The sequence below is a fragment of the Paenibacillus dakarensis genome (genome assembly GCF_001373415.1).
In the GTDB taxonomy this organism is placed as follows: Bacteria; Bacillota; Bacilli; order Paenibacillales; family Paenibacillaceae; genus Paenibacillus_AQ; species Paenibacillus_AQ dakarensis.
Genome location: NZ_CDSE01000044.1, coordinates 1 through 57671, shown reverse-complemented (window position 1 = coordinate 57671; position 57671 = coordinate 1). Strand labels below are relative to the sequence as shown.

Genomic DNA, 57671 nt, shown 5'->3' with positions numbered 1-57671 from the left:
GAATCGGTTCCACAATCATGGCTGCAATCGTATCCCCCTTCTCTTCAAGCACTTCACGAAGGCTTTCTACAGAGCGGCGGGCAGCCACCTCGTCATCAAGCTCCGAATCGAAAGGACGTGGAATAAATGTAACGCCTGAATCCAGATAATCATCTGAACGCCACATCGGAATGCCTGTCACTCCCATCGTCAGATAGGTGCGTCCATGCAATCCGTATTCGAGTGCTATAAAATCCCGCCGTTTCGTATGCAGCCGTGCCAGCAGCATCGCACCTTCATTAGCCTCAGATCCGCTATTACAAAAGAAAGTTCGCTTTAAATTCCCTGGCAGCACACCGTTTGCTAACCGTTCAGCCAAATCTGCCATTGGCTGTGTTAAATAGATCGTCGTTGTATGCTGCAGCGTCTGAAGCTGCTCTATGGTCTTTGTTGTAATCTCTTCATTGCAATGTCCGCAAGCAACAACAGATACACCTGCGAAGAAATCTATATACTCCCGGCCCTTTTCATCATAAAGATACTGCATCTTCCCCCGTACAATTTGAGGCGGCTCTTTATAAAAATGACTGGTACAAGGAAAAAAATATTGTTTACGTTTCTCTAATACACCTTCCGGACCAATAAATGACGATTGCTGTTCCTGATGTTCAATCGGGCTGCTCACGTTCATTCACCCCTTGTAAAAATATTATATATATCCGCAAGAAGCGGCAGACAGGTTTGTCTGCCGCCCTCACCTTCTGTGCTGCGATCATCTATTTTCTAATATGGTTTAACCTAACCTATGCTATACCTCTACAAGATCAAGTTTAAGTGCTTGCCCAAATTGCAGTGAGCCAAGAGTATACCCGGCATAAACTGGTTTCAGCTGCTCAAACCATTGATCACACTGATTTAAATTCTGTACAGCCTTTTTATATAAGGAGACGATCTCACCAAGCTGCTCCGATGTATACGATTTGCCTTCTATGCGGAAGTGATTAACCCCGGCATCATGCAATTCCTTCAGCATTGGCAAGTAGCAGAGCTCTTTCGACAGAGCCAGATGATTCCGTCCGCTCCAATCCCGGTACACCGGATTCTCTCCTTTATCCGTCATCAATACAAGATGCTCATTGCTGACGAACTTGTTATCCTCTTCCCCAATCGGCTCAATCACTTCTGTATTCTCGTACAGATCCAGCTCCAAATACATGACGATCGGTGAACCATGAACAATAACTTCAACCGGAACACGGGTGTTATCCAGCAGCTTCGTTAGATCGTTTAAAGGGAGCTCAAGCGAAGCATGCACACGCTCCATGTTAAAACGCTCATGATAAAGAGCTGCTGACATATGATTAAATACGTTCAAGTTAAAATCAGCGACCATGGGAAGTGAAAGGTCACGGAATTTGTGCATGGCACCTATGTTCGACACGAGTAAGCCATCTAATCCGTAAAATCCGCTGCTGGCTCCTGCCTGAATGAATTGATTGTACTGCTCCATATGAAGCTCGTTCATCATTCTTGGCATTCCAAGCAGAATCTTAACATTTCCCTTCTCTGCTGTAAGTGCCTCAATTTCCTGACGGGTAAAAGGCCGATCAGGCTGGAACACATCACCAGTAAGGTATATAATATCCGCTCCCGCAGCGATTGCTGCACGAGCCTGTGCAATATTATTCACATGAACACTCAACTGTGGAGCCGTTTTAGCGCTGTCAGCTGTTTTCACACTTCCGAGCGTCTCACGAACCTGCTCCACACGCTCAGGCTTCAGTTCACGCTCAGCTGTCGGTGTACTAAACACTTTACCCGTACTATAGAATTTGCCTGTTCCTTCATAACGGCGGTTAATGTAGCTTAAACCAGGTTTCCCAAAGGCATAGCCTGTAGAGAAGTCCCGCTTGCGGTTCGCATACAGTTCACCTGAATCCTGTGTCCGGTTGAAACCGATAGGATCTTCAATATAACGGTCAATGGCATCGCCATAACTATTGACGAGAGAGCGGAGGAATTCCTCGTCACGCATCCGTCCTTCAATCTTGAATGAGGTAATGCCAGACTTTATGAGCTCAGGAATATGCTCGTACATATACATATCCTTCGCTGCCAATGGATACTCTGTTGGATAGACGTAACCGTCTTTCTTCACTCTGTAATCCCAGCGGCAAGGCTTCATACAGCGGCCGCGGTTCGCACTGTTACCAAACAGCATGGAGCTGAATAGACAGTTTGCTCCGTGAACCGTACACATGTCACCGTGAACAAAATATTCGAACTCCATCCCTGTTTTAGATTGCAGCAGCTCAGCTGTATGCAAATCCATCTCACGTGAGGCAACAACACGGGTAACTCCCATCTCTTTCAGAGCCTCAATCATATCCAGATTATGAACATTCATCATGACAGAAGAATGAACAGGAATGTTCGTTAAATTTAATTTTTGAATAATTGGAAATACGGCTAAATCCTGAGCAATAATCGCATCTGGACCAGCCTCGTTTAAGAAATGGAAATACCGCTTCGCTTCTTCCAAATCCTCTTCACTAAGCAGATTGTTTACTGTAACATATGCACGCTTTCCACGATCATGTGCCATCTTGATCGCTTCACAAACTTCCTCATAGCTCAGATTGTAGCCTTTGCGCATCATACGCATATTCAGCGATGGACCACCAAAGTAGACAGCATCACAATTCATATCAATAACGGATTTAAAAATATCGAATGTGCCAGCAGGAGCCAACAATTCTACTTCTTTTCCATTAAAATATCTGGCCAAAGTCGCTTCCCCCTTAACCTTTCGTTTCAACACCTTAAAATTTTAATTATCACCATTATAACATTGAAAAATAAGATTGTGACGCAATTCACAAATTGTTAAATGTAAAGGGATTTCGCGACCTGAAACCGCCTCCAAAATAATGATTCTATGATACAAATCACAGATTTCGATTTATTGAACATCAAATTATAAATTTTCAGCATTATTCCGAAGAAAAATGATTAAAAAAAAGAGGTGAACTTTTAAAGTTCACCTCCTCTATTCAAGAAAAAATGATATCGGCAGGAAATCGGCACGGTTTAACTCGTTCCCATTCCGAACCCTATAAAACCTTGTTACAGCAAGGATTTCAAGGTATTAACCGATACTGCCTTCCATTTCGAATTTTATCAATCTGTTCATCTCTACCGCATATTCCATCGGCAGCTCTTTCGTGAACGGCTCGATAAAGCCCATAACGATCATTTGTGTCGCTTCCGCTTCACTCAATCCGCGGCTCATGAGATAGAACAGCTGCTCCTCAGAAACCTTGGATACCTTCGCTTCATGCTCCAGCGTCACATTATCGTTCTTAATTTCATTGTAAGGAATCGTATCTGAAGTGGACTCGTTATCCAAAATAAGCGTATCACACTCGATGTTGGCTTTAGCACCTTCAGCATTACGTCCAAATGAAGCAAGACCGCGGTATGTTACTTTACCACCGTGTTTACTAATCGATTTGGATACAATTGTGGACGTTGTGTCCGGTGCCAAGTGAATCATCTTCGCACCAGCATCCTGATGCTGGCCTTTACCTGCGACAGCGATGGAAAGAACCATACCTTTCGCACCACGGCCTTTCAGGATAACTGCCGGATATTTCATTGTGAGTTTAGATCCGATGTTACCATCTACCCATTCCATTGTTGCATTCTCTTCTGCAACCGCACGCTTCGTAACCAGGTTGTAAATATTAGGAGCCCAGTTTTGAATTGTTGTATAACGAACCCGTGCATTCTTCTTACAGATGATCTCAACAACGGCACTATGCAGGGAGTTCGTACTATAGATCGGAGCAGTACATCCTTCAACATAGTGAACAAAGCTGTCTTCGTCTGCAATGATCAGCGTACGCTCGAATTGCCCCATGTTCTCGGAGTTAATCCGGAAGTAAGCTTGAAGCGGAATTTCACACTTCACGCCTTTTGGTACATAGATAAAGCTTCCGCCTGACCATACAGCACTGTTCAGAGCCGCGAACTTATTGTCTGTTGTGGGAACAACTGTGGAGAAATACTCCTTGAAGATTTCCGGATGTTCTCTAAGAGCCGTATCCGTATCTGTAAAGATAACACCTTGTTCTTCAAGCTCTTTCTGCATGTTGTGGTATACAACTTCAGATTCATACTGTGCGGATACACCTGCGAGGAACTTCTGCTCCGCTTCAGGAATGCCCAGTTTATCAAATGTTTCTTTAATCTCGGAAGGTACTTCCTCCCATGTCTTACCTTGCTTCTCGGACGGTCTAACATAATACTGGATATCGTTGAAATCCAGTTCATCCAGATTGCCGCCCCAGTTAGGCATCTCCATTTTCTCGAATTGCTCAAGAGCTTTCAGGCGGAATTCAAGCATCCACTCTGGTTCATTTTTGATTTTAGAAATTTCCATTACGACTTCCCGGGTCAGACCTTTACCGGTCTGAAAAATAGCTTTATGTTCGTCACGGAAGCCATATTTATACTCTTCAATTTCAGGAGCCTTTTTAGCCATTAGTCATACCTCCCTATTGTTCTTAGTCTTTCTGCTCTGTATCTTCTATACCTTTTCGCAGTGCATTCCAGGCAAGCGTTGCGCATTTAATACGTGCAGGGAACTTGTTAACACCGGACAGGGCTTCAATATCTTCGTAATCCTCAAACTCAACATCCTCACCTTTCATCAGGCAAGAGAATTTGGAAGCCAGCATAACCGCTTCTTCAAGCGTTTTGCCTTTAACAGCCTCCGTCATCATGGAAGCGGAAGACATGCTGATCGAGCAGCCTTCGCCCGTATACTTGGCATCCTTTACGACTCCGTCCTCCACTTTTAATTGTAGAGAAATTCGGTCCCCGCATGTCGGATTGTTCAAGTCAATCGTCACTGCATCATTCTCAAATTTCCCGTGGTTACGAGGGTTTTTATAATGATCCATAATGACACGTCTATACAAATCATCAAGTTGCATCGCCAAAATACTCCTTTGTCTGGATTAAGGCGCTGACAAGTAAGTCGACCTCTTCTTCTGTATTATACAGATAAAAACTTGCACGTGCTGTAGATGAAACTTTAAGCCAGCGCATGAGCGGTTGGCAGCAGTGATGACCTGCACGAATCGCAATGCCCTGTGCATCCAGTACTGTTGCCACGTCATGGGGATGCACATCGCCAAGATTAAAAGTAACTAGTCCAACCTCCCGCTCACGCGGGCCGTACAGGCTGATCCCTTCAATCTCGCTAAGTCGATCCATCGCATACTTCGCCAGGCGGCTTTCGTGCCGTGCAATTTCATCCATACCGATCTCTTCAAGGAAATCGATGGCTGCTCCAAGCCCAACAGCCCCGCTAATGATTGGGGTACCACCTTCAAACTTCCAAGGAAGCTCCTTCCAGTTGGATTCATAGAGGCCAACATCGTTAATCATCTCACCGCCAAATTCGATCGGCTCCATCTTTTCAAGCAGCTCTTTTTTACCGTACAAAGCACCAATTCCAGTTGGAGCACACATTTTATGACCGGAAAGAGCATAGAAATCACAATCGAGATCCCGTACATCCACTTTCATATGCGGTGTGCTTTGAGCTCCATCCACCACGATCACAGCACCGTGGCGGTGGGCAATCTCTGCAATTTCTTTCACCGGATGAACGACTCCCATTACATTCGATACATATGCAATGGCTACAACCTTCGTTCGATCGGTGACTGTCTTCTCAACATCTTCAAGTGTAATCGAACCGTCAGCCTGAATGGGTATATATTTCAGCGTGGCACCGACGGCAAGCGCCGCCTGCTGCCACGGAATAAGATTACTATGATGCTCCATTTCCGTCAGAACGATTTCATCACCCGGTCCGCAGACAGAACGTGCATACGACGAAGCTACAAGATTGAGAGCTGTCGTCGTTCCGCGGGTGAAAATAATTTCTTCCGTGCTCTTTGCGTTAATGAAACGAGCTACTTTCTCACGTGCTCCTTCATACGCATCAGTAGCCCGACTGCCAAGTGTATGAACGCCACGGTGAACGTTAGCGTTCTCCCACTCGTAGTAGTGCTTCACGGCATCAATAACAGCACGCGGCTTCTGAGAAGTCGCGGCGTTATCAAGGTATACCAGCGGATGGCCGTTTATTTCCTGCTGTAAGATGGGAAACTGTTCACGGATAGATGCATTCATTGCCCCAGCTTCCTTTCAACAAGGCGTTGAAGTTGATCACGAAGCCCTTCCAAAGGAATCTCGCTAACCACAGGAGCCAGGAATCCGTAGATAATCAAGGATTCGGCAGCCGTACGAGAAATACCGCGAGACATCAGGTAATAGATCATTTCTGGGTTAACCTGACCAACGGATGCTGCGTGACCTGCAGTAACATCATCTTCATCAATCAGAAGAATTGGGTTGGCGTCACCACGAGCTTTAGGACTAAGCATCAATACACGCTCAGTTTGCTGTCCGTCCGCTTTCGTAGCGCCTTTCTCAATCTTCGTAATTCCGTTAATGATCGCTTGAGCTTCTTCACGCATAACTGCACGGGTAATCATTTGGCTTCCAGTGCTTTTTCCGAAGTGACGTGCCCGTGTTGTATAGTTAATCTTCTGCGTACCGGAACCTACAGCAATTACTTTGGCATCAGACAAGGAACCATTCCCTTGCAGAACGCTCATAGTATCACTTGCTGTATCGCCATCATTCATCTCACCAACGATCCATTCGATGGATCCGTCGTTTTCAACGACCGCACGGCGGTAGGTGATATCCGTGATATCTGATGTCATTTGGTGAACGGACGCAAAACGAACTTTCGCACCATTTTTAACGAATACTTCAACCGCTCCGTTATGTGTAACATGACCGGACAAGCTGTTCGAAACATAGTTATCTACATAAGTAACACGGCTGTTCGCTTCAGCAACGATGAGTACATGAGGCGCAAACAGTGCTTCTGCATCATCCGTTAGCATTACAGCCTGAAGCGGAAGCTCAACTTCTACATTTTTAGGAACATAGAGGAAGACCCCTCCGTTCCATGTCGCAGCATGAAGTGCGGCAAGGGAATGCTCATCACTCTTCATAGCTTGATGGAGATAAGGCTTTACAAGACTCTCATGTTCTCTCACAGCTGTTTCCAGGTCCGTAAAGATTACACCTTTAGCTGCAAGCTCATCAGACAGCTTTGTGTATACCGTTCCCGAATTACGCTGAATAACGAGGCCACCTTCTCTTGACCCAGCGACAAGCATCGCTGCTTCTTCAGGAAGATCTTCAAGAGACGACAGCTGATCATTTTGTTTATGCTCACCGAATGCTTGAATATTCCAGCGGTCAATCCGCTGTTTCTCCAGCTTAGGCAGTTCCAACTGACCGGCCAGCTCCAAAGCGGCAAGGCGGCTTTCCGTTACCCAAGCAGGTTCCTGCTTGCTTGCGGACAGTGCCTTCAAAGTCTCAGCGTTGACCGGAAGAATGGTTTGTGTTGTCATTTCGTTTTCTCCTCCTGTCTATTTACGCCTCTTGACCTACAGTTTCGTCAGTAATGCCGAGCTCTTCCTTAATCCAATCATAACCTTCTGCTTCCAGACGCTGAGCGAGCTCAGGACCGCCGGATTTCACGATACGGCCTTGCATCATTACGTGTACAAAATCTGGTGTAATATAGTTAAGCAAACGCTGATAGTGGGTAATAATCAAGAAACCACGGTCTTCAGCTTTCATTGCATTGACACCATTCGCTACGATTCTCAGGGCATCGATGTCAAGACCGGAGTCAATTTCGTCCAAAATAACAAGTTTTGGCTCAAGCATCATCATTTGAAGAATCTCGTTACGCTTCTTTTCACCGCCGGAGAAGCCTTCATTCAGGTAACGGTGAGCGAATTCAGGATTCATCTCAAGCTCTTTCATCTTGCCTTCCATTTGGCGGATAAATTTAATGAGGGAAATCTCATTGCCTTCACCACGGCGAGCATTAATGGCACTGCGCAGGAAGTCAGAATTCGTCACCCCTGCAATTTCACTCGGATACTGCATTGCAAGGAACAACCCTGCCAGAGCACGCTCATCAACTTCCATTTCAAGCAGGTCCTTACCGTCCAAAGTAACGCTGCCTTCAGTTACTTCATATTTAGGATGACCCATCAAAGCGGAAGCCAAAGTACTCTTACCTGTTCCGTTTGGTCCCATGATGGCATGAACTTCTCCGCCGTTCATCTCCAGGTTAATGCCTTTAAGTATTTCCTTGCCTTCGATTTGTGCTTTCAAACCTTCAATGACAAACTTCGTTGACATGTAATATTCCCTCCGTCGAATTGAGTATAGTGATAATTGTATTTATGATAACAGGATTGGTCGCCCTGATGTATCACAGAAGCTTTTCCTTTATTTATAATTATTCTAAACTGATTCTCAGTGATTCTCAAGTCATTTTATAATAAAAGGCATCGCAATTCAACACGGCGAACTGGCTTAGGCACTAATCTACGCGCTTTTCATCAATAAAACAGGCCTGACCGGTTGAACCGGCCAAGCCTGGTGCTAAGCTACCCGTTAGCTTCGTATCTGCCTGCTGTATGATGTGTTACTCTCCCTTGTCGACAGCATCCGGTACCGACCGCAATAATCGTTCGTCACCAAACGGTCCTTGTATTCCAAATAGGATAAAGCCACGAGTCAGACTGCATGATTAGCCAAGAAAAGAACGAAGCATCCACATATGTTTTTCAAAATCTGTTTTGAAGCCTGTCAGCATGTCGGAAGTAGGCATATCCTCGGCTTTTTCAGCCATTTCGATACCCTCTTGAAATTCCTCTGACAGCGTAGCGAAGTCCTCGATCAGCTGCTGCACCATTCCGCGCGTATCTTCATTTCCTGTTGCTTCCTGGATCGTAGAAATTTCAAGATATTCCTTCATGGTTGCTGCAGGTTTACCTTTAAGGGCAAGTAAACGCTCAGCGATTTCATCCATCTTCAAGGTTACTTCATCATATAATTCTTCAAACTTGACGTGCAAGGAGAAGAACTGTTCACCAGACACATACCAGTGATAGTTATGAAGCTTAACATAGAATACCGCAAGATTAGCCACTTGCTGGTTCAGCATTTGCTCAACGCCTGTTTTTTTGGTTTTGCTGCTTGTTTTGTTAGAATCTGTTTTTGCCATTTTTAATCCCATCCCTTCCTGTATATGAATGTCTTCACAATTAATATGTGTTTCATCTAAGCATCTAAATGTAGTTTACCCCTGTGCTTATTCTTCGAATCAACCATGAGCCTAAGACCATTGAAGACGGTAATCCCAATCTTGCCTTATTATATGTAATAAGGTGTTTAACAATGTGCCCGGGTGAATATGTAACAGCATAATAACGAGAAAGGACGATTCCGCTCAGAATCATCCTTTTTTGTATGAACTGATAATTACAGCATTCGTATAATAGCATCTCTGCCCTTTAACCCGGGATGAACCCCCCACTTTTCCGCTTCAATTGTAACAGACTCAAGAGGCGCTTCAAGCAAATCCTCGAGCGTTCTGACACCGACAGCACGCCCGGCAATAATCTGACGATCCGCAAGTTTTTGATTAAGAAGCCCTACATCCAAGGCACCACACATAATATATCCTCGAGATGTATAAACAGCAAGCAAAGTGGTCTTGGGGAGCTTTACCTCAACACCCATGACGGTATGTCCCTCTATATCAATCGGAAGCAGCGTAACCATGAAACACCCCCTCTCAACCGGTTATGATCATGTGTATTCGGCAAAGAACGATATGGTGCAAACGTCACTATTTAAAAAGATTTTTATGAATTCAGGCATGACATTAGGTCTATGAAAATCCCCTATATATGGTATAGTTGTGGTTAGGAAAGATATTGAAAGCTGGTGAACCGTAAAACTATGAAAAACAGTGCAGCCCCAGATGATAACGGTTTTTTATTTAACGTTGATATTCTTGTTAAAAGCCCTTCCAACGCACTAGCTTTGCAACATTTGCTTGAGATGCTGAACCATACAGAAGAGGTCGTAGATTTTCGCGTAAAGTCAGGAATAGAGCTTGGAGAAATTATTGACAGCTTAATTCAGACTAAAAAACGCTCTGTCATTAGCAAGGTTTCCAAAACATCGACCTTGAATGATCCACCATCTGCCAAAAACGCTACCCCCTCGAAAAATACGGCTAAAGGCAATTCCAACCCCAATAAGGAATCGAAGCCATCAGTCGCAAGTACCCCGCAATCAGCCGAGAACGACCCTTTCGAATGGATTAAGATTTATTCCAAGGGCAATCGCTTAGTTCGACTTACTGCGAACCGTAATGGGAAGCAGGTAAGCTTACCCTGCCGAATTCTTAACTTCGATGAGATCGACCAGATCGTAAGTGTGTATCATGTTGATGAAAAACAGGTCTATACTTTTACCTTGAACGAAATTGATGAATTCAGCGCCAGCTAGAATCATAAAAAATACGGCTTCGCCTCTCCCTCTTCGGATATGGCAAGCCGTATTTTAATAATATAATCGTTATGCTTTCTTGTGGGACCAAGCCGATGACATAAGCATTAACCAGCCGGCAATAAAGGATACCCCGCCAATCGGCGTGATAGCCCCCAGCCACTTGATTCCGCTTACGCTCAGTATATACAGGCTTCCAGAGAAAATAATAATTCCTGCAATAAACAATACGCCTGCCCAGAATAGCTTTCTCGACTCACCGAACAATCCGGCCGCCAGCCCTGTAATAATAAGTGCGATCCCGTGAATCATGTGGTACTGCACACCTGTTTCATAGGTTGCGAGCGCATCCACACTGATTTTTTGCTCCAGCATGTGAGCGCCAAATGCTCCGATAGCAACAGACAGTGCCATGAATACAGCGCCCCAAGCCATAAATGTTCTCTGCATCTTTTGACCATCTCCTTCGACGTTCTAACCTTTAGTTTAACTGGCTGATACAGGTTTGTCACGGCGCCGCTTAATTGTAAAGCACTTGATTTCACGACCATTTTGTGAAAAATTAGTACAGATACCATTTACATAATGACTCATGAACAAGGAGCGAAGCTAGTATGAAGAAGAAGGCCCCCTCACTTCCTTTGAAGCCGAAGGATGTCTCAGAACAACCGAAATCCGCACCACCCTCGAAGGGACAGAAGAAAAAACTCAGCCTGGGACTCACATCGTTCATTCTCGCCATGATTACTTTAATTGCTTACATCATTCTGACTCCTCTGGGAACAGCAATGATTGAACCCTATTCCACTCCTGAAGGCATCGAGCAGCCATCCCAGGAATCACTTGAAGCGATGACATCTCTTGCCGCTATATTCCTCATTATTTTTTTTATTAACCTCATCGGCTTCATTCTCGGAATGGTAGGCTCCTTCTCCAAAAAACAAAAGAGATCCTACTCTATTATTGGTGCCATTATCAATGGTATCGTTTTGATAACCTTTCTGATTATGATCATCATGGTATGGAGCAGTTGATTGTTCAGACACATGATGACGAATATCCCTAAATGGCTTGTCCAATCCTGCATTCAATGTAGGCTGGGGCAAGCTTTTTTATAATCGGAAAATAGACCAAGCCGAAACAGGAGATCAGTCCCGCCACCCTCACATATCGACAGTAAGCAAGAATATAATGAAATACTACAGACCTTATAACGGAAGCAAAAGTCGAAAAGTGGGAGGTGCCTGTCCGTGAATAACGAAGAGTCCCTGTCGTTTGTTGTATCCCGTGAGGATTGGTCGCTGCACCGAAAAGGTTACCAGGATCAGGTTCGCCATCAACGTAAAATCAAGGAAGTTCTCAAGCAGAACCTGCCTGATCTCATTACGGAGGAGAACATTATTCTCTCCGATGGGAAACAGATCATTAAGGTACCGATTCGCAGCTTGGACGAATACCGGTTCATTTATAACTATCAGAAACAAAAACATGTCGGGCAAGGAAACGGAGACAGTAAGGTTGGCGATGTGCTGGGTCGTGACAGTTCTGAGCAGCAGTCACCGGGAAAAGGTGATCAAGCCGGAGACCAGCCTGGTCAAGATGTTATAGAAACAGAGATAAATATGGAGGAACTCGAAAACATGCTGTTCGAGGAATTAGAGCTCCCTCTGCTTAAACCCAAGGATAAGGAACAGCTTGAAACACAGTCGATCGTCTTCAACGACATCCGTAAAAAGGGCATTATGTCGAACATTGATAAAAAAAGAACCATTCTTGAAAATCTCCGCCGCAACTCGACCTCAGGAAAACCTGGAATTCATCATATCAGTCCGGACGATCTCCGTTATAAGACCTGGGATGATACCGTCATTCCAGAGTCAAGCGCGGTAATCATCGCCATGATGGACACCTCTGGCTCTATGGGCTCCTTCGAGAAATACTGCGCTCGCAGCTTCTTCTTCTGGATGACACGCTTCCTGAGACGTCAGTATGAAAAAGTTGAAATTGTGTTTATCGCCCACCATACAGAAGCCAAGGAAGTAACCGAAGAGGAGTTCTTCACACGGGGAGAAAGCGGGGGTACAATTTGTTCTTCCGCCTATATCAAGGCACTTGAGATTATTAATCGACGGTACCCTCCCGATCATTACAATATTTATCCGTTTCACTTCTCGGACGGTGATAACCTGACATCCGACAACGAGCGCTGTGTCAAGCTGATTGGAGAACTGCTTAAGGTAAGCAACATGTTCGGGTATGGCGAGGTGAATCAGTACAATCGCAGCAGCACACTGATGTCGGCGTATAAGAACATTAAGCTGGACCAGTTTTTGTTCCATGTAATTAAAGATAAGAGCGAGATCTACGAAGCCCTTAAAACATTTTTCCGAAAAAGACCAAGTGTAAACTCCTAGCTCATAATCACCATATGTTACTATTTATGCAATCATTTGTTTCACTTATATTTCATTAGTTTATGTTCTGTAAGAGCAGCACGCCAGATCACCTTAAATATCTTAAATAAACTCTGGCGTGTTTTAATATAAGACCCCCCTCTAAAGACAGCTAACAAAGCATCGTCACAACCGCCGGATTACAATTGATTTCAATACCGGGTTAGTCACAGAAATCCCCACGTTATGAACTGATTACTTTTACCATTTTGTCATTTTCTTTTCATCCTGCAGTGATAGTATTAATTTAAGACATCTTGTTTTGGAAAGGGAAGAATTCTACGTGCTCCAAATGACTAACATGAATAACAGCATCCAGACGTTTGTAAATTCCAACGCATCATACGTACCCTTGAACAGCTGCAACTTATGCATTTCAAATAAGACAGGGGTGATTACCTGTGTCTGATCCGATAAAAAAACAAAGCCGCTACATGCCGGGACTTGATGGTCTAAGGGCATTAGCGCTGTTCGGTGTAATAAGCTACCACTTCGGGTTTGAATTTGCTCCCGGAGGCTTCCTCGGAGTAAGCATATTTTTTGTTCTATCCGGCTATTTAATTACCGATATTTTAGCTTCACAGTGGCGTAATTATGGCCGGCTTGACCTTAAAGATTTCTGGTACAGAAGATTTCGGCGCCTGCTCCCCGCCATGTTTACGATGCTTGTCATCGTTGTTGCTTGGATTACTATATTTGATCACAGCCGGTTACCATCGGTACGCAAGGACGTCATCGGTGCCGCTGCATACATAAGCAATTGGCAATTTATTGTTCAAGATGTGTCTTATTTCGAATCTTTTGGTCCTCCTTCTCCGCTTGGACATATGTGGTCCCTGGCGGTGGAAGAGCAGTTTTACTTGCTGTGGCCTCTTATTTTGCTGGTCGGCCTGTATTTATTCCCGCGCCGCGGCCAAATGTTTTACTTTATCATGGTGCTTGCGGGAATATCCGCATTAACGATGGCTCTGATCTACGAGCCTGGCACCGACCCCAGCCGAGTCTATTTTGGAACAGATACCCGGGTCTTCAGTCTGCTGATCGGATCCGCTCTCGCCATCGTATGGCCCAGCTATAAACGACCGTCCACCACCTCGCCTATGGTCCGGATATGGTTAGACATGACGGGAACAGCAGCTCTTCTGGTTGTGTTATATATGATGTGGAGCACGGATCGTTACAATGTTGATCTATACCAAGGGGGAATGTTCATTCTATCCCTCGCTGCAGCCGTAGTGATCGCTGTTCTAGCTCACCCGGCATCACTCCTTGGCAAAATCATAGGAATGAAGCCGCTCCGCTGGATTGGAATTCGCTCGTACGGCATCTATCTTTGGCATTATCCAATTCTCATCCTTACGAGCCCTAACGGCAGCCCGATAGACAACAGCGTTCTGCGTACGTCATTACAGATTACGGCCAGCATCGTCCTTGCCTCCCTCTCTTGGAAATACATAGAGAAGCCTATAAAGCAAGGAGCAATTAAAAAACTATGGCAAAAAACACGTCATCCGCAGTGGCGGCTTGACCGGATATCTCTGAAAAGCATGGTCATCTCGTGCACTACCCTGTTCATGATCGGCATATTTTGCGCCGGGATGATGACCAGTGTTTCGGAAGCATCAAAGCACGATAATGCATCTTCTTTTGCAGGAACCGTAATGCCGCCTGAAGAAACCTTTACAACGCCAGAGACCAAAGCTCCTGAAACGCAAATCAAACATGATCCCGGCAAAAATACAACAAAGCCGCCTTCTCACAATGAAAAAACTTCAAACAAGACAACTTCATCTGAGGCAACTGATCCTGTAAGCGGATCGTCCATTACAGCCATAGGTGATTCCGTCCTGCTTGGTGTTGCGCCTTATCTGGAGAAACAGCTGCCTGGCATATCCATTGACGCCGTCGTCGGTCGTCAGATGGCACAGGCGGGTGAGCTTATCCCTGATCTTCAAGCGAGAGGCAAGCTGAATGGCGGAACCGTTATTATCGCACTCGGCACAAATGGGGCCTTCTCCAGTGAGAAGCTGGAATCCTTGCTTGATTCACTCAGTCCAGCAGAACAAGTCATCCTTGTGAATACGAAAGTCCCGCGGGATTGGGAGCGTAACGTCAACACCATGCTGTCTGAAATAAGCCGAAAATATCCGAACACCACACTAGTCGACTGGCATGCTGCGAGTAAGGATCACCCCGAGTATTTCAGACCAGATCGTGTACATTTAGAGCAGGAAGGTGCTGCAGCATACAGCTCCCTTGTAGTGAGTGCGGTCAAGAAATAATTGGAATGTACTATTCCCTGAATTTTCAACAAAAAAATGGATTAAATCAGGAATTATAGGCTTGTTCCCTCTCGTTCTAAAGAGGGTCTAAGCCTTTAATTTTGTCTTTTTTTATAATAAATTCTCGAAAATTCGAGATAAAACGGGGTCAACAGGTGGTCAAAATTTAGTTTATCTTTTATGATGATATAGGTAAGAGTTACTAACTATCTGAAACAACCAATTGAGGAGTGAGTTTTTTGAACAAGATAGGTAGAAATGATGCCTGTCACTGCGGCAGCGGCAAGAAATACAAAAAGTGCTGTCTTGAAAAGGACCGCAAGGCAGAAAGACAGCCTCATCATATCGAACCTTCCCATGAAGAGAAGCAGGCCTTGTTGAAAGCACCATCCAATATAACGGAGTTCATGGCTACGCTTAACAACATGAAATGGGATAACGAATCATATCGTCAACTTGCGGAAGAACTATTCCCGCAACTGTACAATGACTACGAGCATAAAGAAGATGAGAAATTATTCGTTCTTTATAACGCACTCATTATTTGGAATGGCTTCTGTCAGAAAGAATCACCACGTTTCCGTAAGCCAGGCGGCTTCAAAGCAGCCTTAGAGCAATTGTACACGAAAGCACTCGATATTTCGGTTACTCAGGCTGAACTTGCCGCTAAGTATGATGTGGCTGCAACAACATTATCCAAATCCTCAAATCAGCTCAGCGAATTTATGGAGCAGCTGGCTGTATCCAAATAAATAAGCTTACTATCCATATTCTATCTAAGGCGGTGCCGATCTAAATGAAAAATTTGGTGTCCATGAAGTGGCTTCTGGCCAGATTGTATGAACCGGATATCATTATTGTCGATTGCCGCTTTACACTGGGACAACCCGATGCCGGAAGGATTTCGTACGAGAAAGCTCATATTCCGCACGCGGTGTATCTTGATTTGGATAAAGACCTTTCTTCCCCGGTTTCCACGCATGGCGGACGCCATCCATTGCCGGATATGAACGTGTTTGCTGATACGGTAGGCCGTGCTGGCATCGATAAGGACAAGCGTGTTGTTATTTATGATGATCAGGGTGGAATGATCGCGAGCCGGTTATGGTGGATGTTGAAATATACGGGACATCCTTCCGTTTATGTGATGGACGAAGGCTTTACAGCTTGGTCACAAGCAAATTTTCCGGTAACAGCAGAGACGCCGGTTGTTATCCCGGTCCGCTATGAAGCAGAGCTTCAACCTGCTATGCTCGTTGATGTAGACACCGTTAAGCAGATCTCGAGTAATGGCTCAGCTTATCTGATCGATTCCCGAGAACCTCGCCGTTATGAGGGACTGGAAGAGCCGATCGATCCGGTCGCGGGTCATATTCCGGGGGCTGTGAATTTCTTCTGGAAGGATCTCCTGGATGATCAAGGACACTGGATCAGCTCAGAAGCCATTCAGGAACGATTCGCAGCTGTTCCTAAAGACAATGATGTTATCGTTTATTGCGGCTCTGGCGTATCCGCGTGCCCTAATATACTTGCACTGGACGAAGCTGGCTTCGGGAAGGTGAAGCTGTACGGAGGCAGCTGGAGCGACTGGGTCTCGTACGAGGAGAATCCGGTGGCGACTGGGACAGAATAACATGGAAGAACCCGCGTCATTGAAATGCACCCTGTCAAGTAGACAGACTAAAAAACAAAAATCATCCGTATTCAATCCCCTCGGTTATTAAAGCTGAGGGGATTATTTTCTTTAGTCAAGCTGCTCGTCGATATTCGCTAGGGAATTCATGCGAGGTATATTGAAAGCCTCTATCACTGTGCAAGAGCGGCTTAGCATCTGGGTTCCTTCTGTAAGCTTTCTTTACTGTATTCATAACGAGTTCATTGTTATTTGAATGGCTCAATACCCACGAAACAATAAAGTTGTCATATCCGTCAAGAATGGCACTTAGGTAGGCCTTACGGCCATTTCCGTACCTTAATTCTGTCACATCGGTGCACCACTTTTGGTTTGGAGCATCCGCTTGAAATTCTCGGCTCATGAGATTCTCAGCAATATGAAGGGTTGGGGCTTTCACATAATCTGGCCCCTTTTTGCGAATCACAGCCCTTAATCCAAGTGCACGCATGATGCGATAATACCGTTTGCGGTTGTAGTTTTTTTTAAGCTTACGATTCAACTGAGTACGCATTTGGCGATAACCGAGTATCCCCTTTCGTTTGTCGTATCGACGCTTTATATCCTTAGCTAGTGCAATATTTTCGAGTTCTCTGAAGGAGGGCGTCCATTTCAACCACTTGTAATATGCAGATCGGGCGATTCCTGCGAGTTCACAGAGCTTTGTGATCGCATATCCCATTTCTACATGCAGCTCCTTAATTGCTTGATAGAGGTCTACATGTCGAAGGAAGGTTATGGTGTATTTCTTCGCCGGATCTCTGCTAACTTTTTTGCAAGTGCATTCTCCATTTCAAGGTATTCATTACGTGCTTCGAGTTCCTTAATCCGAAGCTTTAATTGTTCCTGCTCATCTAGCTCTTCTAGCGTTTTTTTACGACCACGATGATCTTGCAAAGCTTCCTGCCCGTCGGCCTTATATTTACGAACCCAAGCGTACACCTGCTGGTAAGAGACGTGATATTTTTCGATCGCTTTCTGATAATCCAAATCATGAGCGAGGGTATATTGTACAATTTCAATTCGTTCTTCGTAAGTGGTTTTCCGTCCTTTGTTCATGGCTGGGATCCTATCCTTTTAGAGTTATTTTCGCTTTAGTGTACTTGGTTACATAGCGCTCAGAGTCAGAGAGATTCCAGATCAACAAAATTCTTTTAAGTTAGGATTGAGGTACGCGTTATGATATAGCTAAAATGATGGTTGGAATCATATAGATCCCCGGATCTTGTACTAGTTCTGTTCGTGTCCGAGATTTTCAAGTACGGCGCTCTTCTACAGGAAGAGCATGATTCGACCTTCTAAAAATGGAGTCTGACAAAAGTGCCGATTATTATACGCCTGGACCGGGTTCTGGCCGACAAGGCGACAGCTGTGAAAACGATTGAGGGGAGCCTATCCTCCCTTCAATCGTTTTTTCGGGAAAGCTTATCACGGGGCGGCTTGCTTCAACGGCAAGCCGCCCGTTCCCGATGCCGATGCCACCAAAACTAGGGATACCGGGAACGCCAAGTAAAGCGAAGCGAATTGCTCCTGAAGGCGGTCGTCCACTTGCTCCGCACGAAAGGTTGTTACGCACCAGTGTGCAAGCTGTTGACAGAAAAGCCACAAGAGGGCCGCAACAGTTCGCCCACCGGCAACCTGTCACAGCCCCAAACCCGCTTCCGACGTGGTCTCTTCGCTCCTACTCTTCTCCCGTCGCTATCGGGTTCTCCCCATACGAAATCCAATCGCTCCAACTCCCAGCATACAACTTCACATTGGTGAAGCCCGCCTCCTTAAGAGCTAGTACATTCGGGCAGGCCGACATGCCTGAGCCGCAGTAGACAATGATCTCCTGATCCGTCTGAAGAGATTGGAAGCGTGCAAGCTGCTCCTCCCGCGGCTTCAAGCTGCCGCTTCCCTGAATGCCGTCCTTCCAGAAGGCATGAATGGCACCCGGAATATGTCCTGCTGCAGGATCAAACGGCGCTTCCTCCCCGATATACTGCTTGAAGTCCCGGGAATCCACCAACACGGTGCCGCTTCTTCCTAATGCCGCCTTCACCTCATTCACATCAGCGAGCAGCTCGGGCCGAATCCTGACCTCAAAGCTGCTCGGCTCCGGCTCGACAGGTATTTCCGTGGTCACCGGAAGTACGGCAGCCTCCCATCTGGAATATCCTCCATCAAGGATGTAGGCCTCTTCGTGACCAAGGTAGGTCAAGATCCACCACAGCCTTGCCGCCTCGGGCCTCAAGTCATCATCATAGATGACCACCAGCTGCTTTCGGTCTATCCCCAGCTTGCCGAAGAAGGCAGCCAGCTGCTCAAGTTCAGGTAATGGACTCCTCCCACCATGCTGCTGGACGGATGCTGACAAATCCTTTTTCAAGTCAATAAAAATAGCTCCTGGAAGATGCCCTCTCCGATATGCGTTCTGCCCATAATCAGGATCACCGGATGAAAATCTGATGTCCAGGAGAACAAGCGAGCTCTCATCCGCTCCTATTCTATCAAGCAGCCACTCCTGACTCACAATATGAGACATCCGCACATTTCTCCTGTCTGATTAGATTTATAAACACTTGTTCAGCTGATGATCAACTAATCATGATGCTATATTAGTCCAGCTGATTGGATTCCCCTGAAAGAGCTCAGATCGTAAATTCCAGATCTTCCTCCGTCTTCACGTCATAGATCGCCGAATAGATATTATTCTGCAGCTTCAATAGCCCTACATCATCCCGCTTGCGCGGGCGAGGCTGAGGGATGCCAAAGATACGGTGGATTCGCCCCGGCCGCGGCGACAGCAGCACCACCCGGTCTCCGAGGTATACTGCTTCCGACACGTCATGAGTGACGAATACGACCGTTTTCTTCTCCTCCTCCCAGATCTGCAGCAGATCGTTCTGCAGCTGGAGCCGCGTCAGATGATCGACCGCACCGAACGGCTCGTCCATAAGCAGCACCTCCGGATGCCCGGCCAGCGCTCTCGCAATTCCTGCCCGCTGCCGCATCCCGCCAGAGAGCTGATGAGGATATTTCTCCCCAAAGCCCTGTAAGCCTACCATCTGCAAATATCTATCTACACGCGATTTACGTTCGGCCTTGTCCACGCCTGCAATCTCCAGGCCGATGCCTACATTTTGCTCGACCGTCCGCCACGGATAGAGAGACGGATCCTGAAATACCACGCCGGACTTGCGGTTTGGCCCCTTCAGCTGCTCACCCTCCAGCAGGATTTCCCCCTCCGTCGGTGCCTGCAGACCAGCCAGCAGTTCAAGCAATGTGCTCTTTCCGCAGCCGCTTGGACCCAGGATGCACAAGAATTCGCCATCCTGAACTGTCAGATTGATGTCTTTCAAGGTCACTGTGGGCACATCTCCATCATAGATTTTGGATACCTGTTGCACCGTAAAACCAGCCATGTTGTTCCCCCTCTCTTCAAGCTATGGTTGTGGTATGAATCGAAGGTCCAGAAGCTCCTCTACCTCATAAATCTCATCCTGGAAACCCAGCTTTTCCTGTATCTGCTGCGTTTCATTCAGCGCATCCACATCTACATTCGGATTGTTCTCCCATAGAACGGCTTCCCGCTCCAGTGCCAGGTCCAGCACCTCTGGATCAATGTCTATGTTTTTCAAATAGTAAGCCCTGAACTCCTCCTCATTGCTCTTGGCATATTCCTGTGATTTAAAATACGCACGAAGCAGCTTCTCCACGAGCTCAGGGTTGTCTTTCAGAATGCCTTCCCGCGCTGCGAGTACCCCCGTATGGAAATTCGGCAGGTAATCCCAGCCTGTTGCAATAATAGTGCCTTTCCCTTCATTCTCCACCAGGGAGGCAAAAGGCTCATGAATAATCGTCGCATCCACCTGCCCTGTCTCCAGACTGGCGTAAGCCGCCTGATGAGTGCTGTTAGCAATGAAGGTAACATCATCTGCGCTGACCCCATGCTCTTCCAGAATGACTCTTGTGTACACCTCCAGCCCGCTTCCGAAATTGCCGATGCCTATATTTTTACCTTTCAAGTCCTCCACCGTCTTAATCTCAGGTCCAGCGATCAGGTAAAACGGCCCCTTGGTACGGAACATGGAGGATACGATCTTGATCGGTGCTCCCTTCCCCGCTGCCACGACAGCTGTCGTTGTCGCTACATCGACCACATCAATGTCCTTGCTATTGAGCCCGGCGATGGGATCCTTCGTCGAAATAAATTCCACATCAAGACCTTCCTCTTCAAAAATACCTTTCTCCGCACCGAACGATACAGCAAGGCCGCTAACACCGCTCAGGGGTGCATAACGTATCTTCTCCAGCTTGTCTCCGCTGGCTGAAGCTTTGGACCCGCCTGCTTCATTCAAAGCGCTGCCGGTCGTTTGATTACCAGCATTGTCGGCACAGCCTGCAAGTATAGAGAGCAGCAGTACGGCTACCACCATAGTCACTGCGGGTTGCAATCTATTTTTTCTATTCATCTTCCACGTCCCCCTCTGACCAATATTCAATCTCTGACGAATTCTCTTATGTTACGAATCCTTGCGGTTACGAAGACTTCCATCTCAAAAACACTCTGCGCTCAAGCAGATCAACCAGTGAAATAATCAACACCGATATGATCGTTACTAATACCACAATGCCAAATGCCTGCGCCGTATTATACAGCGAGGTTGCCTTCACCAGCAGATTGCCAAGGCCATCTTTACTGGCCAGCATCTCACCGAACAACGCCCCCACCAGTCCCGAGGCAGCTGTGATTCGCAGGCCAACGAATATCGTTGGCGCCGCAGAAGGCAGAATGACCTTCGTAATGGTCTGATATCGGTTCGCCTCGAAGACGCGGACTACCTTAAGATGATTCTCCTGAGTCTGCTTGATGCCGGTAATCGTATTCAATGTGATCGTAAAGAAACAGAATAAAAAAACAATGGCAATCTTATGTGTCATACCGATCCCCAGCCACAAAGCCAGCAGCGGCACAATAGTTACTTTAGGAATAGCCATTAGCGCGGACAGATACGGACGGAAGAACTGCTCTGCCCACGGCACCAGCACCAGGAACATGCCAACTCCGATCCCCGCAGCGACTGAAATGCCATATCCAACCGCAAACTCTACGACCGTGACATAAAGATGCTTGAATATCTCGCCATCGAGGAAAAGAGCTAACATCTCTTTGCCTACCTGCGAAGGTGCCGGCAGATAGAGATCGCTGATCACCTCTATTCTTACCAGCAGCTCACAAATGCCAAGCAAAATGACCAAAAGGCCAATTTGGCCAAGTAGTATCCCGCGGAATTTCTTCGGTGTTCGCCCTGCCATACCTCCTCACCCCTTCAGTTGAAGCTCGAAGCGGTTACCGGGTCTGCTCAGCCCCAGATGATCGCGGAAGGTGTCACCCTCATATTCCGTGCGGAAGATTCCTCTTGCCTGCAGTTCAGGCACAACCAGCTCCAGGAACAAATCCAGGCCTCCAGGCATATAAGGCGGGCATACATTGAAGCCATCCGCAGCCTCATCCACGAACCATTCCTCAATCAGGTCAGCAATCTGAACCGCACTGCCCACAACGAGCAGGTGGCCTCTCACCGTCACGGTGAAAAAATAGAACAGATCGTGAATGGTGATATCGGGGCGGCCATTGGCTTTTCGGGCCATCTCTGCCCAGTGCAGCGCTGTTTCAGATGAGGACAGATCAGGCAGTGGATCATTCAGGTCATAACCTGTCAGATCAATACCGATCTTCTCGGACAACGGCCTGAGATCATAGTCGGTCACAACCAGTTCATTCAGCTCATTGTATTTGGCTCTTGCCTCCTCTTCGGTTCTGCCCACAATTGGCACAAGACCCGGCAGCACCTTCAGGTCAGAAGCTATTCTGCCGTACTCGGGCAGCCTGCCCTTTACTTCTTTATAAAAAGCTCGCGCCACTTCCTTCACATTCGTCCCCGTAAACACCATATCGGAGTACTTGGCAGCCAGCTGCTGACTGCGCAGCGACGTTCCAGCCGTTATTAATGGCAGCTGTCCTTGAACGGGACGCGCAACATTCAGAGGCCCGTCGACTGAAAAATGCTCGCCGGCAAAATCCAGGGAATGTACCTTGCTGCCATCCGCAAACACGCCGCTCTCCTTGTCTCTCGGGAGAGAATCATCCTCCCATGTATCCCACAATCCGGTTACGACCTCAATGAACTCCTCTGCGTAATCGTAGCGCTTGGCGTTGTCCCAATGCTTTTCCCGGCTGAAATTTTTTGCTGCCCGTGGGTCTGAGCCCGTCACGACATTCCAGGAGCCTCTTCCTCTGCTCAAATGATCCAGTGAAGCCGTTATGCGCGCAATATTGTAAGGCTCCGCATAGGTCGTGTTCACCGTTCCGATCAGACCGATCTTGTCTGTTACGGCTGCCAGATAAGACAGCATTGTGAACGGCTCCAGCCGTGTCATCTGCGATGGGAACAAATACTGCATATCCGCACTGGTCGCCAGGCGGTCACCAAGGAAAAAGAAATCGAACCTCGCCTTCTCGAGCTTTTGTGCCACTTCCTTTAGAAATTGTGGATCATATGCTCCGTCTGTACGGCCTTCCGGCAGCCGCCAGCCAGCAGGATGATAACCTGTACCGAATAAAAACAAACCTAGATGTAATTGACGCTTCTCTGAACTCATAGCTGTTCACCTTCCTGAAAAGAAATATTTTTGAAATGAAATATAAAAATGAATTGCGATTGCTCAAGCAGCAAGTAAGCTAATCGTTTGCGATCTATGATGTCTGCTTCTATGCTCTTATAGCAGCTGTTAACCGATCAATCTCAGCCAGCTCTTCATTACTCAGACGCTCTTGCGCATATTGCAGGGTCTCCCGCAGCTGCTCCGGTTTGGAAGCCCCTACGATGGCTGAAGTTATACCCGGACGGCTGAGTACCCAGTTTAGTGCAAATTGGGGCAGTGACCAGCCCCGTTCCAAGGCGAGCGGCCGAATGACATCCACTATGGCCAGTGATTGCCGCTGCTCCAGCAGGAGTTTAAGCCTCTGCTCCCCGGCTGCCAGACGCGAATCCGATGGCGGGGTTGCACCAGCCGCATATTTTCCAGACAAAATCCCTCTGCCAAGCGGGCTGTAAACGATGACTCCCACCTGTTCGGACTGTGCAAAAGGTATCAATTCCTCCTCGATTCCCCGGGTTATAAGACTATATTCCGGCTGTACGCTTTCAAATCTTCGCAGGTGATGCAGGGCGCTGATGCCATGTGCCTTGGCAAGCTGCCATGCGGCATAGTTAGAACATCCGACATACCGAATCTTGCCCTGCTTCACCAGATCGTCCAGTGCATACAGCGTCTCTTCCAGCGGCGTATGAGGATCGAAGCGATGAACCTGATAAAGGTCTATGTAATCTGTCTTCAATCTTTTCAAACTGTTCTCAAGCGCCCGGTAGATATGGTAGCGGCTCTGTCCCTGGTCATTCACGCCCGGCCCCATCGGGTTATGCAGCTTGGTCGCCAAAATAATCTGATGGCGCCTCTCCCGCAGCAAATTTCCGAGAATCGCCTCCGACTCTCCCAGCTGAGCATGATCTCCATTATCCATTCCCCTGCCGTATACATCTGCGGTATCTACCAGATTTATGCCGAGCTCAAGCGCCTGATCCAGCACGCCGGCAGACGCCTGCTCATCAATCCACCGTCCGAATGACATCGTGCCCAAGCTGACCTCAGATACTTTAATCCCCGTTCTCCCAAGCGTTCGATATTTCATATTTTCTATTGCCCTCCTTATAAATGAAGACAACCGGAAATACACCTCTATGAAGAGGATGCATCTCCGGTTGTCCGGTAGATCGTAATACCATTAATTCCGATAAGTTAAGTGGAGTATAGCATTGTCTAAATTTGTCGTCAACACTATCTTCGAAAATAACCCGCAGAAAAATCTCTATTTCTTTATTTCGTATGAGGAAAATCCGGTGGCGACTGGGGAAGTATAGAGTTCAAGGACCCGTATCAAACATTGAATAGAACGCGAAAGGAGACACCCTTGGGCCAATGTCATTAAGTTAGCTTAAAGACAAAACGGGAATAAGAGTGAAATCTAAGCGGCATGGGACAAAGTTCCGTGTCGTTTTTATTTTTAATGCATGTAAGGGAAAAAGCGTACAGCAAACAAGCGGATGGACGATCCGCTTAAAATATGTTCATACGAAACCGAATTTATGCTACTCTGTAGACGAAGCTACACATTTTCAACTGCTTGTCAAGTTCTTTACTCTTTTTCACGCAAAAAAAAAGAGCGGGCTATCTTTCGATAACCTGCTCTTTCGGATGATGTTTTGACCTTACCTTATCTTAATGACATTGACCCCTGGGCGTCTCCTTTCTATTTTATTTATAATAGGAGGTCGTTAAAGGGATAAATACCGAACCGCCTTTCTTAACATTGCCATGTACGAATAGCGACTGCACTCCGGCAATATTCACCTCAACTGTAACCAGACCATCCTCCACCAAAATATTCTGCTTTTTTAACACAGTGTCCGTATCGCTATCCTGAATATAAAAATCTTCAATGTCCGAACCGATTGCCGCCACTTGAAGATACAGCTTTTGGTACTTCCCTTTCGGATATAGCATAAATGAGCTTCCGCGAGTACCGCTTCCATTGTCGAAGAAAACATCCTTGTAATCCTTGCCATTGTAGATCGTCATCTTCGGATCCTTGGTATGATATAAGGAATCAAATCCTGCTGCAATAGAGACGCCCTCGGTCTGTTCGCCTAGTTGAATCGTATTAGTTTTCCCGTCGAAATTAACAGTTACACCCAAGACGTCGGATATTGCCCGGACAGGTAAATATGTAGTGTTGTTATAAGAAATCGGAGTAATTACTGCGCCGCTGCTGTTTTTTAGCTGAACGGGTTGACCGTCCACCTTGAACTTAATACTAGGATTCAGGTAAGCTTTAATTTCCTGAAGATTCGAACCGGCATAAACGCCCGTCCCAAGACACCCCAACATCGCTAAGGAGGTTAATGCAATTGCCGCCTTTTTCTTCAATTCGCAATCCCCTTCCAGAAACTTAAATTTTAAGATTAATCAGGTAGATTATAACCATATTTTACCGGGCAGGCAATATAATATTGAATCACTCAATTGCTGTCATATAGTTGGCCTGTTGAGCAGCTATGCTCCGCCTCGGTTACCGTCCTTATATCCTCATGTACTCGGTTGTCCATGAACAGTCGCACGCAGATGTCCCATCTTAGATCAGATCTTCACTTTGGAGCGTCCCGGTCGAAGAACACGATGGTGCCGGATGGCTGTCCGCATCAGTTCATCAAGCGAGATATAGAGCACCGTACACTTCTGGACTGTAGAAAAAGCCCACGGTTCAAGTCACTCCGATATTTACTGCGGTCTGTACCATGCGAGCCAAAGTCCATAATTTCAAATCCAATGCGCGACGCTCCGACCTCCCACAAAATATCCACAAAGCAGGATCTTCCACGCCAATCCTTAACTTCATATTCCGGGTGCAACCCGTAAAAATGTCCTGTAATCGGCCACCATACCCGCTCGACAAACAATCGATTTCCGAAGCCATGACCACGTTTCAGAGCATCAAGCCATTCCCGGTGTGTCGTTTCAATCCAGCAGTGAAATCTTCATATACCCGGTTTACATCGTCAACTTCGATATAGCATGTCTGGGGGTTTTCATTAGGCAATATTCTTTTCGTTCCATAAAAGTGCAGCTCAAGCGGACCGTAACTAACAACTGCATATGGATTGGGTCGAGTGTAGATTTGAATCGTTTTGAAACCTATGCTCTCATAAAAAGACACTTGTTCCTTTATGGATGGACATGGCAAAATCGGCTTAATTTTAATCATTTCTAGTCACCTCTTTTTTCGTGAGTTTAGCTTACAACTCAAGCATATCCAATTAATGCAAATGATAAGGTTTAACCAAATATATTGATATAATATAATGATCAAATAACATAAACCGGCTAGGATGAAAGGGATTGAGATCGCAAAAAAATTAAATATAAGCACAAGCGCATTGAGGCATTATGAAGCCTGGGGACTTGTTCCTTATGTCGAAAGAGCGGCTAATGGCTATCGCATTTATACGAAGGAACATGAGGCTTATTTCCAGTGTATACGTGCAATGTATACTGGTTTTGGAATGGATTTGATTCGAGAGGTGATGCCGCGCATCATTCGCGGGGAAACACTTGAGGCTTTATGGCTAATTAACAAGGCACAAGTAAATCTGCATGCAGAAAAGGAAACCATACAAAGAGCAGTCGACATGCTTGATTTAAAAGAGCTGAACGATCTGCCAAAGTACCGCAATAAATATGAGTTTACGATTGGTGAAGTAGCTGAAGAAGCGAATGTATCTGCTTCGGCGATTCGGCATTGGGAGAAGGAAGGGTTAATTAATCCTGAGCGTCAACAAAATAGTGGATTCCGTATCTATAGTCCTTCAGATATTCGCAAAGTGCTTATCATCCGAACCGTTCAAAGAGTCGTGTATTCCCTGGACACCGTTCGTGAAGTATTATCGGAGCTTGATAAACATAATGTTGTTCAAGCTAAGGAAATTGCTCTTAAATCTCTTCAATACATTGATTATGCCTTGGTCGAGCAAGTGCGAGGTATTGCCAATTTGCACAATCTTATAGACATTGTGACAAATAAAGAAGGACATTAAGTGTGCAATTCAACGTTACACAGTGACACTGGCATGTCCTCTGAAGCATTTCCGCCGCACTGCTCCGCTCCCCTATATTACTTTGTTTTTGGAGCATTCCATGGCCTCCATATGTTCAATAACATGAAAATACTCATGTAGAAGCACGAACCTTTTTTAATATGCCGCCTCATTTATCAACGTGTCATAAGAACGATAAGGATGCCTACAAGCATATACTTACCTCCCTACAGCTTCGAAATAGACTCCATATTTCCTTTTAAATCCTCATAAAGCTTCAAATACAATTCAAAGTATCGGTTATAAAGGCTGTGGTTTTTCGGATTTGGTCTTACAGGCTCATCAAAAATCTGCCATTCCTTAACCGACTCCCAAGAGACTTCATTCGTACCGATGCCTGCGAGAATCACATCGCCGAGCGTCGCTTCAATATCGTCTTTAGGACAGATGATATTTTTGCCGGTAACGTCGGCAAGAATGGATTTCCACACCCGGCTCTTCGATACACCGCCAGCGATTAGAATCGTATCGCCAATCTTATTTTTCGTGCTGACCATCGAATGTTTAAGTGAATATGCAACCGCTTCCAGGAAGGCTCGGTAAACATGCCCCTGAGTATGCGCGATGGATAGGCCGAAGATGACCCCTTTGGCATTCGGATCCCATACAGGACTGCGTTCCCCCATAAAATAAGGCAGAACGAGAAGGCCGTCGCTTCCTGCGGGAATGGGTTCAGCTAAGGCGTCAAGACTCTGGTAAGCATTCGGCCCGCCGTTGTTCTCATTGAACAGCTCCAGCTTGCCAAATTCGTCTCTGAACCATTTAATCAGTGCGCCTGCTGTAGCACCACCCCCGAAGCTGTAGTTCAAACGTCTTCCGTCCTTAACATAAGGGAATTTAATCAATCTCTCCGAAATGTCATTGGATTCATGGACAAATGCCGCACACATGGAGGTTCCTATCGTTGTTGCATAAGTACCTTCTTCATAAACTCCCATGCCAAGCGTAGCTACCGCACAATCAACTCCCCCTGCAATAACAGGAGTGCCTGCCATTAATCCGGTGCGCTTCGATGCTTCTGTGGTTACGTTTCCTACAATTTCACTCGATTCCACCAGCCGCTGCGGCAGCTTACTGAGCGGAATATCCAAATACTCCAGCATTTCCTGCGACCAGGTCCGTTCAATCATATCAAAAATACCGCCGATATTTCCTGCCGATGAGTAATCGATGGCAATTTCACCGGTCAAGCTGTAGATAGCATATGCATTAGGAGGCAGGAACAGCTTCGTTCTTTCCCAATGATCCGGCTCATGATGTTTTATCCACAGCATCTTCAGATATCCGTAATAGGGATCTGTTCCGTTATGGGTAATAGCTTCAAGCCGATCCATCGGCACAAGCTCTTTCACCCACCGCTCTTCTTCTTGTGCTCTCCGGTCCATCCATATGAGACACGGCCGAACCGCTTTCATGTTCTCGTCAAGCGGTATCCCGCTGCCTCCATACAACCCCGAAATGCAGACGCCGGCTATCTCTTGCGGATCTATATTCCCCGCCTGTATGGAACGGCGGATGCTGTGTTCCATCGCCTCAATCCAGACATCCGGCCACTGTTCGGCCCATAGATTCTTGGGAGTCAGTACAGAGTATTCCTGCAAGTCTGATGAAACCAATTTGCCGTCCGTTGACATGATGATTGTTTTGGTTCCCGATGTGCCTATATCGCAACCCACCAGATACTTCAAGCTATTCCTCCTCCCTTAATCAAAAATGATGGCAACCTTTGTATCTCCGTCTTTCCCGCCTGCTTTATCAAAAGCTTCTTCCCACTGCTCCAGGCTGTAGGTAGACGTAACCACACCACTCGTTTTCAATTGATCCTTAGCAATATGCTCGATAACAAAAGGATAGCAGTACGGTGACAAATGCGCCCCAAGAATGTCCAGTTCCTTGCCGTCGCCAATAATGCTCCAGTCAACGGTCGTATCTTCACCAAACACGCTAAACTCAACAAATGTGCCCAGCTTCCGGATCATTTGCAGCCCCTGTGTAACGCTCGAAGGATGTCCCGTAGCCTCGATATAGATGTCACACCCGTATCCGCCTGTTAATTCCTTAACAGCTTTAACCACATCTTCATTTTTAGGATTCAGCACAAGATCAGCCCCGAATTCCTTGGCCTTCTCAAGCCGGTTATCCAATAAATCAAGCACGATTAACTTGTAAGGATTCTTCATTCTTGCATATGTTATCATTCCAAGCCCAAGCGTACCGGCCCCTGAAATAACGACCACATCTTCGTTGGTGATGCCTGCTCTGTCCACCGCATGCTTGGAACATGCATAAGGCTCGATCAGCAAAGCGCTTTCAAGAGAAATCGATGCAGGAACTTTGTGAACGCGTGCTGTCTTGGGGAAAACAACGTATTCCGCCATGCCGCCGTTATTTTCTTTTTGAAACCCGAGGGTGGCATGAGGCTCGCACATCCAATACTTGCCGGTTTTGCAAAATCTGCATTCATCACACGGTACAATTTGTTCGGCAATGACACGCTCTCCGACAGCAAACTCTGTTACATTTTTTCCTGTCTGAACGACATAGCCTAAAAACTCATGTCCCGGAGTAAATGGCGGTCTCACCCACATCGGCTGGTTCTCATCCCCCCAGAATCTGGACGCACCGTGGTAGCACTTCAAATCCCCTGCGCAAATGCCGCACCCTTCCGTCTTGATCAGAATTTCATCATCTCCGCACGTGGGGACAGGATGATTGTTCTCCAGGCGGTACTCTCCAATGCCGTACGCAACCAGAGCCTTCATGGTTTCCGGTATTTTACTCATGATTTTGAACCTCCTTATGTAAACCCTTTTATAAAAAGATTTACTATAATTGTATGTGCCAAAATTTGTTTGTCAACAGTTTTTTAAACCACTTTAATAAAATGATTTTATAAAACGATTTTCATTAAATCTTGTATTTTTTAAAGGGAAGCCATAATATGAGGTTATATCATCATTTTGCTGGAGGAACTATGAAGCCCATTACTTTAAACAAGTTCACTAAGAATATGAACAAGAAGGCGATATACGAATATATTCATACGAACAATTCGGTCACCAAACAAGAGCTCCAGTACAATTTGAAGCTCAGCCTTCCGACCATAAATTTATACATAAAGGAATTGCTCGAAGAAGATATGATCATCCCGGACGGTCATGAAAAAAATACGGGCGGACGCAACTCAATCCGGTATTCCATGAATGCCCGTAACAAATATTCCATTGGCCTGGACATCACCCGAAACCATATCACGGCAGTCTTAGTCGATTTAAACGGAACGATTGTTGAGAAGCTTCGAGTCAGGCAGGAGTTCTCCAGGTCGGAAGCCTACTATACGAAACTGGGAGAAATCGTGCAGGATTTGGTCGCCCGTTCACATATAGAGCCGGATCGCATCCTGGGGGTCGGAATCGGGGTTCCCGGTTTGACCAACTCCGGCAATGACGAGATTGTATACGGGGAAATTCTTAATTTCACAGGTGCAACATCGTCTGAGTTTTCTAAATTCATTCCTTATGAAACCAGATTATATAATGATGCCAACGCTGCCGGGTTTGCTGAAATGTGGATCAACTCCTACGACAATGCCACCTTCTATATCATGCTTAGCAACAATGTCGGCGGTTCAGTCCTAATTGACCGTAAAGTTTATTCAGGGAACACTCTGAAGAGCGGGGAAGTTGGACATATTACCTTATTTCCGGAGGGCAGACCATGTTATTGCGGTCAAAAGGGCTGCGTGGACGCTTATTGTTCTGCAAGCGTTTTGTCGAATCTGACAGATTCCAATCTGGATGAATTTTTTCAACGCTTGAAAACAACCGAGGTGCTGCAAGAGGCTTGGGATTCGTATTGCGACAGCCTTGCCCGAACGATTAACAACCTGAGAATGCTGTTTGACTGCGATGTTATTTTAGGCGGATATGTCGGAGTCTTCCTGGAAGAGTATATGAACGATATCCGGGCACGAGTCCAAAGGCTGAATTCCTTTCATGATAAAGCTGATTTTATTAAGGCATGTAAATATAAGAATGAAGCTATCGCAACAGGTGCGGCTCTGCCTTTTGTCGATGAATTTATTACGAATCAGTTTATTGCTTCATAAGGGAAGGTTTGCATGATAGGACAAACTCCCCCCCCGAATCATCGATAACGAAGATTCGGGGGGTGAGTATTTATTATGGGGACGTCCTTATTTCAGCGGAACCTGCTTGGACAGCTGTTCAAACCGAACAAGAATTGGACTTACTTTCTCTTTCAAGCTTTGCAGGTATCTCAAGGATTCCGCTCTCTTGCGCTCTCCCGCTTTCGTGCTCTCCGGAAAAATGGAATAGCTTTTGTGAACACTGCCGTTTCTATATTCCGCGCTGAACATCCTTCCTTTAGTCCATGCTGTCCTCATATCCTCATTGCTGCCCATCACCGTCAAACGCTCGCCGCCATTGCGGTAGTAGAACTTGTAATCCGGATCCCCCGAAATATGAATGACATCATAACCGTCCTGGAACTTATCCCTCTTGTATGTGCCGGACTGGATTTGATTCCAGCGAACCGTGCCATCCCCTGTCGACACCTTATGGGTCATCGTTCCCTTTCCTTCCATCCGGTCATCTTGCCAGCTGCCATTGTAAACAACCTTATGCTTCTCGCCGTCAGATACATATTCGTTCATATATTTACCGGAACCTGTACGCTTACCCTTAAAAAAATCACCCGAGTACTGCTTGCCATTTCCCCATTTAATCGTTCCTTTTCCATGGGGCTGGCCATCCTTGACCTCACCGTAGTAAACAACCCGCTCTGAAATCTTCAGCCATTCCTTGGATGAAGCCGCATCTGCTGTTGACGCCAGGGAAAGCAGGGGAGCGGCTGCCAAAGAAACAGCTAAAATCGCGCTTAGAGATAAGACTGCCATCCTTTTCATCATATTCTCTCTCTCCTTTCGTAGTATGGAATATTCATTTCGGGATCAAACCCTCCGATGCCTTTATAAAAGATAAATTTATGCCAGTTAGCGCTTAATGAATACATCTCATCCATCTAAATAAAGCTGGACAACCCCCTGGATTTAAGGCGAAAATAGGAAAAGTACATCTTGGTGTAGACAACTTGGTGAGGTGAAATGAAACATGCTACATCCCTTAGTCGAATTCAATATAGCAAAGAAACAGCATTTCCTCCTCGGGTTGAAGGCTGGCGTCCCCGTAGCCATCGGTTATATACCAATTGCTATCACCTTCGGCTTGTTGGCGAAGACTTCCGGTATACCGGTCCACGCTGCCCTTATGATGTCGCTTCTCGTCTATGCTGGAGCCAGCCAATTTATCGGCGTTAATCTTATGGCTGCGGGAGCTGCGGGCTTGGAGATTATTATCACTACCTTTATCTTGAATCTCCGCCACTTCTTCATGACAGCATCGCTGTCCCAGCGGATATCAAAATGGACGCCCAAGAAATGGTCGGCTCTGCTGGCATTCGGGGTCACCGACGAAACATTCAGCATTGCTTCCACGCAGGAATCCAGGGAACTGCACCCTCTATTTCTCCTTGGATTGAATGCGATTGCCTTTATATCCTGGAATATCGGATCATGGATCGGAATCTTCCTGTCGGCCGGTCTTCCTCCGTCCGTTCAAAGCAGTATGGGGATTGCGCTATATGCCATGTTTATCGGGCTGCTGACCCCCTCTCTGAAGAAATCAAAACCTGTGCTTTGCATCTCTCTTATCGCTGTCTTGATTCATTCGGTTCTCCATTGGATTATTCCGATGTTTATCGAGCTCTCCACAGGCTTCAGCATCATTATCACGACGATTCTGTCTTCGGCCATCGGGGTTCTGATCTTTCCGGAAGAGGGTGAGCCTAGTGAATAGTCTCTGGCTTGTTATAGGTATGGCTGTTGTCACATATCTTCCGCGAATGCTCCCGATGGTCTACATGAAGAATATGAAACTGTATCCCAAACTAAAAAGGTTTCTTGAGTTTGTTCCCTACACCATTCTGGCCAGCCTCATATTCCCTGGTATCTTATCATCCACTGCAAATGTGATCCCGGCTGTTGCAGGCGGAGCCGCTGCCATCCTGTTTGCGACAAAAGGGTGGAATCTTATTTCCGTTGTTTTGGGCGCCATCTTATCGGTTTATGCCACTGAACAAATCATCTTGCTGCTTGCATAAATCCCTCCTCAATAAATAAGCGCACATCGGTTATAACCGACGTGCGCTGTTGTTTATTGTTATGCTTAACCCTTTCATTTGCCTTAAAGGTTGTGCAGCTCATCCGCCAACGAACGCAGTATGTCTTGGTCAATCGGTGCGAGACCGCTGCGCCCCTTCCGGATCGACGAGCCGAAATGAACCTCATCTACACCACTCTGCCTGATAAAGGTGAGTATCGTTTCCGGTGTCAGGCCGTAGCCTGCCAGTATCTTAGGTCCGCCGCTGCGCGAGCGTTCCACAAGCCGGTTGATCTGAGGGATGGATTGTGGTGCCGGCAGGGTTCCCCCTGCTGTCAATATTCTTGATATTTGCGGATATCGGCAGAGCACCTCATATGCTGCCATTTGATCCTTTACTTCATCAAACGCCCGGTGATATGTAATATCCAGAGACCCCGCCGCGTCAAGCAGCTGCTTCAAGACCCTTTCATCTATCGTACCCTCGGGGGTTAATGGGCCGAGGACAACACCTGCTGCGCCTGTATCTTGAATCCGGTTAATATCCTCCAGCATGGTTTCCAGATCCTCATCATCTGCAACAAAGGTCCGACTGTGAGGGCGAATCATCACATTGACCGGTATTTTCACTCGATCAGTAACCCGTTCGATTATTCCTATGCTCGGGGTTAACCCCCCTTCTGTAATTGCTGTGATCAGCTCGATCCGGTCTGCCCCGCAATCCTCTGCCGCCAATGCGTCCTGGAGTGTAGTTGCAATTACCTCTAGTAGCACGTCTTTTCCTCCTGTCTATCCTGTTCCTGTAAAGTCAGTCATTCGTTTTAAGCATTCAACCAAAAGTATTATACCCTATGAACTCCGCTATTCCTGTGATGATGCTCAGTTATAAAAACAGACGTGATGTCACCCGCTTGCGAGTTCCGTCACGTCTGTTATTATCCTTACTACTATCGACTTGCTGGAATCTCCACAATCGGATTCACATCTGCTTCGTAATCCACACCATCCGTCTCGAAGCCGAATAATTGAAAGAACTCACGGCGATATCCCTCAAGATCTGTCAGATCGTAAATATTCTCGCTCGTCACCTGTTCCCATAACTTCTCTACTTCTTCCTGTACATCTGAACGGAGTTCCCAGTCGTCAATGCGAATGCGCCCCTTCTCATCCACAGGTGTTGGCTGATTGCCGTACAATCGATCCGCGAACAAGCGGTATGTCTGTTCAATACAGCCTTCATGAAGTCCCTTTTCTTTCATCACTTTATACAGTGCCGAAACATAGAGAGGAACAACAGGAATAGCCGAGCTGGATTGAGTCACAAGTGCTTTGCTAACCGACACGAAGGCACGGCCCCCGCTGGATGACAGTTCATCATTCAATTTATGTGCAGTTGCCTCCAGATGATCTTTCGCCTGACCAATCGATCCATCACGGTAGATGGCCTGCGTAATTTCAGAGCCAATGTAGGAATAGGCTATTGTCGTTGCGTTATCCGCCAGCACTCCGCCCTCGCGAAGCTGCTGAATCCACAATTCCCAATCCTCGCCGCCCATGACTTCCACCGTATCACGGACTTCCTGCTCATCAGCTGGTTCAATTGTCACATCACTCACTTCGCCTGTATGAAAATTCACCGTTTTGTTCGTGTATGCTTTACCAATCGGTTTAAGAACGGAGTTTACAGTCTCACCTGTCTTGGGGTTTGTGCGCCGGGCAGATGCCACGCTGTACACAACCAAATCAACTTGACCCAGCTCTTCACGAATCAGGTCTACCGTTCTTTGTTTCGTCTCATCAGAGAAAGCATCTCCTGTTACACTAAAAGATTTCAAATTGGCTTCGCTCGCCGCTTTCTCAAATGCAGCCGAATTATACCAGCCAGCCGAAGCTGTCCGCTTCTCTGTTGCCTGACTTGGTCGATAAACGCCAACAGTATTCGCATGAGCTCCAAAAGCCGCCGCAATCCTTGCGGATAATCCATACCCTGTTGACGCTCCAATAACGAGCACATTCGAAGGGCCTTTAATCTCCGGTTTGGACTTAATATACTCGATCTGTTCCTGCACCTGGCGAGCGCAGCCATCCGGATGAGCTGTAGTACAAATAAATCCACGTGTTCTTGGCTTAATAATCATAGGTTTAAAATCCCTCTCTTTAAATCGAATGATTGCATGCTTCCTACACCATAGTACCCTGCCTTACCTATTCTAACAATTTTTTTAAAAACGGAAACCTCTTCTCATAGAAAAAAAGTTCAAGGACAGAAAGCCTTAAAATATTCAATCAAAAACATATCATTCATGCTGTAGTTCCCTTATACTAGGGAATAGGTAAATAATTCTTTCTTAAATTACCATTTTGCTATATGGAGGTAACCGTTTGCTTCGAAGATTGTTGAGAACCTTGAAATATTACACCCTGACGTTACTCCGTATGCAGAACAGCGACCACAGGATTTCCCTTGGCTTTGCTGCCGGCTTTTTCCCCTGCTGGTATCCTACATTTGGAGGTGACATCATTCTTGCTATCGCTCTCAGCAGAGTGATTGGCGGAAATATGGTCGCCGCAGTCCTTATAGCTTCTATAGGCTCTTTTCTATGGCCTTTGCTGTTCTACATTAATTATAAAATTGGTTTTCTGATCAGTCATATATTCTCTTCTCCACCGCCAGTCGATCTTCAAGATGTCATCCATACACCCATCCCGGAACGTAACTACTCGGTTCTAGCCAGTTACTTCAGCAAGCTCGGTGATATGGGCGTGAACTTTCTGATTGGCTCTGCTGTAAACAGCATTTTATTTTCTTTTATCATGTATTTTGTTGTTCGGCATCTATTGTCCTACTACCGCACTCCTCTTCTCATTAAGATCAAAAAAACCAGTAAAAACCGAGTTTCATAAATTTATAATCCCTCGTGCTTTCCAGCAGCATGAGGGATTTATTTATGTTCAGCGCTAATGAGATAAGTCTAATGAACTAATGATTTACAAAGTATTGAAACAAGTAAAGAATGCAATTAGGATATACACAATCTGGAAAATAAATCAAATTTGTAAACTGTTAATTATTATTGAAGGAGCCAAAAAATGAGAACAACGATGTTAATAACGAAGTTGTCTATTCCAGTGACGTTGAAATAACCAAAGCTAAAATACTACCCGAGCATATAGCTTATGAAGTGGGATTACAAGGCAATGTTGTCGGTGATAAAAAACAAAGCTTCAATATTACAGTCAATTACAAAACGAACGAAGCCTCTAATTTCGGCATGAGTCCAGAATTAGTTGTTTTTTTGGAGGTATCGTAACTGGCTGCATCCGAATGGACTGATCACTATAACAAACCATTTTAATTCGTATTTAGTTCTGCTAACACTCATTCTAATCATCTTCGAGTCCTATAACACCTGATACTAACGAACTAAAGATTTACAAAATATTGAAATCCATTGGGAATACAATTAATATATACTCAACCTGAAAAGCAGATCAAATTTACAAACTGTTAATGAACATCAAAGGGGCTGATTATTATTAAAGCCAGATCCGTCTCGTATATGGCACTTCTTGGACTTATTGTAATCATATTAATGCTTGGAGGATGTCAACAAATGAAAAAGAATAGCACTGATGATAACAACGGTGTTAACAATGAAGTTGTCTATTCCAGTGAAGAACAAGCAATCATTGACAAAGCTAAACCCATTGCAATCAAGTATCTTAAAGATACATATGAATTGGAAGTTGAAATTACAGGTGAAAGGCTACTCCCTACACATGTTGCTTCCCAAGTCATATTCGAAGGGAATGTGGTGGGAAATAAAGAACAAAATTTCAGCATTTCTGTTAATTACAAAACAAATGAAAAAGCTGATATGGTGATGAGTCCAGAATTAGCTGCTGCACTTAGAGCTAAGGGGTATGATCCTTCTATCAAGAAAAAATAAATTAGTGGAGGTATTGTAGTTGGGGAATCATTCCAAAGTAAACGATGAGACCTATAAAACAATGTCAGCACTTGCCTATCAAAACCTTACAGAAAACTCAGAACTTGAGGGACTTTCAGGTGATTGGAAAGTTCTGGAGGGTACTAGAAGCAATAAATTATCTGGATTCGATGCAGTAACTTTTGTTAATGAAGAAACGAATCAAGCTGTCATTGCATTTCGAGGAACAGAATTAAATACCGGAACTGAAAGAGCCGTCACTGATTTGCTAAATGATGTTGATATAGGGCTCGGTGAACTAAGCAGAAAGACAGAAATACCGCGCCTTTGGGATGATCAAATAACCAAATTTGAAGATGCGGTTGGAATAACGAGTTTTAACAACTGGAAAGCCGATGCCTCCAAAGAAGTCGAAAAATTCCTTGGGGCTGGAAAAACGAATCAGTTATACCAAGCCGAGGACTATGCTAAAGAGATGCAGGAAAAATACAGTCATCTCGATTTCTCTGTGACAGGCCATTCCTTGGGTGGTGCTGATGCACAATATGCTGCTGCCTACACAGGAATGGATGCTGTTACCTTCAGTGCTCCCTCCATTCTAGGTAGTTTAACACCGGAGATGAGAAGAAAAGCAGAAGAAGGCGAATTCCATGATCAGATTATCAACTTTGCTCATCCGAAAGACATCGTCGGTAGTGGTACACTAGGTGGGTATGATGGTCATGTAGGGTCAACTTACTATATAGATTCTAACTATAAAGATGCTAACCCAGGCGACTACAGCCCCGGAGGTATCAAGGATAAAGCAGCCAATTCCTTTGGTGGCCCTAATTACCATTCTCTCGATCACTACAAGTTCGAAGATGGCTATATCTCGAATCCTTTATTCGATGGAGCTACGGGTGATCCTGTAGATTCACCGCGGGTCCCTTCTTCCTCCAACTTATTTAACGATACGAAGGACCTAATTACTGATAAAGCCAATTCACTAGCTGCTTTTGCAGGGGCTGCCCTATCTGCAGTGAAGGGCCTCGCCGCTGCCGCTTCTGCTGGAACCATACAGGTGACACCAAGTGAACTTCGAAGTGTAGCCGAGCGATGGAAGATGAATGCGCAATACAGTCACGCTGAAATCGAAGGAATCCGGCAGCGCCTCTCCACATACATGCATTCCAGCCACAGCCGGAGGCTGCAGCCTATCATACAGCAGCTCGATACCTCTATCACCTCCATGAGTCAAGCACGTCTGCAGCAGACCAACGAAATTTTATATTATATCAATCATAAGGCTGATTTGTTTGAACAAACCGACAACAGCAGCTAACACTGAAATAATGAGCTTATGGAGGATGCAAATATGAACGGCGAAATTCTAGTAGAACTTGATGACCTGCTGCGGGCAGAGAGAGAATTAACCGGTCTGCTGGCACGCCTTCGTACGGATGAGCAGGAAGCCAGAAGCCTGTACGCCCGTCTGGAGGATTGGAAGGGGCACTCTGCCAATGTTCTCAAGAACCAGATCGAAACCTTCTTCGAAGACATGTCCCGCCGAATCATGGATATTGAGCAGCAAAAAATGGAGCTCATTCGATATGTTCAGCATATGAGACAGGTAGACAGCATGTCCCAGTAGACCAGCATGACAAATAAGAGGCAGACCGCACACCCGCGGCTGTCTCTTATTTCTCTCTCAGCATCCAGTTCATATCTAGATAACCAGTGCCTTCAGTTTTGCTCCTGCACATACGGTTTGTATTCATCAAATGGGGTAAACTCCAGCTTATCCGCTACAAGCTGTCCCTGTTCGAAAGCATACGTGATATCTAAATTGCCGATATACACACCACTGAAGTATACTGAACCGCCCAATGAAGCGATCAATTGGTTATTCTGAGCTCTGTGATAGATAACCCCGCCAAACCACATCTCAGATTCATTAACGAACTCGAGACCGGGAATACGCAGGCTAACATCGCTGCCCTTTCCTTTCAAATGAACCGAAACCTGAAGAAGATCTCCGTCCTTTTTAAGCTCGGTCGTAACCCATTTCTTAATGGTCTCTTCCTGGGATTCGACAGGTATTTCTTTAAAATCCTTCATGCGGATAACATGCACATCCTGTGCATGAATCCCTGTTCCAGATCCTTGATTTAATAAAACAATCACCTCAGGTTCCCCGTCCTGATCCAGATCGTTCACCAGCAGCTCCGGCACTTCCTTCCATCCAAGTGGAGTTTTCCAGTTGTATAGATGACGCTTGCCATCTATCTCAAGCTCAAGACCATGATAAAGCCCATCCTTAACATTTTTCCCAAAAAGCTTAATATCCGTACGGGTATCCGCTACGGCAACTGGGCTCCTCCCTTTGGAATTAATCGTGAGAGTGCGATATTCTTCATTGAGCTGCACATTTACGCCTGTCATTTGCTGCAGCAATGATGAAGGAATCATAACACGGCCGTTAACAATGTAGACGGGATTATCCAGTGTAATCGTCTGTTCTCCGGCAACTACCGCATTGCTTCCATTCTTGATGCGGTAAGTCTTCCCGTCGACTTTGATGGTTACCTCTTTACTCTTCTGGTTCCAGTTCAGCTTCACTCCAGCCCATGTCTTCGTCAAATAGATTGGCAGGTATGGAGTTTCATTCTTCATGACTGCTTTTGTATCCAAATTAATCATACGATTGTCTAAATTGATTGTTAATACATCGGATGAAGCAGCTGATGAGGTGTTAGGTATGTAAATAGCCGATGAGATTAAGACAGCGGCAATAAAAGAGCTCAATACTTTTTTCATTTATAATTATTTCCCTTCTGAATACACTAATTAATGACTCTATCATAGCTGATTCATTAGGAAAAAGGGATAAAAAATGGTCATTATTTTTCAATCATTTCGTTACTATATTACCTTCATTTTCGGATACCGTAGAGTCCCTGATAATCAGTTCCGTATTCAATCGGATTGATACAGGTTCACTCACCGGATTATTCAGGCGATGAACAAGCATTTGAACAGCCGATTGCCCAAAGTTATCCATGGGTTGTCCTACAGTCGTCATGCTTACAGGCGCAAATTCAAGCACCTTATGGTTGGAAAACCCTGCAAGCGACAGCCCTTCAGGAAGCTTAAATCCTAACTCAAGCGCAGTCTTCATTGTCAACATAGCCAAGAAATCATCTGAGCATAAAATAGCTGTCAGCTTGTGATTTGTACTAAGAAAGGAGCAAACAGCCTGTTGTTTATCAATGGATGCCTCTAAATTCATTTCATCATTTTTATTCAAAAACAACACCCGTTCAGTCTGAACATCCACCTTCCAGTCCTGCATTGCATCCATATATCCTTGATAACGCTCCTCGCGACTCTTTGCCATATGCATATCACTTGTAATAAATCCGATTTCCCTATGCCCTGTTCGAAGCAAGTGAGATGTCATTTCATACGCACCTTTGTAATGATCATGACATAGGCTGTCGAACCCGATCTCATCAAACGAACGGTCCAGAATGATAATAGGATATTTCATCAGCTTTAACCGAAGCAGATGATCACCACATATTTTACGGTCGACTGGAAACAGCAGAATACCAGTAATATCACTTTGATAGGATAAGCTCCGTACAGCTTCAGCCTCTGAAGGTTCATCTCCCGTAACTTTAATGACCAATTCCAATTGTTGTTCCTTGGCTGCCTTTTCGACAGAAGTAATCAGACTGCCGATATAATCATCAATCACAGGTACGATTAGAGCAATATAGCGGCCTCCACGTTTAGCCCCTTTCATTCCATTCACAAAACCTGCCGATTGTTTCAATTCATTCAAATCCACATCCGCTAAAAAAGTCCCTCTTCTCGGCAGACGATAGACGATCCCTTCCTCTTGGAGCGCTTGAAGAGCAAGCTTTCCTGTCATCCGGCTTACGCCGAAGCGGCTGGCCAGCTCCCCTTCTGAAGGCAGCGGATCATGCGGTTTTAAACCGTGCTCCAGAATAATGTTCAATACTTGTCCCTTAAGTTGTTCAAATAATTTGCCCGATATTTTATCCATCTGGTAGTCATGCCTGCCTTCCTCATCCATATCAGTGATATCCATAATATCACATGCAAAAGAAACCTGTCCCCGACTATGGTTACAGGCTCCTCTGTGATTTATCGGCTGTATTATAATAATGATGTGCATGGATTATGACGATATTCATAATTTTTTTTGAACATATCGTGAAGCGCTTTGTACAATCGGTTCTTTTTATGTAAGCATTTGGCATATTATATATTACAGTAGACCAGCTGGCAGGAGACGGAAGAACAGGAGGTGAAATTCATGGGCGTTAATGAAGCGTTAACTTTAATGATTTCGTTCGCCACCCTGGTCATATCGATGCTTAAATTTCACAATAGGAAATAGATCTTTCTGATGGAGGCTGATTGAATCTATTTCTTATCCGTTGATGAAAGCACCTAAAACCATACCCTCTCCTGCACACTGGCTTTTGTCTTTTGGAGTCGGCTGCCACCGGCTCCTTTGTGCTACACAAAATATCCTATTCTCCGAAAAAAGCAAATATAACTGTATTTACTTCTTTTTTTGCTGGAGTAAGGGTTTTACCTCACTTAGCAGCTGATGCAAGCGATTAGCTGTATTTGCATAAAGCTCCTTTGATTCCTCCGTTGTTGCCGCCATACTGAACATTTCCAGGTCCGCTTCACATTTTTTCAGATTCGCGAACAGCGCTGCCTTCTGTCGTACTTGTGGCAGGCTGATCTTGTCATCATACAGGTCCAATACGAGTTGACCACTCGAATCAACCTGTCCAAGGTATACCTCTTCAGGCTTCACCTTGTTCTTGTTAAGCTCTTTCTTCAGCCATTCCTGATTCTTCCCGGATAAGGCTAACGGTCCGCTCATTACCTTCCCGTCCATAATTACAGTCTGCGGCTCTTTTATGCTCCCCGTCTGTATTCCAAGATGTTTGGGTGTAAGGGGCTGTTTCTCACTCACCAGCATGATGTTAATCTCGCCGCTCGATTCCATGATTGCAAATTCTACATCCGCTATATCAAATACATTTTTTTTACGAAGCTGTTCCATCAATTCGTCTGTCGTCAGACGTTCTTTCTTCAGATTTCCCTCTAGAATCTTCCCTTCCTTAATCAAAACAGTCGCTTTAAAATCAATAAAATCCCGAATCCATTTGCTCTTCATCTGTACGAGCTCTATGAGAAGTGAGACGGCTGCCCATACAGCTACAGCGATAATACCCAAGTACCAGTCGGACTCTAAATCAAGCGATATGTAGGCTGTCAAACTACCGATAGTTATGCCGGTGATATATTCAAAGGACGATAGCTGTGAGACTTGGCGCTTTCCCAGCATCTTCGTTAATAAAAACAAGACGACAACCGCACATAACGTCCTCAATACAATTTCCAGCCATTGCTGCATAATGATATGCCTCCTCTATATTCTTCTACCCATGAAGTATTTGTTAGAAGGCAGCTTCTTATCCCTATTTTCTTCTAACCCATCTTTTTTGTGTACATATACCGGTCGCCACCCCACCAGATATAATTGTAAATACGGATAGTTTAAGAGTGTCAGTTGACAACAGCATTCCTCCAACTCCGATAATCACGGCATCCATTAATAAGATGATCACACCTATATTCAAGGGGATGTACCTTGAAAGAAAGTGTGCGAGTAAATCCGTGCCCCCTGTGCTTGTCTTATGTCGAAGCATGATTCCAAGCCCTGTCCCAATGAGCAGCCCTCCAACCAAGGAGCTTGGAATAGCTCCTATATCGATATTTTGCTGAAAGTATGGCTGGAGTGGAGACAACAGGTCGATAACAAATGAAGAGATCAGCATACCCATCAAGCTGTTATAGAAGATTTCCTTGTTCAGCAGCCACGCTGCCATAAACATAGGAATGCTGCAGACAATAATCATAAAGCCTATGTGTATATCTAATAAATAATTGGTAATCAGGGCAATCCCTATGACCCCCCCGTCCAATACCTTATAAGGCACGAGAAAAAAATTCGTCCCTGCAGCGATCAGAAAGCTCCCAACCACGATCACAAAATACTTAAGCATTGTCTGCATAATGTACAGCTCCACAAAAATAGGAATGATTATTCATATGCTTGTCTGGAAAATCCTATGCAAGGAATAGCGTTTGTATCAGGAGGCATCTTCACTATATACTGGTAACTAGGAAACTCTCACAGAATATGAAGAGGTGAAATATTCATGGAAACAATGAAAGAGGCATATGAGAAGCTGGGGATCCCGGAAACAGCTACCCCAGAAGAGCTTGAGGACCGCTATACTCTGCTTATGCGCCAAGCTAGGTCCGAGCAGCGACGGAATCCGGACAAGTCTGATGAAGTGGAAGAACGGTTTGCTGAGGTGACCAAAGCGTACAATTTTATTTTGAATGAGGAGAAGCGTAAATCACTGGAGGAAATAAGCCGAAAGAAATATGGTAAATATAAAGGTATGGCCGGGGCAGCTGAGAAGACAGAACATTTCTTCCGCTATTATAGATATCATCTCCTTGGTACACTTGCCCTCATAGGAATTATTATCTATGCCTTAATTAGCTTTCTTGACCACCGCGCAGAGCAGGAACGCTTGGCCAAGCTCCCGCCGGTCGATCTATCTGTTATGTTCTTAGGTTCATATATCACCCCGGATGGCAGTCAAGATTATACACCGATTGAGGATGCGATCGTAGCACAATTTCCGGAATGGAAGCGGGTTAAGGTAAGTGTAAACTATGTCCCCGGACTGGATACCGGTAATCCGAATGACGCTGCCCTTCTTCAGAAAGCTATGCTCATCCTTGCCACTGAACGGGCAGATTTATATATCATGGACCAATCCGCTTTTGACTGGGTCGGTAATCAAGACTTGGTAAGAAGTCTGGATCCTGAGGTAGAGGGTGAATTTAAATCGCTCGTAACGCCTGACATGCTTATAAAGACCACACTTGAAGAAGAGACGACTGAAAAGGTATATGCTGTTAGCATCGTCAATAGCCAGTTAGCGGAAGAGCTTCCTATCAGTAATAAGGAGATGTTCGCGGGCATTCGGAACGGCTCTGAAAAAGAAGCGAATGCGATTAAATTCATTACACGTTATTTGGAAGCATCGAAATAATTATCATTATTCTTTTTTTGGAAGCTCCCTTCCTCTAACCTTTGAAATCATGCATAACCTTGCTATAATAGAAGGACTTTGATTGTGTTAAAGGGAGATGTTCATGTCTGGGAAAATAAAAATATTTGCTGACAGTACTTGTGATCTACCATCTGCATGGATTGAAGAAAACGACATTGGAATCGTACCGTTGTATGTTGTTTTCGGGGAGGATTCACTCCGTGATGGGATCGATATTACACCTGTTGAGCTGTATGCCAAGGTCGAAGAAACAGGAAGTCTGCCAAAGACGGCTGCGCCATCACCTTCTGACTTTATTGCTGCATTCTCGCCTTCCATTGAACAGGGTGACGATATTGTATACATTAGTCTGTCATCAGAGTTATCTTCAACTTACCAAAATGCCATCATCGCAGCTGAGGAATTACCTGCGGGCAGGGTTACGGTAGTTGATTCACGCAATCTTTCTTGCGGAATCGGTCTTCTGGTTATGAAGGCAGTCCAAGCTGCCAAGGAAGGCTCTTCGATTAAGCAAATCGTCGACTTGTTGAACAGCTATACTAATCAGGTGGAATGCGAATTTGTTATTGATACGCTTGATTACTTATATAAAGGCGGACGCTGCTCAGGCATGCAAAACCTCATCGGCAGTCTGCTCAAGATCAGACCTGTTATTAAAGTGGTTAACGGCAGCATGACGCCGGCTTATAAAGTACGCGGGAAGAAAGAGAAAGCACTCGAGCAAATGCTGAATAATGCACTGGATAAAGTCAAGGATATGGATAACGACCTTATTATCGTTGTGCATACGATGGCTGAATCGGAAGCACTCTTTCTCCAGAAAGCACTCCAAGAAAAGACAGGTGCAAGACAAGTTGGCTTGGCCACTGCAGGATGCGTTATAAGCAGCCACTGCGGTCCGCATACCGTTGGGTTAATGTACACCAAGAAACCAAACAGTCAAACGGTTTAAGTTTCTATATAATAATATCAACAAAAAAGGCAGTTCTGCTTGCTTTCGCTACAGCAGGACTGCCTTTTTCTATTCGTTAGACACATGATGCATCATCCAACACAGACTGGGTCAGCAATACAAATTTGAATACAGAGCCCTTTCCTTCTGTACTCTCAACAGAAATAGAACTCCCCATCAGCTCAATGAGCTGTTTGCAAATTGAAAGCCCGAGTCCTGTCCCGCCGTATTTACGGCTAAAGTTAGGATGAAGTTGGGAAAAGCTTTTGAATAATTGATCCATCTTCGCATCTGGGATTCCTATTCCGGTATCAGCAACAGAAAACTCCAATATTAAATGGTTACTATCTGCTCTTACCGGCACGGGTGATATCGTTAATACCACTTCTCCCTGCTCTGTAAATTTAATGGCATTTCCCAATAAATTCACCAGCACTTGTCTTAAGCGAACCGGATCGCCGATAATCTGGTCCGGAAGCCCGTCTTCGATTACCGTAGTAAATTTCAATCCTTTCTTTGACGCTTGCGGCAGGAATAATTCTGTAACTGCATGTACCAATTCAGGCAAGTCAAATACATCCTGCTTTAAATTCATCTTGCCCGCTTCCATTTTACTGAGGTCAAGAATATCATTCAAAATGGCGAGCAGAATTTCCGAACTGGTCTTGAGAATATCCGCGTAATTCCTCTGCTCCTCATTCAAATCGCTGTCCAGTAACAGATCCGCCATACCGATCATCCCATTCATAGGAGTCCGGATTTCGTGGCTCATCATATTCAGGAATTCCGATTTGGCTTCAGCCGTTCGCTCAGCATACTCTTTTGCCCGTATAATCTCTCTCTCTGTTGTAATATCATTGAATACGACAACAGCACCAATGATTTTATCTTCATCGAAAATCGGATTAACCTGATAGGAGACAAGGAAACTGGAGCCGTCCTTTTTCCAAAATATATCTTCTTGAACAGCACGGAACTTGCCATCACGAATAGTTTTATGAATCGGGCAATCTGAAACATCATAATGGGATCCGTCCGCGTGTGTATAGTGAATATATTCGTGCGCATTGATTCCTGCAATCTCATCCTGGGTATAACCAAGCATCCGTGCTCCTGCCGGATTAATAAATATGGCCTCCCCTTTATCATTCAAGCCAAATATCCCGTCAGATACCGCGTTCAAAATCATGCTGTTGCGGCTGCTCAGTGTCTCAATCTGATTAAGATACAGCTTCTCATCTGTAACATCCATCACGACTCCGTACACACCTGCCAATTGCTCGTTAACGACAATCGGAATATTGGTAACATGAATGCATCGTTCTATTCCATCCTTGGTTATGAGTTTACTCTCATAAGATTGAGGTTTACCTTGCTTCGCGAGTTCTAAATAATAATCTGATTTCTTCTTTGTCTCATCTGTAAGCAGGAAGGACTTCTTATAGGAACCGGCCCGCAGATCTTGTTCCGTGTATCCTGTTAATTCTACGAATTGTTCGTTTACAGAGAGTAATTTCCCTTCCATATCCAGAGAGTATACGCTTGAAGGATTGTATTCAAAAAGAGATTTATACCTTTGCTCACTTTCCTCCAACCGGTTTCTTGCTTCTCTTTGTTCTGTAATATCCCTCGCTATGGTTACAACTTCGTTCAGCTTTCCATCTTCGTCGTAAGTGAACATCCCTGTACTCTCGAACCAGATATAGTGTCCTTCCTTGTGCTTCAGCCGGTATGACGCGGTACACCATTCATTAGCAGCCAAGTTTTCAAGATAGTCTTTTATTATTGGAATATCGTCTTTATGGAAATAGTCAAATGCGCCTTTGCCTATCATTTCTTCAGGAGAATAGCCGAGTAACAGTGTGCAAGAAGGTGAAACGAAGGTATATGTTAATTCTTCACTTGCTTCTTGTATGGAAATAAAATCAAGGGAATGCTCCGTAATGATCCTAAGGGTTCTCTCTCGATCACGGAGATACTGTTCAGTCCTTTTCTTATCTGTAATATCTTTCGCTATACCATAAACACCGACGATTTTATTATCAATCTCAATGGGTACATAAGTGATACGGGTATCCCGAATGTGGCCATCCTTATGCTTAAGCTGGATCTCAAACGTTTGAGATTGACCTGACAACGCCTTATCCATATAAAAATTTCGATTAATAAAATCTTCTTCATAAAACAACGCATCTTTCGGAAGATTAATAAATTCTTCCCTGCTATAGCCAGTGACTCGCTCATTGTAGCTGTTGGCATCAACATACATGCCTTGAGTATCCACTATATAAATTGCCTCAGGAATATTCTCATACAATGACCTATATGCGCTTCCTTCCGAAATCAACTGCTCCAGACCATGGGTGTGATAGTCGCTCATAGAAGCTTCATTCCCTTCATAGTTTGGTCGCTGAAAATATAACATAAAACAATTTTCCGTTTCGGTTAAAAAAGTCACTGATTTTTATAAAACATGCAAATTAATGGAATGAAATCGCTCTACTTTCGCCTTTATATTATAATCTTTACCTCTTAATCCCAAAATTATATTGGAAATACCTTCACAATTTAGGCATATAACCCGTCCTATAGTCTAATAAGTTCGATCATTCGCATCGAAAAAGACTGGAGCTTATAAAGCCCCAGTCCTCCTTGTTAAATAAAGTACTGTATCCGATTTAAAATGGTATAGTTGCCGTAGTGCAGCTTGTTCATTCCGCTCACAATTCTTGAGAACAAGTTCCTCTACATTCTTCCCTGGCACAATGGCTGTGAATGATCTTTACTCCATCGGTTGGCAAAGTATCAATCACTTCTTCACAGAAAGAACAAATGATGAGTCCCATATCCTTGCGTTTGTCCTCATTCCCGGGCATGTTACTTGTGAGCGTTTTCATGTTACTCCTCCTTAAAGTAATTTCCATAAGCAGCCGACCTGCAACCTTCCTCTCCTTTTAATAACAGATATTCATGTAGATAAATTAGACCCTGTTGCTTCTATTGTATTTAATAAAAATAAACGGCAGAACCAAGGGACATCCCTTGCCTGCCGTTTTTCAATGAAACCATTATAAATTTCTTGCGACATGGTGCTGCATCATTTACTGGCAGCGCTCCAGGAATTCCGCCATACGAGCATAGCTAATCTTCTCATTCGCTTTCTTCGTAATGCCGTGCCCTTCATCCTCGAATACCAGATATTCCACATCGCATCCCTTGGCACGAAGCGCTTCAACAATTTGATCCGATTCTTCCTTCACAACTCTCGGATCATTGGCACCCTGAATAATAAACATCGGGTTAACCATGTTGTCCAGATACGTAATCGGCGAATCCTTAATAAAACGCTCACGATCCAGCTCAGGGTCTCCAATCCAGCGCTTCATGATTGGCTTCCAATGCTCCGGCACCGAATTATAGAAGGTAAAGAGATTGCTGACTCCAACAATATCAATCGCCGCCCGGAAATATTCCGGATTACGCCCTGCAAGCAGCAGGGTCATATAGCCGCCATAGCTACCGCCCATGACGAACAGCTTGTCACGACTGGATATTCCCTGCTCAAACAACCAGTCCATTCCAGCCAAACAATCCTTGCGAGGCCCTTCACCCCAGTCCTGCTCAACAAGCTTCACAAAGGAGCTGCCATAACCGGTACTGCCGCGGAAATTCGGACAGAAGATGTTATATCCTTGGGCAAGTATATACTGAAACGCCGAACGGAACTGTTTCCGTTCTGCCGCTTGCGGGCCGCCATGAGGCCAGAATACGGTATAACCGTTCGACAAGTGCTCCTTGGCGCGGAAGAGCAGCGCCTCTATCTCCATTCCATCAAAGGATGGATAAGTAATAACATCCGGGGATACCAAATCTTCCTCTGTTAACCCGGTCATTACATTTTTCGTTAGCATAGTCCAGGTTCCGTCCTGATAGCGGTATATATTATGCGGCTTAACCGCTCCGCGGGCCAGAATATACAGATTCCCTGACTTGGCTACCGTAAGCTGTTCAACGATATCGGCTGGAAGCGGAATTGGCGTAAGCTCATCTCGATCGATAGAATAAGCATAAAGCTTGTCTTCAACTCCTTTTTCCGTCACCAGGTAGGCTGTACGGGAGTCCTTATGATACCTTACCGATCCAATACTCTCGCGTTCAATATGAACCAGAGGCCTAAAGGTTTGGCTCGGAATGTGATACTCTGCTAAATAGGCAAATTCCGAATCGTAATCGGTTGTGAAGAGGAGGGTATCATTATCCAGAAAAACAGCATCACCTGCAGTATGAACTCGTTCCGCAGAGGGAGTGAGGCACTGGTCCTCCATTCCTTCACGCTTTACATAGCTTACGTAATAGGTATTCGCGTATATCTTCGTATAAACATAGCTCTTCTCGTCAGGACTTACTGCAGCCAGCTCCGTTGTAGTATCCTGCCCTTCAATTAGAAGCTCGTCACGCTTCGTTACGAGATCAAATACACGTGAATTCATGTATTGTGGATTATCCTTGGATGTACTGTAATACAGACGCCTTCCATCTTCCGATAGATGAACAAAATAATGTTTGTCCTCCGGCGAAACCCCTTCCAAAAGTGCCATCGGCTCTCCGCCGTTCCAGCGAAGCGCATGAAACTGATAATTCTCATTACCATCGTTATCAAATGCCGTTAGTACATGTCTTCCTTCCGGATCCAGTTTAATAAAGCTGCAGATTTGATCGTTATACGTGAGTGGAAACGGATAAGAGGTCTCTCCGTTCAAGTCGATTGCCCATAAATTAAACTTGCCGTTCATGCTGCTGCTGAATACCAGTCTCGTCTCATCCGTAGAAACCCCGAAAGAGCGAATGACATAAGTTTGAAAAAACTGCTCGACATCAGGCTTTGGAAATTGAAGCATAGTTACGATCTCCCCCTATTACCTTGTATAATCCCAAAATATTCTTATGTAGATTCTAATTATATCATATCACTTGAAAAATAAATCGAGCCGGGGAAGTAGGTCGTATCGTTCTTTAGACGGACGGAAGAGCCGCTAAGTCCTCCTGCTAATCTATGGCAAACAAGCAGGCCGCCCCAGAGTGATCAACTCTGAAGCGGCCTGCTTGGTTTGTTCTTATGATTTCCTGCCGGAACTGCCTGTCCTTAATCTTCCTACGATGAATCCGATAACTGCGCCTGCGACTGCTGGAATTACCCATCCAAGTCCCTGCTCATACAGCGGAATATATTTAAACCACACGGTTATGAAATCGAGCCGGATGCCAGCCTCCTTAAATCCGTCAAAGATACTGATGAACAAAGTGCAGATCATAGCCCCAACATAAACGCTTGGGGATACATGAAACCACCGTTCACAGAATGACAGAAGAATCAGCACAATCGATACCGGATAAATGACAAGGAGCACAGGCACCGAAATCGAGATTATCTGATTCAGTCCCAGATTAGCAACCAGCAGTCCTAGCACACATATAATGAACGCAATCCAGTTGTAGCTGATCTTATGAAAGAGTGTTGAGAAGTATTCACTGCAAGCAGTTACAAGACCGATACAAGTCGTAAGACATGCAAGCGTCACGATGAATGCAATCAAGACTAAGCCGTATGTGCCGAATAAATTCTCAACAATGAGCGTAAGCAGCTGACCGCCATTTTTCGCATACCCGTAAGAATCAACACTTGTTACACCAATGTACCCGAGCGCAGCGTATACCAGAGACAGACCAAGCGCTGCTACGACCCCAGCTTGAATCGTTGCCTTAGCAATCATCCGATTATCCTGAACACCCTTATCCCGAATTGCATTGATCACTATAATGCCGAAGGCGAGTGCGGCAATCGTATCGAGTGTTAAATAACCCTCCATAAACCCTTTAAAAACCGGCATCTCTACATATTCTTGTACAGCCGGCTGTGCTGATCCGTGAGGATTAATTATCACCGCCACAAACAAACCCGCGATCCCCAAAAGTAACAAGGGTGTCAAAATGCTACCGATGCGATCGACAAGCTTAGATGGATTCAGACTAGCCCAGAATGCCACACCAAAAAACAACAGTGTGTAAATAAAGAGCCCCCATCCGCTGGTCTTCAGATCATCAGGAATAAATGACTGCGCACCCATCTCATAGGCCACGTTCGCTACTCTCGGTATTGCCATGGACGGACCGATCAGAACATAAACGGCAATCGTAAATATGATCCCGAATTTGGGATGTACGTGTCCAGCCAGCTCCTGCATGTTTCGCCCCGAAAGTGCGATTGCAATAATCGTGAGCAGCGGTAATCCTACGCCTGTCAAAATAAACCCAAAGATTGCAGGCCAGAAATGCTCCCCTGCCTGTTGACCCAAAATTGGTGGAAAGATCAAATTCCCAGCCCCAAAAAACAAAGAAAATAGCATTAGCCCTATAAAGAAAGTATGGGCCTTGGATATGTTTCTCAAGTATTGAACCCCCCTGACAATCTCTCTCGCTGTTTAATGACAAAAAAACCGTCCCGTGAAGGGACGGATTAAACTACGCAAAACCACCCGATTCCAGCTAAAAACAGATAAGTGTTCCTCATTCATCTGCTCTCATTCACTACAATGATTCATTTAATGCTTCAAGCAATTTATCACGATGTAATTAGTATTGTCAAGCTAACCGGGAACCACAGAATTTTCCGGATCTCCGCCAGCATGCCTGTTCATTTCACCTGCAATTCCTTTCGCTGACCGGCCAGCTGCTTCAGGTATTTATACCCCTGCATTATATAAGTACATATTCTTTGACTTAACTTTGACTTGAAGATAGGTTTCAAATGGATACGGCTCCCCGAGCATTTCCAGCATAATTACACTCGTGCCAAACCGTAAATCATAGCATCCATCGTCAAATGAAGATTCCAATTGACCTGTCAAAATCGTGTAATCCGTTTCACTTTTAATGGAATACTCCCTTACCTCCGACTGAGTAACATCGATATCTCTGATCAATACATGAGGTATGTCGAGCTCAACTATATATTCTTGGCCAACTTCTGGCTCTTTACCGCTCCAACAAGCATTTGCAGTTCCCTGTTCAGAAGTAAAAGTGATGTAGCAGCTGTCCTTCAAACGTAAAAGTATGTTCGTTACTGTAATTTTCATTATGTATTCTCCTTATTAATAAATGCATCTGAATATATACTTATCATACTTCCTCACATAATACCTTGAACATCCCATATATATGATAAGAAGCATCTTTCAACTTACAGAGGGGGGGATTTCACGTGCATCAAGACGAGATAGCGGAACTTGAGCGATCCATCTCGGAAATAACGGAGATTGCTGCAGGCTTTGGTCTGGATTTTTACCCTATGCGATATGAAATTTGTCCGGCAGACATCATATATACCTTCGGAGCTTACGGAATGCCTACTCGCTTTAGCCATTGGAGCTTCGGGAAAACCTTCAATAAAATGAAGATGCAATATGATTTCGGACTCAGCAAAATATACGAGCTTGTCATCAACTCGAACCCTTGTTATGCTTTTTTGCTGGATGGAAACTCCTTGATCCAGAATAAGCTCATTGTCGCCCATGTTCTTGCACATTGTGACTTCTTCAAGAACAACGCCCGTTTCTCCGTCTCTAACCGCAACATGGTGGAGAGCATGTCCGCTACTGCTGAGCGAATCAGCCGATATGAGCTGGAGCATGGTACCGATGCCGTTGAGAAGTTCATTGATGCGGTTCTGGCAATCCAGGAGCATGTCGATCCGCAAATTGTCAGACCCGAGAAGCTTGATAAACAGAGATATACCGAGCGGATTATAAGGGAGCAAAAAGACGACGCTAAGCGCCAAAAAGCAGCAGGGCCTTATGACGACCTCTGGGATTCAGATGATAAGAGTTTGGAGAAAGCAGTGGAAGAGGCCTTCCTTAAACCGAAATTCCCTCCGGTCCCGGAGAAAGATATCATGTGGTTTATACAGGAGCACTCCGAAGTTTTAGAGGATTGGCAGCGGGATATTATGAGTATGCTGCGTGAGGAAATGCTCTATTTCTGGCCGCAGATGGAAACCAAGATCATGAACGAAGGCTGGGCTTCGTACTGGCATCAGCGTATCATGCGGGAGCTTGATCTCACCAGTGAAGAAACCATTGAATTCGCCAAGCTTAATGCTTCCGTTGTACAGCCGTCTCGCCACAGCCTCAATCCTTATTATTTAGGGCTCAAAATATTTGAGGATATCGAGCGCCGCTTTGACCGGGAGAAAATATTCGAAGTCCGCGAATATGATTCAGACATCTCGTTTTTACGAAACTACCTGACTAAAGATCTAGTAAACGATCTTGACCTGTATGTCTTTGAGAAAAAAGGCCCCGAATGGAAAATAACAGATAAGTCATGGGAGAACATTCGTGATCAGCTTGTCGTTTCCCGTGTGAACGGCGGCTCGCCTTACCTTGTTGTAAAGGATAGCGATTACCGCCGCTCCGGGGAGTTGTTGATCAATCATCAGTATGAAGGGATTGAGCTGGACCTGAAGTATTTGGAACGAACCCTCCCATACGTCTACCAGCTTTGGGGAAAGCCTGTACATCTGAACAGTATTATCGAAGGAAAACCCATCTTATTCACCTATGACGGCAAAAAGATACATCGTCGATTTATGTAAAACAATCTATAAACAATCTATGACTAATAAACGGCAGCCCAGCAGTGAGATAACCTCTACTGCTGAGCTGCCGTTCTATTGTTCATGGCCAAAGCCACGTAATGTTTATGCCTCTAACCGGAAAGATGATTTGCTTTGCAATGTCTCCAAATCCTCAGCAAGCTTCTCCATCATCTTGACAAAGGCTGACAGCTCCTGCGAGCTCGCCGCCTGGTTCCGCGCATTAATAGAAGTCTGTTCTGATTCATGCGCCATCAGACCAAGCTTGCTAATAATACCTGACACCTTGCTCCGAACCTCTTCCATAGCTGTCCGGGAATGGCTGGCAAGCTTGCGAATTTCTCCGGCCACAACCTCGAATCCACGTCCATACTCACCGGCGTGTGCTGCTTCTATCGCCGCATTTAAACCAAGCAGGTGACTTTGATCTGAAATTTCACGAATGAGTGAGCTCATCTGCTCAATTTGAAGGATTTCCTCGTTAAGCTCCTCTGTAAGAGCGTGTGATTTCTCCTGCGCTTCTGCAGCCTTTGTTGCGTTATCCGCCATTTGGGATGCACTTTGGTCCAATTCAACAATCATCGCTGTTAATTCCTGCACGGCTGCAGTAATGGCCTCCAGCATATGCTTTTGATCTGCTGCGAGTGACTGTATGAGTTCCTTCTCTTTAATATTGTATGCTTCCAAAACCAGCTGGGAGTCCAGGTTGAACATTTTACTCAAGGCATGAATGACATGAATCCATTGATCGGGTGCCATTTGCTTAAGCAAGTCTGTAGCGATATCCAGGTACACCATGTAGCTTCCCAAATAGTAATCAACAGATAGTCCAATCCGGGAATGGACTTGTCCGATTTTAATCCGGTTATTTATATATGCTTCATCAACGACTCCATCAGCCAGCGACATCCAGTACCCACGCTGCGTTTCCTTTAATCTGTCGACTGTTGAAGTGTTATCGATAATTTTCATCAGCTCAGGCTGTGTTCCGATCCTTTCATAGAAACGACTTACAACTTCCTCTACTGCTTTAGCAAATATATGGCGATGATCTGCTAATAGTAACAGATCCTCATCCTTTAGCCCGAGATAATCCAACTGTTTAAGCCTTACAGGGGATACGTTGATCATGAAGTCACTCCTATTTCCGGTGATAATTGTCACATGATTTTAAATCATGCTGGGTACATTATAGACTATTTTTACTACGCCTACATAATCCTAAAGTCCTATTTAATGTATATTTACACCAAATTTTTTACATATTTTCATTTTCAATCCTATAAAAAATAACATGGTGAAACCCATAGGCCACCATGTTATTCGTAATCATTATCTATTCAACAGGCTTCCTACATACCGCAGAAGCTCATTCGCGCATATCGGGCAATATCCATGCTCCTCAATCAGACGGGAGCTGACTTCATTAATCCGCTTCAACTGTACTGCGTCCGGTGTTTTTGTTGAAGTCGTAATTTTAACAATATCTTTAAGATCAGCAAACAGTTTTTTCTCAATCGCTTCACGTAAACGCTCATGATTGTGATACTCAAATTTTTTATCCTTGCGGGAGTAAGCAGATATCCGAATCATGATCTCTTCCCGGAATGCCTTTTTTGCGTTCTCGGACACACCAATCTGCTCCTCAATTGAACGCATCAATCTTTCATCCGGGTCCATCTCCTCATCGGTTAAAGGATCGCGAATTTTGCTCCAGTTGCAGAATGCCTCGATGTTATCGAGATAGTTCTCGAACAGCGTTTTTGCAGACTCCTCAAATGAATACACAAAGGCTTTCTGCACCTCTTTTTTGGCGAGATCATCATATTCCTTACGTGCCGCAGAGATAAAATTCATGTATCTTTCCCGCTCTTCCTTCGCTATCGAAGCATGCTGATCCAGTCCGTCCTTAATTGCGCGCAGCATATCCAGCGCATTAATGCACTGAAGATCCTTTTTGATCAAAGCACTCGAGATCCGATTGATAACATATCGGGGATCTATCCCGGACATGCCTTCCTCTAAATACTCATTCTGCATCTCTTTCAAATCTGCTTCTTTATAGCCCTCTATTTCTTCCCCGTCATACATGCGCATTTTTTTGATCAGGTCCATGCCTTGTTTTTTCGTTTCTTTCAGGCGGGTTAGAATTGAAAAAATAGCAGCCGAGCGCAGCGCGTGAGGGGCAATATGGATATGCTTCATATCACTTTGACCGATCAGCTTTTCATAAATTTTTTCTTCATCACTCACCCTGAGATTATAAGGAATCGGCATTACAATCATCCTGGATTGAAGAGCCTCATTCTTCTTGTTTGCAATAAAAGCTTTATACTCGGATTCGTTCGTGTGAGCGACGATGAGTTCATCCGCGCTTATGAGAGCAAATCTTCCTGCCTTGAAATTCCCCTCCTGGGTCAGCGAGAGCAAATTCCACAGAAACTTCTCGTCACATTTCAGCATCTCCTGAAACTCCATCAAACCCCGGTTCGCCTTGTTCAGCTCCCCGTCAAATCGGTATGCCCTTGGATCAGACTCCGATCCATATTCCGTAATGGTGGAGAAATCGATGCTGCCGGTTAAGTCTGCGATATCCTGAGACTTCGGATCAGAAGGGCTAAAGGTACCTATCCCTGTTCGGCCTTCTTCCGAGATCAATACGCGCTCCACCATCACGGATTCGATATCACCATCATATTCCGTTTTGAGCCTCATCTGGCAGGAAGGGCATAAGTTCCCCTCTATCCGGACTCCAAGCTGCTTCTCTATCTCCGGCCTCAGCTCAAGGGGAATCAGGTGTAACGGTTCTTCGTGCATCGGGCACCCGGCAATCGCATACACCGCTCCCCGATCCGTACGGGAATGCTTCTCAAGTCCACGCTTCAGAAGAGTGACAATCGTGGATTTCCCCCCGCTGACCGGTCCCATCAGCAGTAGTATGCGTTTCCGTACATCCAGCCGCCTGGCAGCAGAATGAAAATATTCCTCGACAAGCTTTTCCACCGCACGATCCAATCCGAATATTTCCTGCTCGAAAAATTTATATTTTTTCCTGCCGCCGCTCTCCTCAACTCCATAGGATTCAATCATGTCGTAGACGCGCGCATGCGCAGTCATGGCGGGTG

Annotated in this window: 54 protein-coding genes (1 of these 54 running past the window's edge); 18 read left to right on the top strand and 36 right to left on the bottom strand. The window is 45.2% G+C overall.

The annotated features are described in order from the left end of the window. The 9 genes from BN1234_RS12605 to BN1234_RS12565 all read right to left on the bottom strand — a co-directional run. Positions 1 to 664 carry the 5' portion of an aspartate aminotransferase family protein gene (locus tag BN1234_RS12605; RefSeq protein ID WP_245640166.1) on the bottom strand. Its footprint begins 656 nt before the window's first position, so the window shows 664 of its 1320 coding nt (coding positions 1-664); its start codon is at positions 662 to 664; its stop codon lies off the left edge, out of view. Positions 665 to 787: 123 nt separating this feature from the next. Continuing rightward, positions 788 to 2767: a peptidase U32 family protein gene (locus tag BN1234_RS12600; RefSeq protein ID WP_054957016.1), complete on the bottom strand. Its 1980-nt coding sequence runs from the start codon at positions 2765 to 2767 to the stop codon at positions 788 to 790. 360 nt (positions 2768 to 3127) lie between these two features. After that, positions 3128 to 4525: a Fe-S cluster assembly protein SufB gene (gene sufB, locus BN1234_RS12595; protein ID WP_054957015.1), complete on the bottom strand. Its 1398-nt coding sequence runs from the start codon at positions 4523 to 4525 to the stop codon at positions 3128 to 3130. A 22-nt stretch (positions 4526 to 4547) separates the two neighbouring features. After that, on the bottom strand, positions 4548 to 4979 hold the full coding sequence (gene sufU / locus BN1234_RS12590) for a Fe-S cluster assembly sulfur transfer protein SufU (RefSeq protein ID WP_054957014.1): 432 nt from the start codon (positions 4977 to 4979) through the stop codon (positions 4548 to 4550). After that, on the bottom strand, positions 4969 to 6189 hold the full coding sequence (locus BN1234_RS12585; protein ID WP_054957013.1) for a cysteine desulfurase: 1221 nt from the start codon (positions 6187 to 6189) through the stop codon (positions 4969 to 4971). The genes sufU and BN1234_RS12585 overlap by 11 nt, the downstream gene beginning before the upstream one ends. After that, a complete protein-coding gene (sufD, locus tag BN1234_RS12580) occupies positions 6186 to 7490 on the bottom strand; it encodes a Fe-S cluster assembly protein SufD (protein ID WP_054957012.1) in 1305 nt (434 codons plus the stop codon). The genes BN1234_RS12585 and sufD overlap by 4 nt, the downstream gene beginning before the upstream one ends. A gap of 22 nt (positions 7491 to 7512) precedes the next feature. Further along, positions 7513 to 8295, bottom strand: a complete 783-nt coding sequence (sufC, locus tag BN1234_RS12575; RefSeq protein WP_054957011.1) for a Fe-S cluster assembly ATPase SufC — start codon at positions 8293 to 8295, stop codon at positions 7513 to 7515. 394 nt (positions 8296 to 8689) lie between these two features. Further along, on the bottom strand, positions 8690 to 9166 hold the full coding sequence (locus BN1234_RS12570) for a Dps family protein (RefSeq protein ID WP_054957010.1): 477 nt from the start codon (positions 9164 to 9166) through the stop codon (positions 8690 to 8692). A 257-nt stretch (positions 9167 to 9423) separates the two neighbouring features. Then, a complete protein-coding gene (locus tag BN1234_RS12565) occupies positions 9424 to 9726 on the bottom strand; it encodes a YunC family protein (protein WP_054957009.1) in 303 nt (100 codons plus the stop codon). Between the two features lie 180 nt (positions 9727 to 9906). On the opposite strand from BN1234_RS12565, the gene BN1234_RS12560 reads away from it, so the two are divergent. Then, a complete protein-coding gene (locus BN1234_RS12560) occupies positions 9907 to 10461 on the top strand; it encodes a hypothetical protein (RefSeq protein ID WP_054957008.1) in 555 nt (184 codons plus the stop codon). A gap of 69 nt (positions 10462 to 10530) precedes the next feature. Here the strand turns inward: BN1234_RS12560 and BN1234_RS12555 are convergent, their stop codons facing one another. Continuing rightward, positions 10531 to 10911: a DUF423 domain-containing protein gene (locus BN1234_RS12555; protein ID WP_054957007.1), complete on the bottom strand. Its 381-nt coding sequence runs from the start codon at positions 10909 to 10911 to the stop codon at positions 10531 to 10533. Between the two features lie 164 nt (positions 10912 to 11075). Here BN1234_RS12555 and BN1234_RS12550 point away from each other — a divergent pair, with 164 nt between their 5' ends. From BN1234_RS12550 to BN1234_RS12530, 5 genes are all read left to right on the top strand, one after another. Then, positions 11076 to 11495: a hypothetical protein gene (locus BN1234_RS12550; RefSeq protein WP_054957006.1), complete on the top strand. Its 420-nt coding sequence runs from the start codon at positions 11076 to 11078 to the stop codon at positions 11493 to 11495. 216 nt (positions 11496 to 11711) lie between these two features. Continuing rightward, a complete protein-coding gene (gene yhbH, locus BN1234_RS12545) occupies positions 11712 to 12875 on the top strand; it encodes a sporulation protein YhbH (RefSeq protein WP_054957005.1) in 1164 nt (387 codons plus the stop codon). Positions 12876 to 13315: 440 nt separating this feature from the next. Next, positions 13316 to 15196 (top strand): acyltransferase family protein, encoded by a 1881-nt coding sequence (locus tag BN1234_RS12540; protein ID WP_245640165.1) that lies wholly within the window; start codon positions 13316 to 13318, stop codon positions 15194 to 15196. Positions 15197 to 15435: 239 nt separating this feature from the next. Beyond that, positions 15436 to 15948, top strand: coding sequence for an SEC-C metal-binding domain-containing protein (locus BN1234_RS22760; protein ID WP_054957004.1), 513 nt, complete (start codon positions 15436 to 15438; stop codon positions 15946 to 15948). A 44-nt stretch (positions 15949 to 15992) separates the two neighbouring features. Further along, complete coding sequence (locus tag BN1234_RS12530) at positions 15993 to 16829, top strand: sulfurtransferase (RefSeq protein ID WP_054957003.1); 837 nt, start codon at positions 15993 to 15995, stop codon at positions 16827 to 16829. Positions 16830 to 16944: 115 nt separating this feature from the next. Here the strand turns inward: BN1234_RS12530 and BN1234_RS12525 are convergent, their stop codons facing one another. From BN1234_RS12525 to BN1234_RS12480, 10 genes are all read right to left on the bottom strand, one after another. Further along, positions 16945 to 17607 carry an IS3 family transposase gene (locus BN1234_RS12525; protein WP_156337207.1) on the bottom strand — a complete coding sequence of 221 codons (663 nt, stop codon included), beginning with the start codon at positions 17605 to 17607 and terminating at the stop codon, positions 16945 to 16947. Continuing rightward, positions 17604 to 17927, bottom strand: coding sequence for a helix-turn-helix domain-containing protein (locus tag BN1234_RS12520; RefSeq protein WP_082423192.1), 324 nt, complete (start codon positions 17925 to 17927; stop codon positions 17604 to 17606). The genes BN1234_RS12525 and BN1234_RS12520 overlap by 4 nt, the downstream gene beginning before the upstream one ends. Positions 17928 to 18549: 622 nt before the next feature. Continuing rightward, entirely contained in the window at positions 18550 to 19395 is an 846-nt protein-coding gene (locus BN1234_RS12515) for a sulfurtransferase (RefSeq protein WP_054957002.1), read from the bottom strand. Positions 19396 to 19501: 106 nt separating this feature from the next. Further along, entirely contained in the window at positions 19502 to 20275 is a 774-nt protein-coding gene (locus BN1234_RS12510; protein ID WP_054957001.1) for an ABC transporter ATP-binding protein, read from the bottom strand. A 21-nt stretch (positions 20276 to 20296) separates the two neighbouring features. Next, a complete protein-coding gene (locus tag BN1234_RS12505; protein WP_054957000.1) occupies positions 20297 to 21325 on the bottom strand; it encodes an ABC transporter substrate-binding protein in 1029 nt (342 codons plus the stop codon). A 67-nt stretch (positions 21326 to 21392) separates the two neighbouring features. Beyond that, on the bottom strand, positions 21393 to 22169 hold the full coding sequence (locus BN1234_RS12500; protein WP_054956999.1) for an ABC transporter permease: 777 nt from the start codon (positions 22167 to 22169) through the stop codon (positions 21393 to 21395). A gap of 6 nt (positions 22170 to 22175) precedes the next feature. Then, positions 22176 to 23516, bottom strand: a complete 1341-nt coding sequence (locus BN1234_RS12495) for an LLM class flavin-dependent oxidoreductase (RefSeq protein ID WP_054956998.1) — start codon at positions 23514 to 23516, stop codon at positions 22176 to 22178. Between the two features lie 109 nt (positions 23517 to 23625). Further along, the gene (locus tag BN1234_RS12490) at positions 23626 to 24606 is read right to left on the bottom strand and encodes an aldo/keto reductase (RefSeq protein WP_054956997.1); all 981 of its coding nucleotides are present in this window, start codon (positions 24604 to 24606) and stop codon (positions 23626 to 23628) included. A gap of 623 nt (positions 24607 to 25229) precedes the next feature. Next, positions 25230 to 25901 carry a stalk domain-containing protein gene (locus BN1234_RS12485; RefSeq protein WP_054956996.1) on the bottom strand — a complete coding sequence of 224 codons (672 nt, stop codon included), beginning with the start codon at positions 25899 to 25901 and terminating at the stop codon, positions 25230 to 25232. Positions 25902 to 26457: 556 nt separating this feature from the next. Continuing rightward, a complete protein-coding gene (locus BN1234_RS12480) occupies positions 26458 to 26736 on the bottom strand; it encodes a DUF8817 family protein (protein ID WP_054956995.1) in 279 nt (92 codons plus the stop codon). A gap of 124 nt (positions 26737 to 26860) precedes the next feature. Here BN1234_RS12480 and BN1234_RS12475 point away from each other — a divergent pair, with 124 nt between their 5' ends. Continuing rightward, the gene (locus BN1234_RS12475) at positions 26861 to 27565 is read left to right on the top strand and encodes a MerR family transcriptional regulator (protein ID WP_054956994.1); all 705 of its coding nucleotides are present in this window, start codon (positions 26861 to 26863) and stop codon (positions 27563 to 27565) included. Positions 27566 to 27792: 227 nt separating this feature from the next. On the opposite strand, the gene BN1234_RS12470 is transcribed toward BN1234_RS12475, so the two are convergent. Beyond that, the gene (locus BN1234_RS12470) at positions 27793 to 29313 is read right to left on the bottom strand and encodes an FGGY-family carbohydrate kinase (RefSeq protein ID WP_054956993.1); all 1521 of its coding nucleotides are present in this window, start codon (positions 29311 to 29313) and stop codon (positions 27793 to 27795) included. 15 nt (positions 29314 to 29328) lie between these two features. Beyond that, positions 29329 to 30408: an alcohol dehydrogenase catalytic domain-containing protein gene (locus BN1234_RS12465; protein ID WP_054956992.1), complete on the bottom strand. Its 1080-nt coding sequence runs from the start codon at positions 30406 to 30408 to the stop codon at positions 29329 to 29331. 191 nt (positions 30409 to 30599) lie between these two features. On the opposite strand from BN1234_RS12465, the gene BN1234_RS12460 reads away from it, so the two are divergent. Then, the gene (locus BN1234_RS12460) at positions 30600 to 31733 is read left to right on the top strand and encodes an ROK family transcriptional regulator (RefSeq protein WP_170308033.1); all 1134 of its coding nucleotides are present in this window, start codon (positions 30600 to 30602) and stop codon (positions 31731 to 31733) included. Between the two features lie 87 nt (positions 31734 to 31820). Here BN1234_RS12460 and BN1234_RS12455 read toward each other — a convergent pair whose 3' ends face one another. Beyond that, the gene (locus BN1234_RS12455; RefSeq protein WP_054956990.1) at positions 31821 to 32555 is read right to left on the bottom strand and encodes an MORN repeat-containing protein; all 735 of its coding nucleotides are present in this window, start codon (positions 32553 to 32555) and stop codon (positions 31821 to 31823) included. A gap of 202 nt (positions 32556 to 32757) precedes the next feature. Between BN1234_RS12455 and BN1234_RS12450 the strand changes: the two genes are divergently transcribed. Together BN1234_RS12450 and BN1234_RS12445 are read left to right on the top strand one after the other, a co-directional pair. Next, positions 32758 to 33501, top strand: coding sequence for an AzlC family ABC transporter permease (locus tag BN1234_RS12450; RefSeq protein WP_054956989.1), 744 nt, complete (start codon positions 32758 to 32760; stop codon positions 33499 to 33501). Next, positions 33494 to 33805 carry an AzlD domain-containing protein gene (locus BN1234_RS12445; protein WP_082423191.1) on the top strand — a complete coding sequence of 104 codons (312 nt, stop codon included), beginning with the start codon at positions 33494 to 33496 and terminating at the stop codon, positions 33803 to 33805. Before BN1234_RS12450 ends, BN1234_RS12445 begins: the two co-directional genes overlap by 8 nt. Positions 33806 to 33888: 83 nt before the next feature. Here the strand turns inward: BN1234_RS12445 and BN1234_RS12440 are convergent, their stop codons facing one another. Together BN1234_RS12440 and fabV are read right to left on the bottom strand one after the other, a co-directional pair. Next, the gene (locus BN1234_RS12440) at positions 33889 to 34578 is read right to left on the bottom strand and encodes a copper homeostasis protein CutC (protein WP_054956988.1); all 690 of its coding nucleotides are present in this window, start codon (positions 34576 to 34578) and stop codon (positions 33889 to 33891) included. 173 nt (positions 34579 to 34751) lie between these two features. Next, positions 34752 to 35942, bottom strand: coding sequence for an enoyl-ACP reductase FabV (fabV, locus tag BN1234_RS12435; RefSeq protein WP_054956987.1), 1191 nt, complete (start codon positions 35940 to 35942; stop codon positions 34752 to 34754). 244 nt (positions 35943 to 36186) lie between these two features. Here fabV and BN1234_RS12430 point away from each other — a divergent pair, with 244 nt between their 5' ends. The 4 genes from BN1234_RS12430 (at position 36187) to BN1234_RS12410 (ending at position 39387) form a co-directional block, all read left to right on the top strand. Then, the gene (locus tag BN1234_RS12430; protein WP_054956986.1) at positions 36187 to 36708 is read left to right on the top strand and encodes a DUF2062 domain-containing protein; all 522 of its coding nucleotides are present in this window, start codon (positions 36187 to 36189) and stop codon (positions 36706 to 36708) included. A gap of 710 nt (positions 36709 to 37418) precedes the next feature. Continuing rightward, positions 37419 to 37754, top strand: coding sequence for a hypothetical protein (locus BN1234_RS12420; RefSeq protein WP_054956984.1), 336 nt, complete (start codon positions 37419 to 37421; stop codon positions 37752 to 37754). Positions 37755 to 37815: 61 nt separating this feature from the next. After that, the gene (locus BN1234_RS12415) at positions 37816 to 39078 is read left to right on the top strand and encodes a lipase family protein (protein WP_054957077.1); all 1263 of its coding nucleotides are present in this window, start codon (positions 37816 to 37818) and stop codon (positions 39076 to 39078) included. Between the two features lie 33 nt (positions 39079 to 39111). Next, a complete protein-coding gene (locus tag BN1234_RS12410; protein ID WP_054956983.1) occupies positions 39112 to 39387 on the top strand; it encodes a hypothetical protein in 276 nt (91 codons plus the stop codon). A gap of 92 nt (positions 39388 to 39479) precedes the next feature. On the opposite strand, the gene BN1234_RS12405 is transcribed toward BN1234_RS12410, so the two are convergent. Both BN1234_RS12405 and BN1234_RS12400 read right to left on the bottom strand, forming a co-directional pair. Beyond that, a complete protein-coding gene (locus BN1234_RS12405; protein ID WP_054956982.1) occupies positions 39480 to 40553 on the bottom strand; it encodes a copper amine oxidase N-terminal domain-containing protein in 1074 nt (357 codons plus the stop codon). A 94-nt stretch (positions 40554 to 40647) separates the two neighbouring features. Continuing rightward, entirely contained in the window at positions 40648 to 41853 is a 1206-nt protein-coding gene (locus BN1234_RS12400) for a GntR family transcriptional regulator (RefSeq protein WP_170308032.1), read from the bottom strand. Positions 41854 to 42081: 228 nt separating this feature from the next. Here BN1234_RS12400 and BN1234_RS23085 point away from each other — a divergent pair, with 228 nt between their 5' ends. Then, positions 42082 to 42165 carry a putative holin-like toxin gene (locus BN1234_RS23085; RefSeq protein ID WP_370733959.1) on the top strand — a complete coding sequence of 28 codons (84 nt, stop codon included), beginning with the start codon at positions 42082 to 42084 and terminating at the stop codon, positions 42163 to 42165. A 168-nt stretch (positions 42166 to 42333) separates the two neighbouring features. Here BN1234_RS23085 and BN1234_RS12395 read toward each other — a convergent pair whose 3' ends face one another. Together BN1234_RS12395 and BN1234_RS12390 are read right to left on the bottom strand one after the other, a co-directional pair. Beyond that, complete coding sequence (locus BN1234_RS12395) at positions 42334 to 43203, bottom strand: DUF421 domain-containing protein (RefSeq protein ID WP_054956980.1); 870 nt, start codon at positions 43201 to 43203, stop codon at positions 42334 to 42336. A gap of 64 nt (positions 43204 to 43267) precedes the next feature. Beyond that, positions 43268 to 43864: a YitT family protein gene (locus tag BN1234_RS12390; RefSeq protein ID WP_054956979.1), complete on the bottom strand. Its 597-nt coding sequence runs from the start codon at positions 43862 to 43864 to the stop codon at positions 43268 to 43270. 147 nt (positions 43865 to 44011) lie between these two features. Here BN1234_RS12390 and BN1234_RS12385 point away from each other — a divergent pair, with 147 nt between their 5' ends. Then, on the top strand, positions 44012 to 44923 hold the full coding sequence (locus tag BN1234_RS12385) for a DnaJ domain-containing protein (RefSeq protein ID WP_054956978.1): 912 nt from the start codon (positions 44012 to 44014) through the stop codon (positions 44921 to 44923). A 103-nt stretch (positions 44924 to 45026) separates the two neighbouring features. Then, positions 45027 to 45896, top strand: coding sequence for a DegV family protein (locus BN1234_RS12380; RefSeq protein WP_054956977.1), 870 nt, complete (start codon positions 45027 to 45029; stop codon positions 45894 to 45896). A gap of 76 nt (positions 45897 to 45972) precedes the next feature. On the opposite strand, the gene BN1234_RS12375 is transcribed toward BN1234_RS12380, so the two are convergent. From BN1234_RS12375 to BN1234_RS12360, 5 genes are all read right to left on the bottom strand, one after another. Then, positions 45973 to 48276, bottom strand: coding sequence for a PAS domain-containing protein (locus BN1234_RS12375; protein WP_170308031.1), 2304 nt, complete (start codon positions 48274 to 48276; stop codon positions 45973 to 45975). A gap of 340 nt (positions 48277 to 48616) precedes the next feature. Beyond that, complete coding sequence (locus BN1234_RS22255; protein WP_156337205.1) at positions 48617 to 48793, bottom strand: GapA-binding peptide SR1P; 177 nt, start codon at positions 48791 to 48793, stop codon at positions 48617 to 48619. A 204-nt stretch (positions 48794 to 48997) separates the two neighbouring features. After that, on the bottom strand, positions 48998 to 50794 hold the full coding sequence (locus BN1234_RS12370) for a S9 family peptidase (RefSeq protein ID WP_054956975.1): 1797 nt from the start codon (positions 50792 to 50794) through the stop codon (positions 48998 to 49000). 216 nt (positions 50795 to 51010) lie between these two features. Further along, the gene (gene brnQ, locus BN1234_RS12365; RefSeq protein ID WP_082423189.1) at positions 51011 to 52342 is read right to left on the bottom strand and encodes a branched-chain amino acid transport system II carrier protein; all 1332 of its coding nucleotides are present in this window, start codon (positions 52340 to 52342) and stop codon (positions 51011 to 51013) included. A gap of 294 nt (positions 52343 to 52636) precedes the next feature. After that, entirely contained in the window at positions 52637 to 53029 is a 393-nt protein-coding gene (locus tag BN1234_RS12360; protein WP_054956974.1) for a hypothetical protein, read from the bottom strand. A gap of 125 nt (positions 53030 to 53154) precedes the next feature. On the opposite strand from BN1234_RS12360, the gene BN1234_RS12355 reads away from it, so the two are divergent. Next, a complete protein-coding gene (locus BN1234_RS12355) occupies positions 53155 to 54546 on the top strand; it encodes a SpoVR family protein (RefSeq protein WP_054956973.1) in 1392 nt (463 codons plus the stop codon). Positions 54547 to 54651: 105 nt separating this feature from the next. Here BN1234_RS12355 and BN1234_RS12350 read toward each other — a convergent pair whose 3' ends face one another. Next, positions 54652 to 55677 carry a globin-coupled sensor protein gene (locus tag BN1234_RS12350; RefSeq protein ID WP_054956972.1) on the bottom strand — a complete coding sequence of 342 codons (1026 nt, stop codon included), beginning with the start codon at positions 55675 to 55677 and terminating at the stop codon, positions 54652 to 54654. A gap of 201 nt (positions 55678 to 55878) precedes the next feature. Continuing rightward, positions 55879 to 57671: PrkA family serine protein kinase (locus BN1234_RS12345; protein ID WP_054956971.1), on the bottom strand; the 1793-nt coding region annotated here is incomplete at its 5' end.

Bases quoted from the DNA above. Each gene is read 5' to 3' on its own strand.
- BN1234_RS12570 (WP_054957010.1), bottom strand. From the start codon at position 9,166: ATGGCAAAAACAGATTCTAACAAAACAAGCAGCAAAACCAAAAAAACA.
- BN1234_RS12400 (WP_170308032.1), bottom strand. From the start codon at position 41,853: ATGGATATCACTGATATGGATGAGGAAGGCAGGCATGACTACCAGATG.
- BN1234_RS12360 (WP_054956974.1), bottom strand. From the start codon at position 53,029: ATGAAAATTACAGTAACGAACATACTTTTACGTTTGAAGGACAGCTGC.
- BN1234_RS12495 (WP_054956998.1), bottom strand. From the start codon at position 23,516: ATGAGTTCAGAGAAGCGTCAATTACATCTAGGTTTGTTTTTATTCGGT.
- BN1234_RS12475 (WP_054956994.1), top strand. From the start codon at position 26,861: ATGAAAGGGATTGAGATCGCAAAAAAATTAAATATAAGCACAAGCGCA.
- BN1234_RS12455 (WP_054956990.1), bottom strand. From the start codon at position 32,555: ATGATGAAAAGGATGGCAGTCTTATCTCTAAGCGCGATTTTAGCTGTT.
- BN1234_RS12410 (WP_054956983.1), top strand. From the start codon at position 39,112: ATGAACGGCGAAATTCTAGTAGAACTTGATGACCTGCTGCGGGCAGAG.
- BN1234_RS22255 (WP_156337205.1), bottom strand. From the start codon at position 48,793: ATGAAAACGCTCACAAGTAACATGCCCGGGAATGAGGACAAACGCAAG.
- BN1234_RS12395 (WP_054956980.1), bottom strand. From the start codon at position 43,203: ATGCAGCAATGGCTGGAAATTGTATTGAGGACGTTATGTGCGGTTGTC.
- BN1234_RS12420 (WP_054956984.1), top strand. From the start codon at position 37,419: ATGAAAAAGAATAGCACTGATGATAACAACGGTGTTAACAATGAAGTT.
- BN1234_RS12500 (WP_054956999.1), bottom strand. From the start codon at position 22,169: ATGGCAGGGCGAACACCGAAGAAATTCCGCGGGATACTACTTGGCCAA.
- BN1234_RS23085 (WP_370733959.1), top strand. From the start codon at position 42,082: ATGGGCGTTAATGAAGCGTTAACTTTAATGATTTCGTTCGCCACCCTG.
- BN1234_RS12480 (WP_054956995.1), bottom strand. From the start codon at position 26,736: ATGATTAAAATTAAGCCGATTTTGCCATGTCCATCCATAAAGGAACAA.
- sufU (WP_054957014.1), bottom strand. From the start codon at position 4,979: ATGCAACTTGATGATTTGTATAGACGTGTCATTATGGATCATTATAAA.
- fabV (WP_054956987.1), bottom strand. From the start codon at position 35,942: ATGATTATTAAGCCAAGAACACGTGGATTTATTTGTACTACAGCTCAT.
- BN1234_RS12380 (WP_054956977.1), top strand. From the start codon at position 45,027: ATGTCTGGGAAAATAAAAATATTTGCTGACAGTACTTGTGATCTACCA.
- BN1234_RS12415 (WP_054957077.1), top strand. From the start codon at position 37,816: ATGTCAGCACTTGCCTATCAAAACCTTACAGAAAACTCAGAACTTGAG.
- BN1234_RS12510 (WP_054957001.1), bottom strand. From the start codon at position 20,275: ATGGCTGGTTTTACGGTGCAACAGGTATCCAAAATCTATGATGGAGAT.
- BN1234_RS12460 (WP_170308033.1), top strand. From the start codon at position 30,600: ATGAAGCCCATTACTTTAAACAAGTTCACTAAGAATATGAACAAGAAG.
- BN1234_RS12385 (WP_054956978.1), top strand. From the start codon at position 44,012: ATGGAAACAATGAAAGAGGCATATGAGAAGCTGGGGATCCCGGAAACA.
- BN1234_RS12520 (WP_082423192.1), bottom strand. From the start codon at position 17,927: ATGAACAAAGGACGGAAAACCACTTACGAAGAACGAATTGAAATTGTA.
- BN1234_RS12550 (WP_054957006.1), top strand. From the start codon at position 11,076: ATGAAGAAGAAGGCCCCCTCACTTCCTTTGAAGCCGAAGGATGTCTCA.
- BN1234_RS12530 (WP_054957003.1), top strand. From the start codon at position 15,993: ATGAAAAATTTGGTGTCCATGAAGTGGCTTCTGGCCAGATTGTATGAA.
- BN1234_RS12405 (WP_054956982.1), bottom strand. From the start codon at position 40,553: ATGAAAAAAGTATTGAGCTCTTTTATTGCCGCTGTCTTAATCTCATCG.
- BN1234_RS12350 (WP_054956972.1), bottom strand. From the start codon at position 55,677: ATGATCAACGTATCCCCTGTAAGGCTTAAACAGTTGGATTATCTCGGG.
- BN1234_RS12555 (WP_054957007.1), bottom strand. From the start codon at position 10,911: ATGCAGAGAACATTTATGGCTTGGGGCGCTGTATTCATGGCACTGTCT.
- BN1234_RS12505 (WP_054957000.1), bottom strand. From the start codon at position 21,325: ATGAATAGAAAAAATAGATTGCAACCCGCAGTGACTATGGTGGTAGCC.
- BN1234_RS12370 (WP_054956975.1), bottom strand. From the start codon at position 50,794: ATGCTTCAATTTCCAAAGCCTGATGTCGAGCAGTTTTTTCAAACTTAT.
- sufC (WP_054957011.1), bottom strand. From the start codon at position 8,295: ATGTCAACGAAGTTTGTCATTGAAGGTTTGAAAGCACAAATCGAAGGC.
- BN1234_RS12515 (WP_054957002.1), bottom strand. From the start codon at position 19,395: ATGTCTCATATTGTGAGTCAGGAGTGGCTGCTTGATAGAATAGGAGCG.
- BN1234_RS12390 (WP_054956979.1), bottom strand. From the start codon at position 43,864: ATGCAGACAATGCTTAAGTATTTTGTGATCGTGGTTGGGAGCTTTCTG.
- BN1234_RS12560 (WP_054957008.1), top strand. From the start codon at position 9,907: ATGAAAAACAGTGCAGCCCCAGATGATAACGGTTTTTTATTTAACGTT.
- BN1234_RS12450 (WP_054956989.1), top strand. From the start codon at position 32,758: ATGCTACATCCCTTAGTCGAATTCAATATAGCAAAGAAACAGCATTTC.
- sufD (WP_054957012.1), bottom strand. From the start codon at position 7,490: ATGACAACACAAACCATTCTTCCGGTCAACGCTGAGACTTTGAAGGCA.
- BN1234_RS12565 (WP_054957009.1), bottom strand. From the start codon at position 9,726: ATGGTTACGCTGCTTCCGATTGATATAGAGGGACATACCGTCATGGGT.
- BN1234_RS12585 (WP_054957013.1), bottom strand. From the start codon at position 6,189: ATGAATGCATCTATCCGTGAACAGTTTCCCATCTTACAGCAGGAAATA.
- BN1234_RS12375 (WP_170308031.1), bottom strand. From the start codon at position 48,276: ATGAGCGACTATCACACCCATGGTCTGGAGCAGTTGATTTCGGAAGGA.
- BN1234_RS12490 (WP_054956997.1), bottom strand. From the start codon at position 24,606: ATGAAATATCGAACGCTTGGGAGAACGGGGATTAAAGTATCTGAGGTC.
- BN1234_RS12465 (WP_054956992.1), bottom strand. From the start codon at position 30,408: ATGAGTAAAATACCGGAAACCATGAAGGCTCTGGTTGCGTACGGCATT.
- sufB (WP_054957015.1), bottom strand. From the start codon at position 4,525: ATGGCTAAAAAGGCTCCTGAAATTGAAGAGTATAAATATGGCTTCCGT.